The 57,671-nt window shown below is 65.4% G+C and carries 50 protein-coding genes and 2 pseudogenes (2 of these 52 cut by a window edge); 31 read left to right on the forward strand and 21 right to left on the reverse strand.

Annotation, left to right across the window (positions count from 1 at the left end; all coding sequences use genetic code 11):
- The 8 genes from V3B30_RS01845 to V3B30_RS01880 form a co-directional block, all read left to right on the forward strand.
- A protein-coding gene (locus V3B30_RS01845) for a TolC family protein (RefSeq protein WP_080342745.1) crosses the window boundary here: on the forward strand, positions 1-200 show its 3' portion. It extends 1,087 nt beyond the left edge of the window; 200 of the gene's 1,287 nt are visible here — the last part of the coding sequence; the start codon falls outside the window, past its left edge; the stop codon is at positions 198-200.
- Positions 197-1,381, forward strand: coding sequence for an efflux RND transporter periplasmic adaptor subunit (locus V3B30_RS01850; protein ID WP_080342744.1), 1,185 nt, complete (start codon positions 197-199; stop codon positions 1,379-1,381). The genes V3B30_RS01845 and V3B30_RS01850 overlap by 4 nt, the downstream gene beginning before the upstream one ends.
- A 34-nt stretch (positions 1,382-1,415) precedes the next feature.
- Positions 1,416-4,541, forward strand: a complete 3,126-nt coding sequence (locus tag V3B30_RS01855) for a CusA/CzcA family heavy metal efflux RND transporter (RefSeq protein WP_046430581.1) — start codon at positions 1,416-1,418, stop codon at positions 4,539-4,541.
- Complete coding sequence (locus tag V3B30_RS01860) at positions 4,541-4,861, forward strand: P-II family nitrogen regulator (protein WP_046430579.1); 321 nt, start codon at positions 4,541-4,543, stop codon at positions 4,859-4,861. Before V3B30_RS01855 ends, V3B30_RS01860 begins: the two co-directional genes overlap by 1 nt.
- Before the next feature lie 146 nt (positions 4,862-5,007).
- Positions 5,008-6,273: a sodium:proton exchanger gene (locus tag V3B30_RS01865; RefSeq protein WP_046430578.1), complete on the forward strand. Its 1,266-nt coding sequence runs from the start codon at positions 5,008-5,010 to the stop codon at positions 6,271-6,273.
- Positions 6,263-6,790 (forward strand): signal peptidase II, encoded by a 528-nt coding sequence (gene lspA / locus V3B30_RS01870; protein ID WP_046430576.1) that lies wholly within the window; start codon positions 6,263-6,265, stop codon positions 6,788-6,790. The genes V3B30_RS01865 and lspA overlap by 11 nt, the downstream gene beginning before the upstream one ends.
- Positions 6,791-6,792: 2 nt before the next feature.
- Complete coding sequence (gene lpdA, locus V3B30_RS01875; protein WP_107379588.1) at positions 6,793-8,199, forward strand: dihydrolipoyl dehydrogenase; 1,407 nt, start codon at positions 6,793-6,795, stop codon at positions 8,197-8,199.
- Positions 8,200-8,311: 112 nt separating this feature from the next.
- A complete protein-coding gene (locus V3B30_RS01880; protein WP_197596970.1) occupies positions 8,312-8,851 on the forward strand; it encodes an MAPEG family protein in 540 nt (179 codons plus the stop codon).
- 103 nt (positions 8,852-8,954) lie between these two features.
- Here V3B30_RS01880 and V3B30_RS01885 read toward each other — a convergent pair whose 3' ends face one another.
- The 10 genes from V3B30_RS01885 to V3B30_RS01930 form a co-directional block, all read right to left on the reverse strand.
- Positions 8,955-9,167, reverse strand: coding sequence for a hypothetical protein (locus V3B30_RS01885; RefSeq protein ID WP_049420837.1), 213 nt, complete (start codon positions 9,165-9,167; stop codon positions 8,955-8,957).
- A 329-nt stretch (positions 9,168-9,496) separates the two neighbouring features.
- A complete protein-coding gene (locus V3B30_RS01890) occupies positions 9,497-10,771 on the reverse strand; it encodes a vitamin K epoxide reductase family protein (protein ID WP_197596969.1) in 1,275 nt (424 codons plus the stop codon).
- Positions 10,684-12,189: an NAD-dependent epimerase/dehydratase family protein gene (locus tag V3B30_RS01895; RefSeq protein ID WP_230548501.1), complete on the reverse strand. Its 1,506-nt coding sequence runs from the start codon at positions 12,187-12,189 to the stop codon at positions 10,684-10,686. Before V3B30_RS01895 ends, V3B30_RS01890 begins: the two co-directional genes overlap by 88 nt.
- A gap of 39 nt (positions 12,190-12,228) precedes the next feature.
- Positions 12,229-12,615, reverse strand: coding sequence for a P-II family nitrogen regulator (locus V3B30_RS01900; RefSeq protein WP_049420838.1), 387 nt, complete (start codon positions 12,613-12,615; stop codon positions 12,229-12,231).
- 66 nt (positions 12,616-12,681) lie between these two features.
- Positions 12,682-13,128, reverse strand: a complete 447-nt coding sequence (locus V3B30_RS01905; RefSeq protein WP_234368019.1) for a copper-binding protein — start codon at positions 13,126-13,128, stop codon at positions 12,682-12,684.
- An 84-nt stretch (positions 13,129-13,212) separates the two neighbouring features.
- A complete protein-coding gene (locus tag V3B30_RS01910; RefSeq protein WP_046430565.1) occupies positions 13,213-13,569 on the reverse strand; it encodes a hypothetical protein in 357 nt (118 codons plus the stop codon).
- A 43-nt stretch (positions 13,570-13,612) separates the two neighbouring features.
- Positions 13,613-16,777: a CusA/CzcA family heavy metal efflux RND transporter gene (locus tag V3B30_RS01915; RefSeq protein WP_107379587.1), complete on the reverse strand. Its 3,165-nt coding sequence runs from the start codon at positions 16,775-16,777 to the stop codon at positions 13,613-13,615.
- The gene (locus V3B30_RS01920) at positions 16,774-18,258 is read right to left on the reverse strand and encodes an efflux RND transporter periplasmic adaptor subunit (protein ID WP_107431704.1); all 1,485 of its coding nucleotides are present in this window, start codon (positions 18,256-18,258) and stop codon (positions 16,774-16,776) included. The genes V3B30_RS01915 and V3B30_RS01920 overlap by 4 nt, the downstream gene beginning before the upstream one ends.
- Entirely contained in the window at positions 18,255-19,565 is a 1,311-nt protein-coding gene (locus tag V3B30_RS01925) for a TolC family protein (protein WP_107379586.1), read from the reverse strand. The genes V3B30_RS01920 and V3B30_RS01925 overlap by 4 nt, the downstream gene beginning before the upstream one ends.
- Before the next feature lie 71 nt (positions 19,566-19,636).
- Complete coding sequence (locus tag V3B30_RS01930; protein ID WP_107431705.1) at positions 19,637-20,029, reverse strand: hypothetical protein; 393 nt, start codon at positions 20,027-20,029, stop codon at positions 19,637-19,639.
- Between the two features lie 324 nt (positions 20,030-20,353).
- Here V3B30_RS01930 and V3B30_RS01935 point away from each other — a divergent pair, with 324 nt between their 5' ends.
- The gene (locus V3B30_RS01935) at positions 20,354-21,400 is read left to right on the forward strand and encodes a DNA-binding protein (RefSeq protein ID WP_107431706.1); all 1,047 of its coding nucleotides are present in this window, start codon (positions 20,354-20,356) and stop codon (positions 21,398-21,400) included.
- A 203-nt stretch (positions 21,401-21,603) separates the two neighbouring features.
- Positions 21,604-22,434, forward strand: a complete 831-nt coding sequence (locus tag V3B30_RS01940) for a DUF4198 domain-containing protein (RefSeq protein ID WP_026070028.1) — start codon at positions 21,604-21,606, stop codon at positions 22,432-22,434.
- Positions 22,435-22,538: 104 nt separating this feature from the next.
- Here the strand turns inward: V3B30_RS01940 and V3B30_RS01945 are convergent, their stop codons facing one another.
- From V3B30_RS01945 to V3B30_RS01965, 5 genes are all read right to left on the reverse strand, one after another.
- Positions 22,539-25,679, reverse strand: a complete 3,141-nt coding sequence (locus tag V3B30_RS01945) for a CusA/CzcA family heavy metal efflux RND transporter (protein WP_005413407.1) — start codon at positions 25,677-25,679, stop codon at positions 22,539-22,541.
- Positions 25,676-27,190 (reverse strand): efflux RND transporter periplasmic adaptor subunit, encoded by a 1,515-nt coding sequence (locus tag V3B30_RS01950; RefSeq protein WP_262082611.1) that lies wholly within the window; start codon positions 27,188-27,190, stop codon positions 25,676-25,678. The genes V3B30_RS01945 and V3B30_RS01950 overlap by 4 nt, the downstream gene beginning before the upstream one ends.
- Positions 27,187-28,440, reverse strand: coding sequence for a TolC family protein (locus tag V3B30_RS01955; RefSeq protein ID WP_329809630.1), 1,254 nt, complete (start codon positions 28,438-28,440; stop codon positions 27,187-27,189). Before V3B30_RS01955 ends, V3B30_RS01950 begins: the two co-directional genes overlap by 4 nt.
- Positions 28,441-28,564: 124 nt before the next feature.
- On the reverse strand, positions 28,565-28,960 hold the full coding sequence (locus tag V3B30_RS01960) for a hypothetical protein (RefSeq protein WP_107379584.1): 396 nt from the start codon (positions 28,958-28,960) through the stop codon (positions 28,565-28,567).
- A 137-nt stretch (positions 28,961-29,097) separates the two neighbouring features.
- Positions 29,098-29,358: a cation transporter gene (locus tag V3B30_RS01965; protein ID WP_019184715.1), complete on the reverse strand. Its 261-nt coding sequence runs from the start codon at positions 29,356-29,358 to the stop codon at positions 29,098-29,100.
- A 294-nt stretch (positions 29,359-29,652) separates the two neighbouring features.
- Here V3B30_RS01965 and V3B30_RS01970 point away from each other — a divergent pair, with 294 nt between their 5' ends.
- The 4 genes and pseudogenes from V3B30_RS01970 to V3B30_RS01985 all read left to right on the forward strand — a co-directional run bounded on the left by V3B30_RS01970 (position 29,653) and on the right by V3B30_RS01985 (position 33,715).
- A complete protein-coding gene (locus V3B30_RS01970; protein ID WP_223224794.1) occupies positions 29,653-29,946 on the forward strand; it encodes a BPSL0761 family protein in 294 nt (97 codons plus the stop codon).
- Between the two features lie 2 nt (positions 29,947-29,948).
- Complete coding sequence (locus V3B30_RS01975) at positions 29,949-30,890, forward strand: SseB family protein (protein WP_049401588.1); 942 nt, start codon at positions 29,949-29,951, stop codon at positions 30,888-30,890.
- A gap of 287 nt (positions 30,891-31,177) precedes the next feature.
- Positions 31,178-33,294, forward strand: a pseudogene (locus tag V3B30_RS01980) (HAD-IC family P-type ATPase); the annotation flags it as partial.
- Between the two features lie 40 nt (positions 33,295-33,334).
- The gene (locus V3B30_RS01985; RefSeq protein WP_262082612.1) at positions 33,335-33,715 is read left to right on the forward strand and encodes a flavodoxin; all 381 of its coding nucleotides are present in this window, start codon (positions 33,335-33,337) and stop codon (positions 33,713-33,715) included.
- A gap of 573 nt (positions 33,716-34,288) precedes the next feature.
- On the opposite strand, the gene V3B30_RS01990 is transcribed toward V3B30_RS01985, so the two are convergent.
- Positions 34,289-34,993 carry a DUF6265 family protein gene (locus V3B30_RS01990; protein ID WP_329809633.1) on the reverse strand — a complete coding sequence of 235 codons (705 nt, stop codon included), beginning with the start codon at positions 34,991-34,993 and terminating at the stop codon, positions 34,289-34,291.
- Here V3B30_RS01990 and V3B30_RS01995 point away from each other — a divergent pair.
- Complete coding sequence (locus V3B30_RS01995) at positions 34,874-35,689, forward strand: helix-turn-helix transcriptional regulator (RefSeq protein WP_329809634.1); 816 nt, start codon at positions 34,874-34,876, stop codon at positions 35,687-35,689. The genes V3B30_RS01990 and V3B30_RS01995 overlap by 120 nt on opposite strands.
- Before the next feature lie 19 nt (positions 35,690-35,708).
- Here the strand turns inward: V3B30_RS01995 and V3B30_RS02000 are convergent, their stop codons facing one another.
- The gene (locus V3B30_RS02000; protein WP_262082627.1) at positions 35,709-36,188 is read right to left on the reverse strand and encodes a GNAT family N-acetyltransferase; all 480 of its coding nucleotides are present in this window, start codon (positions 36,186-36,188) and stop codon (positions 35,709-35,711) included.
- Positions 36,189-36,321: 133 nt separating this feature from the next.
- Between V3B30_RS02000 and V3B30_RS02005 the strand changes: the two genes are divergently transcribed.
- Positions 36,322-38,517: a hypothetical protein gene (locus tag V3B30_RS02005; RefSeq protein ID WP_262082628.1), complete on the forward strand. Its 2,196-nt coding sequence runs from the start codon at positions 36,322-36,324 to the stop codon at positions 38,515-38,517.
- 72 nt (positions 38,518-38,589) lie between these two features.
- Positions 38,590-39,075 carry a TspO/MBR family protein gene (locus V3B30_RS02010; protein ID WP_262082629.1) on the forward strand — a complete coding sequence of 162 codons (486 nt, stop codon included), beginning with the start codon at positions 38,590-38,592 and terminating at the stop codon, positions 39,073-39,075.
- A gap of 16 nt (positions 39,076-39,091) precedes the next feature.
- On the opposite strand, the gene V3B30_RS02015 is transcribed toward V3B30_RS02010, so the two are convergent.
- Complete coding sequence (locus V3B30_RS02015; RefSeq protein ID WP_100472276.1) at positions 39,092-39,385, reverse strand: hypothetical protein; 294 nt, start codon at positions 39,383-39,385, stop codon at positions 39,092-39,094.
- 250 nt (positions 39,386-39,635) lie between these two features.
- Between V3B30_RS02015 and V3B30_RS02020 the strand changes: the two genes are divergently transcribed.
- From V3B30_RS02020 to V3B30_RS02030, 3 genes and pseudogenes are all read left to right on the forward strand, one after another.
- A complete protein-coding gene (locus V3B30_RS02020; RefSeq protein ID WP_262082630.1) occupies positions 39,636-41,873 on the forward strand; it encodes an ATP-binding protein in 2,238 nt (745 codons plus the stop codon).
- Positions 41,870-42,230, forward strand: a pseudogene (locus tag V3B30_RS02025) (response regulator). Before V3B30_RS02020 ends, V3B30_RS02025 begins: the two are co-directional and overlap by 4 nt.
- Positions 42,223-44,622 carry a response regulator gene (locus V3B30_RS02030; protein WP_262082631.1) on the forward strand — a complete coding sequence of 800 codons (2,400 nt, stop codon included), beginning with the start codon at positions 42,223-42,225 and terminating at the stop codon, positions 44,620-44,622. Before V3B30_RS02025 ends, V3B30_RS02030 begins: the two are co-directional and overlap by 8 nt.
- A gap of 2 nt (positions 44,623-44,624) precedes the next feature.
- Here V3B30_RS02030 and V3B30_RS02035 read toward each other — a convergent pair whose 3' ends face one another.
- The 3 genes from V3B30_RS02035 to V3B30_RS02045 are packed head-to-tail and all read right to left on the reverse strand — an operon-like array spanning position 44,625 to position 46,622.
- Positions 44,625-45,326 (reverse strand): oxidoreductase, encoded by a 702-nt coding sequence (locus V3B30_RS02035; RefSeq protein WP_262082632.1) that lies wholly within the window; start codon positions 45,324-45,326, stop codon positions 44,625-44,627.
- Position 45,327: 1 nt separating this feature from the next.
- Positions 45,328-46,002, reverse strand: a complete 675-nt coding sequence (locus tag V3B30_RS02040; RefSeq protein WP_262082633.1) for a ChrR family anti-sigma-E factor — start codon at positions 46,000-46,002, stop codon at positions 45,328-45,330.
- Positions 45,999-46,622: a sigma-70 family RNA polymerase sigma factor gene (locus V3B30_RS02045; protein WP_100472269.1), complete on the reverse strand. Its 624-nt coding sequence runs from the start codon at positions 46,620-46,622 to the stop codon at positions 45,999-46,001. The genes V3B30_RS02040 and V3B30_RS02045 overlap by 4 nt, the downstream gene beginning before the upstream one ends.
- Before the next feature lie 132 nt (positions 46,623-46,754).
- Between V3B30_RS02045 and V3B30_RS02050 the strand changes: the two genes are divergently transcribed.
- From V3B30_RS02050 to V3B30_RS02100, 11 genes are all read left to right on the forward strand, one after another.
- Positions 46,755-47,522 carry a hypothetical protein gene (locus V3B30_RS02050; protein WP_262082634.1) on the forward strand — a complete coding sequence of 256 codons (768 nt, stop codon included), beginning with the start codon at positions 46,755-46,757 and terminating at the stop codon, positions 47,520-47,522.
- A gap of 81 nt (positions 47,523-47,603) precedes the next feature.
- Positions 47,604-48,554 (forward strand): acyl-CoA desaturase, encoded by a 951-nt coding sequence (locus V3B30_RS02055; protein WP_100472265.1) that lies wholly within the window; start codon positions 47,604-47,606, stop codon positions 48,552-48,554.
- Between the two features lies 1 nt (position 48,555).
- Positions 48,556-49,833 (forward strand): FAD-dependent oxidoreductase, encoded by a 1,278-nt coding sequence (locus V3B30_RS02060; protein ID WP_262082635.1) that lies wholly within the window; start codon positions 48,556-48,558, stop codon positions 49,831-49,833.
- Positions 49,830-50,597 carry a DUF1365 domain-containing protein gene (locus tag V3B30_RS02065; RefSeq protein ID WP_262082636.1) on the forward strand — a complete coding sequence of 256 codons (768 nt, stop codon included), beginning with the start codon at positions 49,830-49,832 and terminating at the stop codon, positions 50,595-50,597. The genes V3B30_RS02060 and V3B30_RS02065 overlap by 4 nt, the downstream gene beginning before the upstream one ends.
- Complete coding sequence (locus tag V3B30_RS02070) at positions 50,594-51,853, forward strand: cyclopropane-fatty-acyl-phospholipid synthase family protein (protein WP_262082637.1); 1,260 nt, start codon at positions 50,594-50,596, stop codon at positions 51,851-51,853. Before V3B30_RS02065 ends, V3B30_RS02070 begins: the two co-directional genes overlap by 4 nt.
- A gap of 1 nt (position 51,854) precedes the next feature.
- On the forward strand, positions 51,855-52,400 hold the full coding sequence (locus V3B30_RS02075; RefSeq protein WP_262082639.1) for a DUF2878 domain-containing protein: 546 nt from the start codon (positions 51,855-51,857) through the stop codon (positions 52,398-52,400).
- Positions 52,397-53,182, forward strand: a complete 786-nt coding sequence (locus V3B30_RS02080) for a DUF1295 domain-containing protein (protein WP_262082640.1) — start codon at positions 52,397-52,399, stop codon at positions 53,180-53,182. Before V3B30_RS02075 ends, V3B30_RS02080 begins: the two co-directional genes overlap by 4 nt.
- Positions 53,179-54,252, forward strand: coding sequence for a cyclopropane-fatty-acyl-phospholipid synthase family protein (locus V3B30_RS02085; protein ID WP_262082641.1), 1,074 nt, complete (start codon positions 53,179-53,181; stop codon positions 54,250-54,252). The genes V3B30_RS02080 and V3B30_RS02085 overlap by 4 nt, the downstream gene beginning before the upstream one ends.
- Before the next feature lie 8 nt (positions 54,253-54,260).
- The gene (locus V3B30_RS02090) at positions 54,261-54,794 is read left to right on the forward strand and encodes a lipocalin family protein (protein ID WP_262082642.1); all 534 of its coding nucleotides are present in this window, start codon (positions 54,261-54,263) and stop codon (positions 54,792-54,794) included.
- Positions 54,795-55,035: 241 nt separating this feature from the next.
- Positions 55,036-55,662 (forward strand): response regulator transcription factor, encoded by a 627-nt coding sequence (locus V3B30_RS02095; RefSeq protein WP_100475193.1) that lies wholly within the window; start codon positions 55,036-55,038, stop codon positions 55,660-55,662.
- Positions 55,659-57,671, forward strand: the 5' portion of a protein-coding gene (locus V3B30_RS02100) for an ATP-binding protein (RefSeq protein ID WP_262082643.1). 315 nt of this gene lie beyond the right edge of the window; 2,013 of the gene's 2,328 nt are visible here — the first part of the coding sequence; its start codon is at positions 55,659-55,661; its stop codon lies beyond the right edge, outside the window. The genes V3B30_RS02095 and V3B30_RS02100 overlap by 4 nt, the downstream gene beginning before the upstream one ends.

Here is a 57,671-nt window from a genome sequence, read left to right on the forward strand (position 1 = left end):
AGCGCCGCACCACATTGCTGGAGCGGTTGTGGCGCGAAGGCGAACTGTCGACTGCCGACTACTTGCAGCAACTCAAACAAACCCTGGACACCCAACTCGCTGGCGCTGAACTCGAAGCCCGGCTGTGGCGGTCCTACGCCGATTACCTCGCCGCCACCGGCCAGCTAGAACGCTGGGCCGGGCTGGAGGGCGCCCCATGAGAGAGAATTCAATGGTTCCGTTTCGACTGACGTCACTGCTCACCGTGACCCTATTGCTGGCCTTGGCGGGCTGCTCCAAATCGCCTGACGGCAAAGCCGCCCAAGCACCTGCCACCGAATCGGCCGAGCATGGCGATGCCGAAGGCGCGACCGCGGCGGGTGAAGCCGGCGAAGCAGGTGAAGTCGGAACCCCAGTGAAGATGGACGCCGCAGCCCTCAAGGCCGCGGGCATCCAGCTTCAGGCCGTGCAGGCGACCGCGCTCAGCGAAGAACTGCGGGCCCCTGGCGAAGTGGTCGACGATGCCTACGGCACCACGCTGATCACGCCTAGGGTCGAGGCTCTGGTCGTGCGCCGGCACGCCAGGCTCGGGGACGAGGTCCGCACGGGCGCGCCGCTGGTGACACTGGCCAGCGTCGAGGTGTCGGACGCCCAAGCCGAACTGCGGATCGCGGAGCAGGAGTGGCGCCGGGTTTCTGCACTCGGTCGCGAAGCCGTTTCCGGCCGCCGCATCAACGAAGCCAAGATCGCAGTCGACCGGGCAAGGGCCAAGGCGCAGGCCTATGGCCTGCCGGGCACCGCCAGCGGGGGCGTCAACGGCCAGTTCACGCTGGCCGCACCCCATGCCGGCCGCATCACCGAAGACGAGTTTGTCGTCGGCGAGCGCATCGAGCCGGGCAAGCCCCTGTTCCGTCTAGTGGACGAGTCGAGGGTATGGGTCGACGCCAAACTGCCCTCCGGCACGATGTCCCGCGTGGCACCGGGTTCGCAGGCGACTGTCGTGTTCGCGGGCGAGCGCTTGACCGGCACCGTGCAGCGTTCCGCACACCGGACCTCCGATACCACCCGCACTGCAGTGGTACGCATCGAAGTGCCGAACCAAGGCGATCGTCTGCACGGCGGGGATTTCGTCGACGTGTTCTTCGAGTCGGCTTCCGGTCGTGTCAGCACCACCACACTGTCGGTGCCCAATGACGCCCTCGTGCAATTCCAGGGCGATACCGTGGTCTTCCGCCGCAATGCTGAGGGCGCACTCGAACCGGTGCCGGTGCGTACCGGCGAAGTGATCGGCGACCGTACCGTGATCCGCGAAGGCCTCAAAGCGGGCGACGTGGTGGCTGTGCAAGGTGCATACGCGATCAAGTCGCAGATGCTCAAGTCGCAGCTCGGAGAAGAAGAATGAACCGGGTCCCTCATGCGCTGCGGAGTGACCTGTCATGCTGAATCGCCTGGTCGAACTCTCCCTGCGTTACAAGTTCCTGGTGCTGATCGTGTTCGCGGTGGTGGCCTTCCTCGGCATCAACGCGGTACGCAACGTACCGATCGACGCCTTCCCCGACGTCACGCCGGTGCAGGTCAATGTCTATACCGAATCGCCCGGACTGGCGGCGGAAGACGTCGAACAATTGCTGACCACTCCGGTGGAATCCGCGCTCGCCGGCCTGCCCAAGGTGCAGGAAATCCGCTCGGTCAGCCTGTTCGGCTTGTCCTACGTGTCCGTGTACTTCAAGGACGACATGGACATCTACTTCGCCCGCCAGTTGGTCAACGAGCGGTTGCAGGAGATCGGTGACCGCCTGCCCGAAGGCTATGGCAAGCCTAGCATGGGGCCGAACACCTCGGGACTCGGGCAGGTGTACTGGTACACCGTCGAGCGTGCGCCCGGTGTCGGCAAGGACCAGATCAGCGACATGGACCTGCGCACCTGGCAGGAGTGGACGGTGCGGCTGATCCTGCGCACGGCAGCCGGTGTAGACGACGTCAGTTCCTGGGGCGGCGGCGAGCGCCAGTACCAGGTGCAGATCGATCCACAGCGGCTGTATGCCCGGGGCCTGGGCTTCGCCGACGTGATTAACGCGCTACCGGCCAACAACGGCCAGGTCGGCGGCAACGTTGTAGACGTGGGGCGCGAGCAGTTCCTGGTACGCGGTCTGGGGCTGCTCAAATCGACGGCCGACATAGGCGCGATCGTGCTCAAGTCCGAGGACGGCGTGCCCGTGTACCTGCGTGACGTGGCGACCGTGCTGGAAGCGCCGGGGCCGCGCTTTGGCGCGGTCACCCGCGACGGCCAGGAAGTGGTGATGGGTCAGGCGTTGGCCCGCATCGGCGAGAACGCCAAGGACGTGGTCGAAGCGGTGAAAGCCAAGATCGACACCGCTCGCGCCGCGCTGCCCAAGGGCATGGTGCTCAAGCCGATCTACGAACGCACCGATCTGGTCAACAAGGCGGTTGAAACCGCGGTGCGGGCGTTGATCGAAGGCTCGCTGCTGGTGGCGGTGATCCTGTTCCTGTTCCTGGGCGAGGTCCGCTCGGCGTTGGTGGTGATCGTAACGCTGCCGCTGGCGATGCTAATCGCCTTCATCGGCATGGGTCAGGTGGGGCTGTCGGCCAACCTGATGTCGCTGGCCGGCCTGGCCATCGGCATCGGCATGATGGTCGACGGCGCGGTGGTGATGGTCGAGAACGCCTTCCGGATCATGGCCGAACGCCTGGAACACGGCGAGAAGGTCGACAGGACCTCGGCCGTGCTGGCGGCGGCCAAGGAAGTGGCCAACCCGATCACCTTCGCGATCATCATCATCATCGTCGTGTTCCTGCCGCTGTTCGCGCTGGAAGGTCTCGAAGGCAAGATGTTCAAGCCGATGGCCTTCAACATCGCCTTCGCGATGGCCGGTTCGCTGATCCTGAGCCTCACGCTGATTCCGGTGCTGGCTTCGCTGATCCTCAAGCCCAAGGAAGAACGCGATACCTGGCTGGTGGCACGGATCAAGCGTGTCTACCGGCCGCTGCTGGACAAGGCGCTGGCGAAGAAGAAGATGGTCGTGCTCAGTGCCGTCGTCGCGCTGGTCGCGAGCCTGGCGCTGTTCCCGTTCCTGGGCAAGGAATTCATGCCGCAGTTGCAGGAAGGCTCGATCATGTGGCGTGTGACCGGCATTCCGTCGACATCGCTCAACGAGTCGATCCGCACCAGCAACACCATCGCCGCGGCCTTCAAGAAGTTCCCCGAGGTCGAGACCACGCTGGCCATGATTGGCCGCGCCGAGAAGGGCGACACCGCCGACGTCAACTACATGGAGATCTATACCGCGCTCAAGCCACAGGACGAGTGGACCAGCGGCCGCGACATCAAGCAATTGGAAGTCGCCATGCAGGAGACATTGGAAAAGGTCGTTCCCAACGTCGTTCCCGGCTACACCCAGCCGATCCAGATGCGCGTGGAGGAACTGATTTCGGGCGTGCGCGCCACGCTGGCGCTGAAACTCTACGGCGAGGACTTGGCTCAACTCGACAAGCTCAGCGGACAGCTCAAACGCGTGCTGGACAAGGTGCCGGGGGTCGCGGACCTGTCACTGGAAGCCAACCTGGGCAAGCCGCAGGTACGCATCCAGATCAACCGCGACGAGCTGGCGCTGTACGGAATGAACGCCGAGGAGGTGTTGACCATCGTCCGCAACGGCCTGGGCGGCGAGCCGGTCAGCGTGCTGCTGGATGGCGTCAAGCGTTTCGACATCTCGGTGCGCCTGGACGATGCCGCGCGCACGTCCGTCGAAGCGATCCGGCAGATTCCGCTGCGCACTGCCTCGGGCGCAATCGTGCCGTTATCGCGTGTCGCGGAGGTCAGCGTGGCCGAGGGCTATTCCTTCGTCCGTCGTGAACAGCTGCAGCGCTATGCGGTGATCCAGATGGACGTACGCGGCCGCGATGTCGACGGCTTCGTTCGGGATGCGGAAGCCGCGATCAAACAGCAGGTCAAGCTTCCGGCCGGTTACTGGATCGAATGGGGTGGCGCATTCGAGAACCAGCAACGCGCCTTGGCGAAACTGGCGTTGATCGTGCCGATCACGATCTTCTTCATCTTCGTGCTGCTGTACACCGCGTTCAACTCGGTCAAGTACGCAACCTTGATCATCGCCAATGTGCCCTTCGCGACGATCGGCGGGCTGATTGCGCTGGCTGTGACCGGTCAGTACCTGTCGGTGCCTTCGGCCATCGGGTTCATCGCGGTATTCGGTGTGGCCATGCTCAACGGCATCGTGCTGGTTAGCTTTCTCAACGAACTGCGTGAGAAAGGTTTGTCTGTACGCGACGCTGTGGTGCAAGGCACTGCTCTGCGCTTGCGACCGGTGCTGATGACCGCAAGCGTCGCGATCCTTGGCCTAGTGCCCATGTTGCTGTCGCGTGGTGTCGGCGCCGAGACCCAACGACCACTGGCCACGGTGGTCGTCGGCGGCCTGATCAGTTCGACGCTGCTGACGCTGGTGCTGTTGCCCGTGTTGTACGAATGGCTCGAAAACCGCTCCGACCGCAAGGCGGCCGAGCGCAACTCCCAGGAGAACGCGTGATGAAACAGATCAAGGCTTTCGTACATCGCAACCGGGTCGCCGATCTGATCCATGAGTTGGAGGCCGCCGGGTTCCGGCGGCTTTCCCTGTTCGACGTCAAGGGCCTGCTGCGCGCACTCAGTGCGCGCGAGCAGCAGTATTCGGTCGAGTTTGGCGATCAGGTGATCAACGAAGTGCAGATGGAACTGTTCTGCGAGGACGGCGACGTGGAGCGCGCGGTCGAAATCTTTCGCCGCGTCGGACGCACCGGCCGCACAGACGCAGGTGCGGTTTACGTGAGTTCGGTCGAACAGGCGTTTGTGATTGATGGCGCCCCGTAACGGTACTCGCTTCAGGAGTATGTTATGAAGCTGATTGTTGCGTTCGTCCATCCTTCCCATGCCGACCGCGTTGTCGGGCCTTCAATCACCTAAGGGCGCGGCCACGCACACCTTCACTGCCTTCATCTATCAAGGAGCCGTCAGCGATGACCCGACAGCACAACGCCATTCGCGAACTTGTCATCCCCGTGGCTGTGGCGGTACTGGCAGTGCTGCCGGCCTTGGTCCTACGCCTGACCGATCGCAGCGCCGGAGTGCTGGCGGATGCAGCGCTGTTCGGCCTGGCAATCCTGGCGGCGGGTTTCCTGTTGTCGTGGGGCGCGGAGGCGGCGGAGAAGTACATCGCCACCGGCTTCGTGCTCGCTGTCGTCGCCTTGATCACCGTGCTGCCCGAGTACGCCGTGGATTTCTACTACGCCTACCGCGCTGGTCAGGATCCCGCGTCGGGCTACGTCGCCTATGCCGCGGCCAACATGACTGGCGCCAACCGCTTGTTGATCGGCTTGGCCTGGCCACTGCTGGTCGGGTTGCACTGGTGGCGTTCGCGCAAGCGCGGCATCGCGCTGCAGCCGGAGAACACGGTCGAGATCGCTTTCCTGGCGTTGGCAAGCGCGTATGCGTTCGTGATCGTGCTCAAGGACCGCATCAGCATCTTCGATTTCCTCGTGCTCGGCGCGTTGTTCGGTACCTATTTGTGGCGGGTGTCGCGGGCAGAGAACGAAGAGGAGGAAGAAGACGAGGAACCCGGCCCTGGAGCGGTGATCGCCACCTTCTCACCGGTGCGTCGCTGGACGGTGATGGGCGCCATGAGCGTGCTTGCCGCCACCGTGATCCTGCTATCCGCCGAGCCGTTCGCCGAGTCGCTGGTGGCCTCCGGTCGCCGCCTGGGCATTGACGAGTTCCTGCTGATCCAATGGCTGGCGCCGCTCGCCAGTGAAGCGCCGGCGGTGACGATCGCGGTCCTGTTCGTGCTCGACGGCCGCGCCCGCGCTGGGCTGACTACGATGATCAGCGACAAGATCAACCAATGGACCTTGCTGGTCGGCATGCTGCCCATTGCGATGAGCATCGGCGCTGGAGAACTGACGAGCTTGCCGCTAGATGCCCGCCAGCATGAGGAATTCTTCCTCACCGCGACCCAGTCGCTGTTCGCCCTTGCGCTGTTGCTGCAGCTGCGCCTGAGTGTGTGGGGCGCCATCGCGCTGGCGGTCCTGTTCCTGACCCAGCTGGGGCTTGCGTTCTTCTACCAGGCCACACCGGCACGAGAGATCGCCGTGCTGACCACAATGGCGTGGATCTACCTCGGGCTCGCGGTGCTTCTGCTGACGCGCAACTTCCGGCAGTTGCCGGCGCTGGTGGGCGCCGCATGGAACAAGCGTCCAGCCGTCGACGAGGGCCCCCATGAACACTAATCGCAAGAACGCGGCTCCAATCCCTAACGGTCTCATTTGGTTGACGGTCTCCTTGCTGGTGATTGCACTGGACCAGGCCAGCAAGCACTGGGTGGTCACCGCGCTGCCCGAGTACACCGCAGTTCCGGTGATCGAGGGCGTGTGGAACTGGTACCGCAGCTACAACACCGGCGCGGCTTTCAGCTTCCTCAGCGATGCCGGCGGCTGGCAGCAGGTTGTGTTTAGCATCCTGGCGTTGGGTATCAGCGGGCTCCTGGCCTACTGGCTATACCAGACGCCACGCTCCGCCTACAAGGTTGCGTTGCCCTACGCGTTGGTCATCGGCGGCGCGCTGAGCAATGTCATCGACCGATCGCTGCGCGGCCACGTGGTGGACTTCATCCAATGGCACTGGCGCGATTACTACTGGCCGGCGTTCAACCTCAGCGATTCGGCCATCATGGTCGGAGCCATCGCGATCGCGCTGCACGGCGTGTTGGGGTCGGGTCGTACTTCAGGCAACACCACTCGGAGCTGAACATGAGCGAGCACTACGATGTCGTCATTATCGGCGGCGGCCCGGGCGGCTATCCCGCCGCCATTCGTGCCGCCCAGCTGGGGCTGCGCGTCGCGTGCATCGAGAGCCGCCAACGGCTGGGCGGTACCTGCCTCAACGTCGGCTGCATTCCGTCGAAGGCGCTGCTCGAATCCTCCGAACGCTTCATCGCCGCCCGCACGGAGTTCGCCGAACACGGCGTCGAGTTCGAGGGCCTGCGGCTGAATCTGCTACAGCTGATGACGCATAAGGACAACGTCGTGTCGGGGCTGGGCAATGGCATCGACTTTCTCATGCGCAAGCACAAGATCGCGCGGCTGGTCGGCACCGGATCGATACCCGCGCCTGGACAGGTCACCCTGATCGACAGTAACGGCGCTACACAGACGCTGACTGCCACTTCCATCGTCATCGCCACCGGCTCCGACAGCGCGACCTTGTCCGGCGTACCGATCGACGAAGCACGCATCGTCTCTTCCACCGGCGCATTGGCCTTGCCGGAAGTGCCCAAGCATCTCGTGGTGATCGGCGCAGGTTATGTCGGCCTGGAGCTGGGATCGGTCTGGAGGCGCTTGGGGGCAAACGTCACCGTAATCGAGTATCTCGATCGCGTCACTTCGGGAATGGACATCGAGCTTTCTCAAGCCCTGCACAAGGTGCTGGAGGAACAGGGCTTCGTATTCCGGCTTTCGCAGAAGGTGACGGGCGCGCGAAGCGAGGACGATGAAATCGTATTAACGGTAGAACCGGCCCAGGGCGGCCCGAGCGAGGAGATTCGCGCCGACTATGTGCTGGTATCGATCGGACGCCGGCCCTTTACCGACGGGTTGGGACTGGACGCCATCGGTATCACACGGGATCGGAAGGGTTATATCCAAGTGGACGAGCACTGGCGCACGAATGTGGACGGCATTTACGCCATTGGCGATGTGATCGGCGGTCCCATGCTGGCGCACAAAGCCACCGAGGAAGGTGTCGCCTTGGCCGAGCAATTGGCCGGACTGCCGGGACACGTCAACTACGGCGCCATTCCGGCGGTCGTCTACACGGCGCCCGAAGTCGCCTCCGTGGGCCAGACCGAAGAAGCCCTGAAGGCTGCCGGGGTGAGCTACAAGGTTGGCCGTTTCCCATTCAGTGCCAACAGTCGTGCCCGCGCCAAAGCCCAGACTTATGGTTTCGTGAAGATCCTCGCCGATGCGACGACCGATCGCGTGTTGGGCGTGCACATCATCGGCCCGGAGGCCGGGTCGCTCATCCACGAAGCGGTGGTCGCCATGGAGTTCCACGGATCGGCAGAGGACATCGCCCGCAGCTGCCATGCCCATCCCACCTTGCCCGAGGCGCTCAAAGAGGCGGCCATGGCCGTGGACAACTGGGCGCTACACGTCTAACCACTGCAACGTGGTAACAGGCTCGGCGCGACTGCGAGCATAGAACTTAACGACTGGGAGGCATCCCATGCATGCAGGATCGAAACCCAACATACCCGATGCGGACCCACTCGTGGATCTGGCCCACCAGCGTCGAGGCTTATTCAAGGTTGCAGGGTTGGGCGTGGTTGCCTGTGTTGTCGGACTGTTTGCGGGCTATTTGCTGCTGCCGAGATACTTCGACTTTCCCGAAGCGCTGACCGATCGGTTCGTGTTCTGGGCTCGCCTGCAGGTGTTTCTACTGATCTGGGTGGCGATGGGCGTCGGGGCGGTCTCCCGCGGCCGGCGGCGGTCGGCTCAGGATATTCGGGGCTCGGCCTATGGCCCACCCAGTCCGCGCGTGGCGATTCGGATCGCGTTCCTTCAGAACAGCCTGGAACAGGCCGTGCTCGCCAGCGGCGCCTACCTGGCGCTGATCACGCTGCTCGCGGGGCCAGCGCTTTCGCTCCTCGTCAGTGCTGCGGTGCTTTTTGGCATAGGACGAGTGACGTTTTTCCTCGGATACCAAAGGGGCGCGCCGGGCCGAGGCTTCGGATTTGTGCTGACGGTGCTTCCGACTTTGTTGGGCTATGCATGGGCCCTCTTTTTGATCACTCGGCAGTTGTTCGCGTAGTTGCAGTGGGCGAGCGGAGAGCACGCCATTTCGCGCGAGCGATCTTGCACATTGTCTCCTTGTTGCCCGCCGCCCACCTTCAGCGTTCCACGACTGCCGCTCTTCATGCCAACTTCCGTTGCTTCCATCCGTAGACGCCGAGGATGACGGCAATTGCGCTGTTGAGGATCGTGCCCGCGGCATTCCAAGCTGGAGTGGTAGTGATCCCGAAAGCTGCGAATGTGGTGCCAGAGAGCCACAAATAGGCATGGAAGAGCGTATGAAAGGTCTCAAACCCACAGAAGAATTTGGCAATCTCTTTCTTGCGGTCGATCATGGTCAATCTCCAAGTCGATTTACTCGCAATCAGCGACTTTACAAGGCCCCCAGAGCGGAATGCGATCATTAGCAGAGTGGCCATACCGTCGATGTGACGATACCGCCGAGCGGCCTGCCGGGTATCGCCGACTTCAAGAAAGCGAACTCGAGGATTTTTTTATGGTCTTTGGCTCCGGCAGCCAATATCAGACAGATGGATGGATACGTACCGGTTCCGGCCTGGCGCTGCCCTCCCGATCACCTCGGGCCAGGATAGTTCAACATTATTCCGTATTAGATTTAAGCGTCACTGGGCACGACCCGCTTCAAGGCGTATGTCGTTTCGCTCTACACCACAAAACGGTCCCAGTTGCCGTAATGCTCTTTGCTGCGCGTACCCCGCGGCAGGCTCAATGCGATGATGGCGAGTCCCACCAGCACGCCGTTCCATGTGGCGGGCATCGACGCTCCGCCGAGCATCCATGGCGCTACGAGCAGCCATGCGCCAAACCCGATGTTCACGAAACGTACCGGGCGTGCCACTTCGGCCATCGCGATCACGGCGGTGGTCACGATCAGCGCGCCGACCAGGTGGTCGCTGTCGGCCATGGGCGGCTCTGCGTCGAATGTCAGCCGCGTGACCATCAGCCATGCCCCTAATGTTGTGCTCACGAGCAGCGTCCAAGGCAGCGTGATGCCGCGAATCGCGGAGCGCGCCGCTTGCACGAGAGGCGCATCGAAATCGGGGTGCGCATCGCGGCCGTCGTAAGGCTGGGCGCCGCCCTGGAAGAACGTGCGCCAGAACGGTTCGCCGCGGCGCACGCTCTGCGCCAGAAACTGGCCCATCGCGATGAGTTCGTCGAGGCTGTACGGGATCATGATCAGCATCGCGATGCCGGCAAGCAGGCACAGCGTGCACCATGTGCCGATGACGATCGGCTGGATGATGATGAAGTAGATGCTGACGATGCCCAGAGGCACCACGAGGATGCCGAACATGGTCACCATCCAGGGCATGGTGCGCCAGCGTTGCCGGCCACCCATGGCGCCCATCAGGATCTCGAACAGATACGCGACCGCGCCAAGGCCAGCGTCGGCGATCGGCCAGGCCTTGGATACGTCCGAGGTAATGATCGTCTCGGTACCGTTCAGGCCATGCATGCCGGCGAAGAACGGTTCCCAGGCGCCTTCGATATGACCGAGCTGGTAGGCCGCCAGATGTCGCGAAATCAGGAATCCCACTGCACCCAACGCGATGATCGGCAGGCGCTGCAGGTACGTGGACGGCGAATAGGTCCAGCCGGGGGGCATGTCGGAGGAATCCATCATTCCCGCCATGCTCATGCCCGGCATCATCGGCACCAGGATGGAGAATGTGATCACCAGCGCACCCACCATCGTGTCGTTGGCATAGACCGCTTCACTCGGCGCCCACATCACCAGCGGGGCGAACAGCAGCCACGCACCGACCGCAGCATTGGCCCACTGCGCCCAAGCCAGCCGCGGCGTGAGCGACATCATCGAGAACAACATGATCAGCGCGCCGCTGAACAGGTCGCTGCGGGCCAGCCACTGGCTGCGCAGTGCCGATCCGACAGGCCGCGTTCCTGCGTCACGCGCCATATGGCATCGCTGAAGACAGTGTCACCGCCGAGGATGACCGGGCTGGTCATCAGCCACGCACCCAGCAGCAGGTTGAGGTAATGGACCCAGAGCAGGTTGAAGTGCAGCTTGCGCATGCCGGCCATATGCCCGCTCATGCCTTCGTCGCCGGTCTTCGTCGACATCGCCTCTCCGCACCGGCCTTCGGCGACCTTGCCCGTCGCGGTCATCGCGTTTCCGCATTTGCCTTCGGCAGTTTTGCCTGCCATTTCCTGTCCACATCGGCCCTCCATGGGTTTATCGGAGACCGTATCGTGACCGTCGGCGTATTCGCCTGGCTCATGCGTGGATGCAGCGGCCTGCGCCTCCACACCACGTGCAGCTACTTTGGAGGAATTGAGCTTGTTGGCGCGGTACCAGCCGACCGGATCGCGCTTGAGTTCGGCCACGATGGTCGGTAACGCCTCGAGCAAGCGGTGCCGCGGCGCCCATTCGAGCAGATCCAATGCGCGCGAAGTGTCGACTTCGTAGTGGTCATCGGAAATCTCGACCATCCAGGGCCGGATGAACGGCTCTTCGCGCAGCACCTGCGTTTCGATCCAGACCCCGGTCTGCGCCAGCGTCCTGGGTACCTCATGCGTCGTCCACGCTTCACCGTGGATCAGGCATCCGAGTTCGTGCTGCAGTCGATCGAAGCTCGGAGCATCCTGCTCGGCAAGCAGCAGTGGCAGCTCCGGCGGCAACTGCGCGCGCCGCTCGACGATGCGCACGAGCGCGTCGACCAGGTCGTCCAGATGCAGAAACGGCTGGCCGGTAGCAACGTCGCCGGGGTAGAAATGGCTCGACAGCTGGCGCTCGTAGATCCGGGCAATCTGCTGAGCGAGAAATGCCGAATGGCCGTGATCGTCGTATGCACCGGCTGGCCGAACGAGCACGATCGGAATATCGCCGTGCTGCTCCCGCAACAGCTGTTCGGTGCGGATCTTCGACGCCCGGTACGGGAACCTGGGATCCAACGGTGCATCTTCATTGATCGGCGCGCCCGGCGTGGTAGGCGTATGCACCAGCATCGTGCTGACGAATACGAACTGCTCCAGTTCGAAGTCCCCAAATGCGCGCAGCAGTCGCTCAGTGCCCCGGACGGTCACCGCCTCGTACAGCGGACTGGGTTCGCCGGAGAGATCGAAATAAGCGGCAAGGTGGATCACCGAGGCAATGCGGTCACCGTACGCCGTTCGCAGGCGTTCCATGCCGGCGGCCACGCTGGAATCGGAAGTCACGTCGACGCAGATGCATTCGGCGGCCGCCGGAGGATGTGTGGAAACACCGCGGTCGAAGCCCACGACCCGATACCGCTGCGCGAGCTTCTTGACCACCGCCGTACCGATGAAGCCACTGCTGCCAGTGACAACCACGACCTCTCGCTGCTCGTTGCTCATAATCGGTGCTCCATATCCTGGCAGCCAATGTGGTTGCCATTACGGACCCATGCCGTACGAGGCTGCGTGAAGCCCTCCCGTACGGCCGCGGCTAGCCAACACATCGGGCAACGTGTCGTCGCCTTTCGGGACGCGGGAAAACCACTCGACCGGCTTGTCCGCCACGATGCCCGCACCCGGCAGGTCGGAGCGCGCGACTTCCATGATGGTCCGAATCAGCGCGTCCGCCTTCGGCACCTCCACGTAGAACTCCATCTTGAGGTAATCGGACAGATGATCGCGCGATAGAAAATCGACGCCGTCGTGCTCGCCCATGCCGCGGACCTTGATCACGGTCATCCCGCGTATTCCCAGATCCCGGAGCGCACCTTCCGGCGCAGTCAGTACATCGGGCCTGACGATGGCAACCACATGTTTGAAGTTCATGCGAGTCTCCTCCGAAGCGAGGACCGAGAGGCAGCCACGCGCCGCCTCTCGGAATGATGCAATGGCCTATTTCATCGGCGTGATGCGGGTGATGGTGTTATCCGCGCCTTTGGACTCGAATTCGAATTCCACTTTCTGACCGGGCTTCGCCGACGCCAGTTGCTCCGGCGATGCCTTGAACGCCATGGTCATCGCCGGCCACGTCAATGCCTCGACCGGACCGTGGGCGATGGTGATCTTGCCGGCGGCGGCATCCACTGACTCGACGGTCCCCATCGCCAGGGCCATGGTCGCCGCCTGGGCATCACCGGCCATTTGCTTGTGCTCGGCTTCGGTCATCTGCATGTCGGCGGCGCTTGTGGTTGCGGTGGCCGATGTGTCGGCGGATGACGGCGCTTCATTCGGCATCGGCTGCTGCGTTGCCTCGGGCATGGGTTGATCTTCCGCGTTGCCGGGCTGTTGCGAACAGGCGGCCAGCAGGACGGTGAAAAACAGAACGGCTTGAAGTTTCATGTGGATCTCCTTTGGTTGGTTGAGCGGGATTTGAACAACACGCAGTGGCGGCACATTCGGCTGCCACGAAACGAAGAAGCGATTTCACTTGGGCGTGGCATCTCCCAGCGCAGGGAATACCTGGTCGTATCGGCGTGCCTTGCCTTGCACCAAACGAGCCTCGACGCAGCGTCCGGAGACCGACGTACCGATTTCCGCCTTACCGACACGGCGCTCGCGGAAGGTGGGCGCAAACTTCGGATTACCGAACTGCTCGCGCCGCACCAGTTGCACGGCCTGTCCGGCGCTGGGCGGGGTGTCTTTCGGGCCGGAGCACACCTGAAGATCACTGCCCGACACGGTCGAGACCGTGCCGAGCCGGTACGCCGGATTCAATGAGGTGCAGGCGCTCAGCAACCCGCCGACGATGGTGAGAAGAGCGATGACTAGAGAACGGTTCATGACGAATCTCCAACGCAAGGAGTGAGTGGACCCAACGCGCCACTCACGTCGCGGCGCCCGCCGGCGGCGCGGCGGACGAAGTTCGGGACAAGGTGCGACCACGCAGCAGGCGGTACGCGGCCGGAATGACCAGCATCGACAACAGGGGCGCGGTCACCATCCCCCCGATCATCGGTGCGGCGATGCGCTGCATGACTTCCGAGCCGGCACCCCCACCGATGAACAAGGGCAGCAGGCCGGCGAGGATCACCGCAACCGTCATCGCCTTCGGCCGCACGCGCAGCACCGCGCCTTCGCGGATCGCCGACTCCAGCGTCGCGAGAGTTTCCGGTTCGCCGGCAGCGAGGCGCTGCTCCCAAGCGTGGCGCAGGTACAGCAGCATGATCACGCCGAATTCGGCCGCCACGCCGGCCAGTGCGATGAAGCCGATCAAGGTCGCGATCGAGATGGCATGGCCCAGCATCCAGATCAGCCACAGCCCGCCGACAAGCGCCAGCGGCACGCTCAGCAGAATGATCGCTGCCTCGCTGAAACGTCGGAACACCAGGTAGATGAGCAGGAAGATGATTGCCAGTGCAGCCGGCACCACCCACTGCAAGCGGGCCAGTGCCCGCGCCAGGTATTCGTACTGGCCCGACCAGGCGATGCCGTAACCCGGCGGCAGCTGGATGTCCTTTGCCGTGCGCTGCTGCAGGTCCTTCACCACCGAACCGAGATCCCGGCTGGCAACGTCGACGAAAATGTAACCAACCAGGCGCCCGGCCTCGCTCTTGAGCATCGGCGGACCAGGCGTCAGCGTCAGGTCGGCCACTTGCCCCAACGTGAGTTGCACGCCCCCCGGAGCGACCAGCGGCAACTGCGCCAGCGCCGCCAGCGAATCGCGTTGCCCGCGCGGGTAGCGCACCACAATGGGATAGCGTTCGCGCCCCTCGATGGTTTCGCCGATGGGATCGCCACCGACCACCGTGGCGATGAGCTGCTGCAGGTGGGCCTGGCTCAAGCCATAGCGGGCCGCGACGTCCGGACGGATGCGGACATCGACGTAGCGACCGCCGGTCACGCGCTCGGCCAACGCGGAACTCACGCCGGGCACCGTTTTCGCCAAGCGTTCGAGTTTGTTGCTGATCTGCTCGATGACCCGGGTATCCGGCCCCGACACCTTGATGCCGATCGGGCTCTTGATGCCGGTGGCGAGCATGTCGATGCGGTTGCGGATCGGCGGCACCCACAGGTTCGTCAGGCCGGGGATCTTCACCGCGGCATCCAGCTCCTGACGCAGCTTCTCCGGCGTCATGCCGGGCCGCCATTGGTCGCGCGGCTTGAACGTCACCGTGGTTTCGAACATCTCGATCGGCGCCGGGTCGGTGGCCGTATCGGCGCGGCCGGCCTTGCCGAACACGTGCGCGACCTCGGGCACGGTCTTGATCATGCGATCGCTCAATTGCAGCAGCTGCCCGGATTTGCCCGCCGACAGGCCGGGTAGCGCCGTGGGCATATACAGCAGCGTGCCCTCATCGAGCGGCGGCATGAACTCGCTACCGATCCGTGCATAGGGAATGGCGGTGAGCAGCAGCAACACCCCACTCAAACCCAAGGTCAGCCGCGGATGCCGCAAGACCCAATCCAGCACCGGCCGGTAGCCGGCGATCAGCACGCGATTGATCGGGTTCGTCTGCTCGGGGCGGATGCGGCCGCGGATCAGGTAACCCATCAGCACCGGGATCAGCGTCACCGACAAACCGGCGGCGGCCGCCATCGCGTAGGTCTTGGTATAGGCCAGCGGCGAGAACAGCCGGCCCTCCTGGGCCTGCAGTGCGAACACCGGCACGAACGACAGGGTGATCACCAGCAGGCTGGCGAACAGCGCCGGACCGACTTCGCTGGCCGAGACGGCCATCAGTTCCCAGCGTTCCTCGCCCTCCGGGTCGCGCCCGTGGATTTCGCGCCAGTGTTCCAGGTGCTTGTGTGCGTTCTCGATCATCACCACCGCGGCGTCTACCATCGCGCCGATGGCGATGGCGATGCCGCCCAGCGACAGCAGGTTGGCGGTGATGCCCTGATAGCGCATCACGATGAAGGCCGCGAGCACACCCAGCGGCAGCGTGACCACTGCCACCAGTGCCGAGCGCAGGTGCCAGAGAAACAGCGCGCACACCAGCGCCACCACCAGGAACTCCTCGCCCAGCTTGTGAGTGAGGTTGCGCACCGCCTGATGGATCAGCTCGGAACGGTCGTAGACCGGCACGATCTCCACCCCTTTCGGCAAGCTGATCTGCAACTGCTTCAGCCGCGCCTTGACGTTCTCGATCGCGCTCAACGCGTCCTTACCGGTGCGCAACACAATCACGCCACCGGCCACTTCCCCTTCGCCGTCGAGTTCGGCGATGCCGCGCCGGAAGGTGGGACCGCGGGTGACCGTCGCGACCTCGCCGAGCAGGACCGGCACACCGGTGGCGGTGCTACTGATCGGTACGCGCTCGAACTCTTCGCGGCTGCGCAGATAGCCCTCGCTGCGCACCATCAACTCGGCTTCGCCCTGTTCGATCACCGAACCGCCGGTGGCACCGTTGGCGGCGTCGACCGCATCGATCACCTGTGCCACGGTGATGCCGCGGGCCGCCAACGCCTGCGGATCGGGCACGATCTGCCAGGCGCGCACCATGCCGCCGACGCTGGCGACTTCGGCCACGTCGGGCACGGTCTTCAACTCGTAGCGCAGGAACCAGTCCTGCAAGGCGCGCAATTGTCCGAGATCGTGCTGGCCGGTGCGGTCGACCAGCGCGTACTCGTAGATCCAGCCCAGGCCGGTAGCGTCGGGCCCGAGGGCAGGACTGACGTCCGCGGGCAAGCGGTCGCGCACCTGACTCAGGTACTCCAGCACGCGCGAGCGCGCCCAGTACAGGTCGGTGTCGTCGTCGAACAGGACGTAGACGAAGGAATCGCCGAAGAACGAGAAGCCGCGCACGGCGGTGACGCCGGGCACCGACAGCATCGTCGTGGTCAGCGGATAGGTGACCTGGTCCTCGACGATGCGCGGCGTCTGGCCGGGCCATTCGGTACGGATGATGACCTGGGTGTCGGACAAATCCGGCAGCGCATCCAGCGGCGTGTGCAACATCGACCACAGGCCGGCGGCCGCGAGCAGCATGGCCGCCATCAGCACCAGGGCACGGTTGGCGATGGAAGCGCGGATCAGCCGGGCGATCATGGCTGCTCTCCCGCGCGTTCTTCGATCGGCTCAAGCCGTTCCACCGTCAGTCCCTTGGCGTCGGAGCGGACGAAAACGCGTACGCGGTCGCCAGCCTTGAGGCCCTTGGCCACGTCCGGATTCGCCAGCGGAAACGCCATCGTCATGCCCTGCATGTTCAATGTCGGGAACGGGTCGTGCTCGAGGGTGATCTTTCCGTCCGCGATGGCCTCGACGGTGGCCTCGGCTTCATGCAGAACCGCTTGGCCCGCGGCCCTGGACGTCTTGGCCGTTTCGAGACGTCCGAGCAACCCCGACAGGCTGGCCTCGGAGTCGATCAGGAACTGGCCGGATACGATCACGCGCTCGCCGCCCGTGAGTCCGGCGAGGATCTCGGTGCGGCCGCCGGCACTGCGCCCGGTGCGCACGCGTACCGGACGGAACCCGCCGTCCGCCTCCTGCACGATCACGCGGCTGTCCGTGCCGGTGGCGATCAGCGCCTCGGTCGGCACCAACGCCACCGGTGCGCCCCCTTCGGGCTGCACCGTCACCTCGGCAAACATGCCCGGCGCCAATACGCCGTCGGGATTGCGCAGCACGATGCGGGCCTGCTGCGTGCGGCTGGCCATATCGACTTGCGGCAATAGCGTCTCGACTTCGCCGCTGAAGGTCTGCCCCGGCACCGCGCTGACGACCGCCTCAACCGGTGTGCCCGGTCGCAACCGCGCCACGTCGGCCTGAGGAATCGCCGCCTCCAACCACAACGTGGCCGTGCCGTTGACGCGGAACAGGGGTGTGCCCGGCATTACCGCCTGGCCGTCGCGGGCCAGCACTTCGGTGACGACACCATCGTGCGGCGCGCTCAAGGTCACGCTGCCATCGCGGCCCAGGCCGCTGGGAACGCCGAGCACGCGCAGCCGTTGCTGCGCGGCCGATCGCAGTTCCCGCGCCGCTGTCGATTGCGCCTGCCGCAGCGCCTGCGCTTCGGCCAAGGCACTGCTCCAGCCCGGTGCCAACAGCGCCGCCAGCGGCTGACCCCGCGCGACCTTCGTGTACGGCGCCTTGACCCGCACCCGGCTCACCAGGCCTTCGGTCACCGCGCTGACCACGGCCTCCCGACGCAGATCCCAGGCCAGCGTGCCCGGCACGCGCACGGTGGCCGTCAGCCGGCCGACCTCGACCGCCTCGGTGCGGATGCCCACGCTCTGCCGCAGGCCCGGGTCGATGCTGATGCCACCACCGGCGACTTCGTCGGCGTACTTGGGCACCAGTTGCATGTCCATGAAGGGCGACTTGCCCGGCTTGTCGAAGTGCTGGTCCGGCACCATCGGGTCGTACCAGTACAGGACCTCGCGCTCGCCAGCTTCGGCCGCCGGCGCATCGGCCATCGCCATGTCGTGGCCGCTGCCACGTCGGGCCCACCAGTAGCCGCCGGCTAAACCGACCACCAATAGCGCGGCCGCAGCGGCGATCATCGCCACTCGGTTCATCGTGTAGGTCATGGTGAGGGTTCCTCTTCGGGCAGCAGGTAGGCCAGCGCTGCCCAGGCGCGGCCGAGGTCGCCCAGATGGCGGGCGTGTTCGAGGTGCAGTTCGATTTCGTCGCGGCGCGCTTCCAGCCACGGTTGCAGGCCGGCGCCGGCGGCATAGGCGGCCAGCGCCGTCTGCGCGCGGTCATGGGCCAGCGGGAGGGATTCGGTTTCCTTGCGGGCGACTTGCCGCTTGAGTCCTTCCCATTCAGCCAGGGCCTTGCGCACGCGTTCGGCCTGCGCACGACGGGCGTCCTCGCGCTCGGCGGCCACCGCGTCCAACTCGGCCCGCCGCGCGGCCACGCCGCGATCCTGCCGATCACGCGTGAACAGCGGCAGGTCGATCGCGAACTCGACCATCAGCATGTCGCTGCGTGGCACGCCTTCGGGCGTGCGCTCGCGCTGCCCGTAGGTCACGCCGAGGCTCCAGTCCGGCCGCTTCTCGGCGATGGCGGCGGACACTTCGGCCTCGGCCATCGCTTCGCGCGAGTGCCACGGCAGCAGCGGCCCCTGCCGATCGATCGAGGCCAGCAGCGCGGCCGGGGCGACCGGCAGTCCCGTCAGTTCCGGTGGTGCGCCCTCGATGCGCAGCGCTGCCGGGTCTTCGCCCAGCCAGCGCGCCAAGCCGGCACGCGCGGCTTCCAGCGACGCCTCGGCGGCGTCGATGCGGTTCTCCAGTTCAAGCGCGGCATTTCGCGTCGCCATCGCATCGACAGCCGAACCGGTGCCGCCGGCGAGCCGTGCCTTGACGGCGCGGACGGCGACGTCGGCCGGCTCCCGCAGCGCTTGCAACGCCGCGACTTCCCGTTGTGCCGCCCACAGGGCGATCCAGGCTTGCGCCACGGCCTGACGCACGGCGAGTCGTTCGGCTACCGACAGCGCCTGCGCCTGTTCGACGGTGCGGTCGGCCACCGCCTGACGCGCCTGGCGCTTGGCACGGGCTGGGAATTCCTGCATCACGCCGACCTGCTTCATGGTCATGTCGTCGGTGCGGAAGTCGAACGCGTCCGCGCCGGTGACTGGCCAATTGGCAAGGCCCAGTTTCAGCTGGGGATCGGGCAAGGCGGCTGCGCGGGCCGCTTCTTCGCGACCCGCCGTCACTTGCGACTGGCGCGCCTGAAGCATCGGGGCGCGCTCGGCCGCGATGCGCAGTGCATCGTCAAAGGACAGATCGGTCGCCGCGGACCAACCGGGAACAAGAACCAAGCCGAGGGCGAGCCACCACGCGGTAGGCCGACGACGGTTGCCGCACCAGCGGCGCAATGGAAAGAAAAGAGACATGAGACCTCCGAACACGCAACGACGAGCGCGCCGCCGGCATCGGCAGCGCGAGAACGGGTCGCGGTCGGGGTCTAGATCTGCAGGCTACAGAAGCGCTGCGCCGGCGGTGGGTCGGACCGGCAGGTGGGCACGTCTTCGTAGTACTGGGCTTCCACCGGCGGCAGCAAGGCCGAGGTCAAAGCGAAGTGCAACGGTGGCAGGGCCAGCGGAGGCACTTGTGGCGCCTTTGCGTCCGGGCTGGTGACGTGGTCGCGCTGGCAGTGCTGATCGCACAGCGCCGGCGCCTGCGGATCGGGCATCTCCATGCCTTCGCAGCCAGCCATGACCATCTGAGGCGCCGGGGGCGTTTCGCTGACGGGGCACGCATAAGCGGCCAGCGCGACCTGCTGGAACAACAGCGCCAGCAATGCCAGCCAGGCAAAGCGCAGGCGGAGCGAACGGGTCCGGAATGCACGCAGCTTCATCGGTGACCCTCGCAATGCAACGCGGCAACAACCCGAGCAAACGAGCGCTGGTTACGCGTGACAGGGGCCAAGGAAGAGAGCATTGCCAAGTGAGCATAACGCTGCGGACTGCTGCTTGGAAGCGCGGCGCATTCCGGAAGTTCCCGGGGATTGGGTGGTTTCGTACTGCGTGACGTCTGTCTGACGCGTCGGGCGGAGCCTGAGGCGGGATAAACCACTATTATCCCGCTTTAATTTGTGGCTCTCTTTTCGGCCATTCTCCGGTTTGAACGGTACGTAATTACGTGGTATGTAATACGTTACGAAATAGTCTGGGAGGCGGCCATGGCCCGCGGCGGGTTGTACAAGAGCGAGGTACAGAAGGCCCGCGACACCCTGCGGGCGCAAGGCAAGCACCCGTCGGTCGACGCGGTGCGGGTGGCACTGGGTAACACCGGCTCCAAGACCACCATCCACCGCTACCTCAAGGAACTGGACGAAGAAGAGGGCCAGGGACTCGGCGCCAAGGTGGCGATCAGCGATGCCCTGCAGGATCTGGTCGGTCGGCTCGCGGCGCGGCTGCACGAAGAAGCCGAGGCGGTGATCACCGAAGCTCAGCAGCGCTTGGCGGCGCAGTTGCAGGAGCGCAGCGACGCGTTGGAACGGGCCCGGCAGGAAGCGACCGCGCTGCGCGACCAGTTGCAGCGGACCGAAACGGCCTTGCACGACGCGCGGAGCGCCCATGCTTCGGACCGGCAGGCGTTGGCCGAGCGGATTACCGAAGTCGCCCAGCTCGGCGAGCGCATCACCGGACTGACCGCCCGCCTTGCCGAGCACGAGGCCCACGTGCAGTCGCTGGAAGAGAAGCACACCCACGCCCGCGAGGGGCTGGAGCACTACCGGACCTCAGTCAAAGAACAACGCGAGCAGGAACAGCGCCGCCACGAGCACCAGGTGCAAGAGCTGCAGGTGGCGCTGCGCCAGGCCAACGAGGCGCTGACCGCCAAGAACCACGAACTCCTGCAGCTCAACCGCGACAACGGCCAGTGGCTGGAGCGCCACGGGCGCTTGGAGCGAGAACTGGCCGATGCCCGCCGCGGCATCGAGGTCCAGCAGAAGGAATTGGATGCCTTGCGGCTGACGGCCGCAGAGCATCAGGCGCTGAAGGGACGGTGGGCCGAAGACGTACAGGCCTTAGAGGCTGCGCGGGTCGAACTGACCAGCGCTCGCGCCGAAGCGACCAAAGAACGGGAACGTCGCGAGCAAGCCGAAGCTGACGCCTTGCGCGCCGGTGTGCGTCTGGAAACACTGGAGCAGCTACTGGCGCAGCTGAAACCCGAACAGGCTGTTGCCGACACGGCATTCGCCGGGAAAGGGCGTGATCGTGGGTAAAGACCACGCGAAGCGTTTTTAATCCGGCAACCACATGATTCCACAAAGGAAATCGGATTCTATGGGGCATTTTTACACGTATCTCGGCTGAACCCCAACCCCAACGCCAACACCGACACCATGACGTACGACTTGCTGGGTCGTCGCTGGAATGTCCGCTTTGGTTACCACTGGTAAGCCACGATCACGAGGAGCTACACATCATGAGAAACACGCAACTATCCGCCACACTACTGCTGTTCGCTGTGGCCGGCAGTGCCGGTGCGCACGACCTGTTTGTCGCTTTCTCCAAGCCTGGCACCGCAGCGGGCGAGGCGAACACCGCCTTGGTGAACAACGGCACCTTCGATGAAAGTGCTGGCGCAGTCACCCGAGCGCGTCTACAGGACGTTTCGCTGAGCCAGGACGGTGCCAAGGCCGCCCCGGACCTGGCCAGTTGGAAAGAGATCGGCAAGCAAAGCCAGCTCACCGTCCATCCGGCGGGCGAGGGCACCTATCTGCTGGGTGTCTCGACGATGGCTTCCACCAGCACACGTACGGCCAGCGAGTTCGGCAAGTACCTGGAGCTGGAAGACTTGCCCGATACGCTGGCCACCTATGACGCAAGCAAGTTCCCCAAAGGGGTCACCTATAGCTATACCAAGCATGCCCGTGCCATTGGACAGGTGGGCACGAAACTGACCGACGACTTCGCTGCCTCGCTGGGCTATCCGTTGGAGATCCGCTTGACCCGCAATCCTGGAAGCGTGAAGGTCGGCGATCAGCTGTCGTTCCAAGTGCTGCAGCAGGGCACGCCAGTGCCCAACCTACGCGTGTACGTCGGTCATCGTGCTGATGCACCGGTCAAGGGCGGGCACGGTAGCGCTACGCTCCTGCGCACCGATGCCCAAGGCCAAGCCAGTTTCCAGGTGACCACCGCCAAGACCTGGTACATCCACACCAATCACATGGTGCCCTCTACACAAAAGGCTTTGGATTTTGTGTCGGATCGGGCGTCGCTGAGCTTTGAGATTTCCCCGCACGCCGGGCACTGACAAGTAGGCACGTAGGCGGTACTCTCCCCTTTGACGCCAGTCATGACTTCTTCCATGACTCGCGTCTTTTTGTGGGGACGGACCTCAGGTGCTCAGTCTGTCTCTCATTGGTCGCCCCGCGCCGCGCGCAATCCACGTCGCCGCACCAGATAGAACGCTGCGGGAATCACCACCATAGAGAGCACCGGTGCGGTGAGCATGCCACCCAGCATCGGCGCGGCGATACGTTGCATGACCTCCGAGCCGGCACCGGCACCAACGAACAGCGGAAACAACCCGGCCAGGATGACGGCTACCGTCATCGCCTTCGGGCGCACCCGTTGCACGGCGCCTTCGTAGATAGCCTCTTGCAGGGTAGACACATCTTCCGGCGCACCGCTGGCCAAGCGCTGCTCCCAGGCATGACGCAGGTACAGCAGCATGATGACGCCGAACTCAGCCGCAACGCCGCCCAGGGCGATGAATCCGATCATGCTGGCCACCGAAATCGCATGGCCCAGCCCCCAGATCAACCAGAAACCGCCCACCAACGCCAAGGGCAAGCTGAGCAGGATGATGGATACATCGCTAAGCCGGCGAAACACCATCCAGATGACCAGGAAGATGATCGCCAACGCCGCGGGCACCACCCATTGCAGGCGTGCCAAAGCCCGTTGCAGATACTCGTACTGCCCCGACCACGCCAGACCATAGCCGGCAGGCAAACTCACCTGGGTCTGCACCGCGGCTTGCAGGTCCTGGACCACCGATCCCAAGTCGCGATCGGCCACATCCACGTAGATGTAGCCCACCAACCGGCCGTTATCGCTCTTGAGCATCGGCGGGCCTGGGCTGATTGACAGCTCCGCCACCTGGCTCAAGGTCAGTTGCACACCGCCTGGCGCGATCAGCGGCAGATCCTGCAAGGCCTGCAACGAGTCACGCTGGCCACGGGGGTAGCGCAAGACGATGGGATAGCGTTCGCGCCCCTCGATCGTTTCCCCGATTGGATCACCGCCAACGACCGTGGCAATCAGTTGCTGGAGTTGGCCTTGAGTGAATCCGTAACGTGCAGCGATTTCCGGGCGCACCTGTACATCGACATAGCGCCCACCCGTGACGCGTTCGGCCAGTGCCGAACTCACGCCGGGCACAGTCTTGGCCACCTGCTCGATCTGCTGGCTCAGGCGCTCGATCTGCTCCACATCGGGTCCGGAGACCTTGATCCCAATCGGGCTCTTGATGCCGGTGGCCAACATATCGATGCGATTGCGAATGGGCGGGACCCATAGGTTGGTCAGACCGGGAATCTTGACCGCTGCGTCCAACTCCTGGCGTAGCTTCTGGGGGGTCATGCCCGGGCGCCATTGATCCCGCGGCTTGAAGGTCACGGTGGTCTCAAACATTTCGATCGGTGCCGGATCGGTCGCACTTTCGGCACGGCCCGCCTTGCCGAACACGTGCTCAACCTCCGGTACGGTCTTGATCATCCGGCCCGAGAGCTGGAGCAACTGACGGGCCTTGTCGGCGGACAGGCCGGGCAGGGCCGTGGGCATGTACAACAGGCTGCCTTCTTCCAAGGGCGGCATGAACTCACTGCCCAACCGGCTAAAGGGGATCAAGGTGAGCACTAGCAGCAGGCCGCTGAGCAGCAAGGTGACACCGGGATGTTTGAGGACCCACAGCAGGATGGGCCGATAGCCAGCGATCAGGATGCGATTGATGGGGTTCTGCTGTTCCGGGCGGATGCGGCCGCGGATCAGGTAGCCCATCAAGACGGGGATCAAGGTCACCGACAACCCTGCTGCGGCGGCCATCGCGTAGGTCTTGGTGTAGGCCAGAGGCGAGAACAATCGCCCTTCCTGCGCCTGCAGGGCAAAAACCGGCACGAAAGACAGGGTGATGACCAGCAAGCTGGCGAACAGGGCCGGTCCGACCTCGGCCGCCGAGCGGGCCATCAGCTGCCAGCGCTCCTCACCCTGAGGTTCCCGGCCGTGCGCCTCCCGCCAGTGCTCCAGATGCTTGTGTGCATTTTCGATCATCACCACCGCTGCATCGACCATCGCACCAATGGCGATGGCGATGCCGCCTAATGACAGCAAGTTGGCGGAGATCCCCTGGGCGTGCATCACGATGAAGGCCGCCAGGATACCCAAAGGCAAGGTGATGACGGCCACCAACGCCGAGCGTAGGTGCCACAGGAACAGCAGGCATACCAGCGCTACGACCAGAAACTCTTCGCCAAGCTTGTGGGTGAGGTTGCGTACCGCATCCTGGATCAGCTCGGAGCGGTCGTACACCGGCACCACTTCCACGCCCTCGGGCAAGCTGGATTGCAACGCCTGCAGTCGCGCTTTGACGTTCCGAATGGCCCCCAAGGCATCCTTGCCGGTCCGCAGGACGATCACGCCGCCGGCCACCTCACCTTGACCATCCAACTCTGCGATACCACGACGGAAGACCGGCCCGCGACTGATCGTGGCCACCTCGCCGAGCAGGACGGGGATGCCGTCGTTGCCGGTTACCGGCACCTGTTCGAACGCCTCCTGTGTGCGCAGGTAGCCTTCGCTGCGCACCATCAGTTCGGCTTCGCCTTGTTCGATCACCGAGCCCCCGGTAGCGCCGTTGGCCGCATCCACCGCCTCGATGAGCTCGGCCACCGTCAGTCCACGGGCCGCCAACGCCTGCGGATCGGGCTGGATCTGCCAGGCGCGCACCGCACCGCCCACACTGGCTACTTCAGCCACGTCCGGCACGGTTTTTAGCTCATAACGAAGAAACCAGTCCTGCAACGCACGCAGCTGCCCCACATCACGTTGACCTGTCCGATCCACCAAGGCGTACTGGTAGATCCAGCCCAGTCCTGTCGCATCAGGACCCAGCGCCGGATTCACATTCGGCGGAAGTCGATCGCGTACCTGGCTCAAGTACTCGAGCACTCGAGAGCGCGCCCAGTAAAGATCAGTGGCATCGTCAAACAGGATGTAGACGAATGAATCACCGAAGAAGGAGAAGCCGCGTACCGCCTTCACGCCCGGCACGGACAACATCGTGGTGGCCAACGGGTAGGTGACCTGGTCTTCGATGATGCGCGGGGTTTGCCCCGCCCATTGCGTGCGGATGATGACCTGGGTATCGGACAGGTCCGGCAGCGCATCCAGCGGCGTGTTCTTTACCGACCAGATACCGACCACCGCCAGCAGCGCGGCGGCAACCAGCACCAGCACGCGATTGGCGATGCAAGCATGGATCAGGCGCGCGATCATGGTGTGCCCTCCATCGCTTCGGACATGACCTCGCTTGCCTGGCAATCAGCGGCTGCGGCGGGGCCGAACTTGGGTACCAACTGCATATCCATGAACGGTGACTTGCCCGGCTTGTCGAAATGCTTCTCCGGCACCATCGGGTCATACCAGTACTGCACCGGGCAGCGCGGCGGCGTAGAGGTGGAGGTGTCTGGCGCGACAGGCGCCGGCTGTCTGGACGGTGACGGCACGACAGTGCGTGGTTCGTGCCCGGCGTCATGGCGCTCGTGCACACCTGATGCGCTGGCAGGGCGTGTCGGTTGTGCAGCACCCAGGCGCTCCAACGCACCGGAGAGACTGGCTTCGGAGTCGAGCAAGAACTGACCCGAGACGACCACGCGTTCACCACCGGCCAAGCCTGCCACGATCTGCGTGCGCCCTTGCACGCTACGTCCCACACTCACCCGCACTGGCCGGAAGCTCCCGTCCGGATCCTGCACGATGACCCGGCTGTCCCGCCCGGTGGCGATCAGCGCCTCCGTGGGAACGACTGGCAGGGCCTGCTCGGCGTCGGGCTGCACCAGAACCTCGGCGAACATGCCCGGCACCAGCCGACGCTGCGGGTTGCGCAGCACAATTCGCGCCCGCTGCGTGCGACTAGCCATGTCGATCTGGGGAAGCAACGCCTGGATCTGTCCGGCAAAGCGCTCTGCCGGCCAGGCACTGACCGTGGCCTGCACTGAGGTCCCCGGCCGCAAGGTGCCCAGCGCTGCCTGGGGTACCGAGGCCTCCAGCCACAACGTGTCCAGCCCATTGATCTTGAACAGTGGCGTACCGGGCATCACCGTCTGTCCCTCGCGTGCCAGGATCTCGGTCACGACACCACTGTGGTCTGCGCTAAGCACGACGCCACTTCTGGCCGAGGCGCCAGAAGGAACACCCAACGAACGCAACCGTTGTTGCGCCGCACCCTGCAGCTCACGCGCGCCCGCGGACTGAGCTTGGCTCAGGGCATGTGCTTCGGCGATGGCCGCGTTCCATGCCGGGGCCTGCACGGTGGCCAGCGTTTGACCACGACGAACCTCGGTAAACGGCGCCTTTACCTGCACGTGGGTGATCAAGCCTTCCATGCGCGCACTGATCACGCTTTCCTGGGTCAGATCCCACGTCAGTGTGCCCGGCACGCGTACGGCAGTCCCTAGTAACTCTACCGTCACTTCCTGAGTGCGTATGCCCACGTTCTGCTGCAGGCGCGGATCGATCTGCGTTCCGCCCCCTATGGCCTCATCTGCGTATTTGGGCAGCAACTCCATATCCATGAACGGAGATTTGCCCGGCTTGTCGAATCGCTGCTCTGGCGCCATGGGGTCGTACCAGTACAGCACCTTGCGTGCTTGATCTGCGACGCTCGTGCCGGGGGGCGGGGTGGTATCAGAGGTTCGAGTCATCCAGGCGTAGCCGCCGGCAAAGCCGAGCGCCAGCAACCCGAGGGCCACGGCGAGCTGTGTGAGACGCGTCTTGGTCGGGCTCATGGCGTGTTCTCCTCATGGGGTAGCAGATAGGCCAGTGCCGCCCAGGCACGGCCCTGTTCGCCCAGCAGACGGGCGTTCTCCAGGTGCAATTCGATCTCATCGCGCCGCGCTTCCAGCCACGGCTGCAGGTCGGCACCGGCGCCGTAGGCGGCCAACGCCGTGCGTGCACGATCGCGCGCCAAAGGCAGGCTCTGCGTGTTCTGGCGCTCCAACTGGCCGGTTAACCCGCGCCATCGCGCTATCGCGCGTTGCACCGACTCGGCTTGGATGCGCCGGGCCTCATCGCGCTCTGCGGACACCGCCTCCAGCTCGGCCCGCCGTGCCGCGATGCCTCGTGCTTGGCGGTTCTTCTGGAACAGCGGCAGGCCCACACCCACTTCCACCATGAGCATGTCGCTGCGCGCCATGCCGTCGGGTGCGCGCTCGCGACGTCCGTAGGTGAGCTCCACACTCCAATCCGGGCGGGTTTCGGCCACGGCCGCATCCACCTGGGCCTGGGCTAAGCTCTCGCGTGCCTCCCAGCCCAGTAGTGGCGTGTGTTGGTCCAGTTTGGCCAGCAGTTGGGTGGGCTCCAATGGCAACTGCGAAAAATCCGGTGCCGCACCACTGGCCAAGATCGCCTCTGGTGCAATACCCAACCACCGCGCCAGGCCGGCCTGCGCGGCGGCGTGCTCCGCATGTACCTGCTCCAGGCGATTGTCCAACTGCAGTAGGGCGGCCTGGGCGGCAAGCACATCACTGGCCCCGGCCGTGCCGCCTGCCAAGCGAGCACGCGCCGCACGCTCGGCTATACGGGCCGGCTCGCGCAGACCTTCCAACGCATCTACGGCTTGCTGCGTACTCCACAGCTCGATCCAGGCCAGCGCGGCCGCTTGGGCCACCATCTGCTGTTCGGCCATCGACAGTGAGCGCGCTTGCGCCAGCGTCGCTTGCGCCAACGCGTGCTCGGCACGTCGTTTCGCACGCGCAGGAAACTCCTGCATCAAACCGACTTGCTGGGTGGTCATCTCATCGGCCCGCAGGCTGAAGGCATCGGGTCCGCTGACGGGCCAGTTCGCCAGCCCCACGATCAAACGTGGGTCGGGAAGCGCGCCAGCACGCGCGGCTTCTTCGGTACTGGCATCGATCTGCGATCGGCGCACCTGCAGGGTTGGGGCGTTAGCAAGCGCCCGTTGTAGGGCTTCTGTGTAGCTGATCGGGATAGCGGGCGATGCCGCCAGCACAGGACCACTGAGCGCCAGGGCAAACACGAACCCACACGCCATCTTGCGCCTTGCACGCAAGAAGAAAGACATCTCCATAAGACCTCCGGGAAACGACAACGAGCGCGCTGCAACGCATGCAGCACGAGCACGGGTCAATCCAGGAGGGGGCTTAAATCAGCAGGCTACAGAAGCGCTGCAGGGGAGGCGGATCGGACACGCACACCGGAACATCCCGATAGAACTGCGCGTGTACCGGTGGCAACAGAGCCTGCACCAGCGCGAAGGCGGCCAGCGCGGGCTGGTAAGGCACTTGAGGGGCCTTCGCATCGGCCGTGGCGATGTGATCGCGCTGGCAATGCTGGTCGCACAACGCCGGAGCATCGGGATCCGGCGTGGACATCTCTTCGCAACCGACCATCAGGATCGCTTGTCCAACTTCCACCGATTCCAGCGGACAGGCGTAGGCCACCAACGCCAGTTGCTGCAGCAGCAGCGCCCACAGTCCCAGCCATGCCAGTCGGGCACGAGAACGGGGTCGCCGCCATCGCCTCAGCAGCTTCACCATGACAGCTCCCGCACGCCCGAAGCAGCCCCTGCGGACGCTGGGCAGATCAGGGCAGGGGACGTGCGAGCTCTCATGATGGCCAGTCTGGCCCTCTTGGGGCCGACTGGCATTGATCAGGATCAAGCTCTCGCGCGGACTCAGCGGTGGCATCCGCCGCAGCAGGAGGATGCGGCCGGGGCGGCCGGCGTACCAGCCTCAGAAAGAAGCACGGCGGCGATCACATAGCCTTGCCGCTGGATGGCCTCAACCGCCTGTTCTACGGCAAGCAGGCCCTCGACCTTGACCACGCCACTGCCCAGATCGACGACCACCTGGGCGTGGGGGTCAAGGGCCTGAATGGCTTGGGTGACCGTTCGGACACAGTGACCACAGGTCATACCTTCAACAACGAGATTCATGGACAACCCTCCAAAAGCATCGGCGGTTTGCCGACGGTGTCACGATGAGCCTTCCCACGGTGGGAAGGTCAAACGACAGGCAAGTTGAGTGGTGATCCGTCCCGCGTTGTTGACCTTCCCATCATGGGAAGGCTCAGGCTACCTGCTCGTTCCTATTGGCCCTCACTCCATGGACATAACGCTCACTTATGCGAATTAAGTTATTGATTATATTACATTAATACAGGAATCGCAAGGTCTGTAGTTGCACCGTGCCCTGGCCGGCCACAAACGCGATAAGCTAAGCATTCCTTAGTGCTAGTCATTCTTGATGTCATGACGATGCCATCTGAGCGCACCCGCAATGTGCTGCAGGCGGGCGCGTTCCTCAGGCAGCTAGCGGCCAGCCAAGCCGTGCCTAAAGAGGTGCGGCAAGAGGCATATCGACTGCTGCGGCACTATCCAACCGTCAGCGACATCGAGGCGATTGCTGAGCACGAAGAGCGGCTGCGAGCGCTGACCCAGTCGGCCTTCGTACGACCCTACCTGAGCAGCGAGATCGAGGCGGATTGGTTCTCCGGGTACCCGCTTGGCCCTCATCGCATCTGACCATGAAGCAACCGAGCAGGCCGCGTGGAAGAGGGACTACGTCTGCGGAGACAGCGCTGGAGGCTTCCTTTGAACGGGCCCGCGACAGTGCAGCCGAGGAACGCGCATTCTTCAAGCGACTGATGGATGCGATCGTGTACGTGCATGCGCCCATCTCGGACGACGCGCAGACACTGCGGCTGGTCCAGTTCCGCCATCCTGACGGTTTCGATGCGATCCCTTTCTTTACCTCGCTCGACAAGGCGCAGGCGGCCAGCTCGTCTGCTGTCAGAATTCTGGGAGTTTCAGGCCGTGAGCTGCTAACCGGTACTCGCGGCGCGACGTTGATGCTCAATCCCAACTACGGCGGCGTTGTCCTGTACCCGGAAGAGGTTGCGACATTGTTGGATACGGGCTTTCTGGCCAGGGTGGAACGTCTCGCGCCGGCGGAGTTCGCGGTGAGACCTGCCCAGGCCGCGCCGGCTTGGCTCGCTCCGGCCATCAGCGGCAGCCTTGAGCACGCCGACTTCGTCTCGTCGGCCTATCTCCTGGAAACTCACTCGTCAGGGGGCGTCGAACAGCCTCCCGGTCTGTTGATCTGGCTGGTGGTGGACCTGGCTTTCGCCGAGCGGGCGGCTCGTCTGGTGACCACCGCCATACAGCCCTTATGCTCAGATTTGGACGTCATCATCGACTTGGCGGTCCACGACGTATCTCTGCCTTTGCCGGCGGGCTTGGATGATCCCCAGATCCTGCCCATATTTTTTCACGAGAATCAAGCCAACTTGAGCACAGCTCATCGGCCTATGAGCCCTGAAGATAAGCTACTAGCACTCCTTCCGGGATTGACCGAGGAAGAGAAGGAACGGCGGACCCGCGAGGGTATGGCCGACGTCGACGCTGGACGTACGATCCCGCACGAGGAACTACTGCAATGGATCAGGCGACGGTCAGAGCCTTCTTGAAGGTTTCCGTTGGGTCAGGAGCGTGGAAACTCTTGAATCCAATATTCAAGAAGGGCACGCGTGCCTGAGCAGTACTCCAGGAATGCCTGTGTCACGCGGCTTCTGGTTCAATCAAGCCTAGGTCTGTAATCCACGAACTGCCTGACGTCGAGGGGTGTTTCCTCGTTGAATCATGGTGTTAGAGACGATTCGGCTGTTTTTCTCACGAATCCCTGCCGACCTTCCTGTTGACCTTCCCATCATGGGAAGGCTCAGGCTAGCTGCTCGTTCCTATTGGCCCTTACTCCATGGACATAGCGCTCACCCCGCCGCAGCCGGCGCCTGCGGACATCCATCGCTTCAGTGTCGCCGGCATAATCTGTGCCTCATGTGTAGGCCGGGTAGAGCGCAGCTTGCGGGCCGTTGCCGGCGTGAGCGATGCCTCGATCAATCTGGCCACAGAAGTGGCCGAGGTAACCGCGCCGGCGGCCGCGTTGCCCGCCTTGATCGCGGCGGTGAAGCAGGCCGGTTATGAGGTTGCGAGCCAGGAGCGGGATCTGATCATCGAAGGGATGACCTGCGCTTCATGTGTGGCACGGGTAGAGCGTGCGCTGCGTGCTGTGCCGGGCGTGATGGAGGTGTCGGTCAATCCGGCCACCGAGCGTGCGCGCATACGGGCCACGTCACTGGTGGAGGTCACATCTCTGGTTGCCGCCGTCAGCGCAGCGGGTTATCGCGCGATCGAACCGCAGACACTGGAAGGCAAGATCGATACAGCGCCGGCGCGCCAGGCGCTCAGTGGTGACACCCTCAAACTACTGATCGCTGCGGCCCTGTCCCTGCCGTTGGTCGTCCCGATGCTGGGATGGGTCGCAGGTCAGCACTGGATGCTGCCGGGCTGGATGCAGTTCTTGCTCGCAACGCCGGTGCAGTTCTGGATCGGTGCGCGCTTTTATCGCGCCGGATGGCACGCCCTTCGCGCCGGCACGGGCAACATGGATCTGCTGGTCGCTTTGGGGACCAGCGCCGGTTATGGGTTGAGTGTCTATCACTTGTTCAATGATGCCGGACACCACGGCGATGCCGCGCTGTACTTCGAGACCTCGGCGGTCATCATTACCTTGATCCTGCTGGGCAAGTGGTTAGAGGCCCGCGCCAAGCAACAGACCACGCAAGCGATCCGGGCCTTGCAAGCACTGCGGCCAGCCACCGCACGCGTGTATCAGGACGGACAAGAGCGCGAGGTTGCCGTCTCGGACATTGTCAGTGTGCGGCCAGGCGAGCGCATCCCCGTGGATGGCGTGATCGCGGAGGGCCGCACACACGTCGATGAGCCCCTGATCACCGGGGAGTCCATGCCCGTGGCGCGCGGGGAGGCCGATCGCGTCACCGGTGGGCTATCAATGGCGAAGGCCGCATCTTGGTACGCACACTGGCCATCGGCGCCGAAACCGCGTTGTCCCGGATCATTCGCCTCGTGGAGGATGCACAGGCCAAGAAGGCACCTATTCAGCGAACCGTGGACCGGGTGAGCGCGACCTTCGTGCCGGTAGTGATCGGCCTGGCTTTGCTCACGCTGCTCGGCTGGGGTCTGGGAACGGGTGATTGGAACCAGGCGATCCTGAGCGCGGTAGCGGTGCTGGTCATCGCATGCCCGTGCGCGCTGGGGTTGGCGACCCCGACCGCGATCATGGCCGGCACCGGCGTGGCCGCCCGAGCGGGCATTCTGGTCAAGGATGCCGAAGCGCTGGAAGTGGCACGTACCGTAAAGGTGGTGACCTTCGACAAAACAGGCACTTTGACCCAAGGACGTCCGGTACTTACCGAAGAAACTGCCACCCGTGGCCACGCGGCCGATCTGTTGCCGTTGGCGGCGGCCCTGCAGCAAGGCAGCGAGCATCCCTTGGCCAAGGCTGTACTGAGCGCAATGGGCCAGCGCGCCATTCCGCTCGCACGCGACGTGCAGGCGGTGCCTGGCCGTGGCATCACCGGCAAGGTGGATGGCAGGAACCTGTTGCTGGGCAGTACCCGTATGATGCTTGAGCATGGCGTGGCGCTCACGGCATTGCAGACCCGGGCCGACCTACTCAGCCAGACCGGCCACACGGTGTCCTGGCTGGCAGAGCAGGGCACCGATCATCCGCAATTGCTCGGCATACTGGCCTTTGAGGATCCACCGCGTCTGGGTGCAGCTGCGGCCGTGCAACGGCTGCACGCGCTGGGTCTACGCACCGTCATGATTTCTGGAGACAACCCCGGCGCGGCCGCCTCGGTGGCCAAGGTGCTGGGCATCCAAGAGGTGCGCGCCAATGTACGCCTGAGCAGAAAGCTGCGTTGGTCGCTGAATTGGCTCAGTCGGCACCGGTGGCCATGGTTGGCGATGGTGTCAACGATGCGCCAGCGCTGGTTACCTTCAAACGGTTGAGCAGGCTAGGCGTGAGCGCGAGCAAGGCTACCTTCCGCCCTTGGCTACAAATGAGCGATCCATTGATCGCTACCACACGGTGATGCTCGGCTATCCCATCTTGGGGGAGTCGTTGCCGCCAGTTATTGCGTCATTCCTGTCAGCGCACAGTCTTGCCGGGAAGAAGCTCTATCAGTTCGTAACCCACGGCGGCTATGGGCTCGGGCGCAGTCAAAGACAGGTGATCGAACTGGCACCCGACGCGAACCTCGAGTTAACGAGTGGCTGGCATCCACAGGTCTTGACGGATAGCCAGCCTCCACCAATCCACAACAAGCTCTTGCACGAACCAGCGCGCCATGCCAGGGGCGGACCAAGGAAATTGCCGACTGGGGTAGGGTGCAGATCAGATCGGATTTTGGACCGTCGAGGCGTAATCTAGAGACATCCGGCACAACGCTGTCACAGCCCTAGGTCGAGGATCCGGTCCCGCGGCCAGATGCGCCCAGGCTTGCCAGACCTAGTTCAGAAGGCCTACCGATCTCGATAGCGCTGAAGCTAGATAGGTGATGATCCTGCAGCAAGAATGCACACTCTATGGCGCGGCATTTGCGCATCAGTAATTTCTACCTTGCGGCCGCCAGCAACAACAAATGTCTGCAACCGGCCGTCTTGCACTGAAATTGTCTGCCTCAAAAGCTGAAATCTCTGCAATGGCACACTAAGAGTGTTTGCGATGAACAATACAACCGGCCCAAGGGCCGGTCAAGTCGATGCGTTGGTGCGGGTCGAACTCAATCATGCCGCGATCTCATCCTTGGCCGGGGACTGAGGGCGGAGGCAAGAGCCGAGCCAGAGGCCAGCCATTGCCACGCTGAGCCGACAAAGGCCCAGATTTGGCGGATATTCGATTTCGCATAATGTATATTATGTTCACAGCGGGATCGCCGCCCAAGCGACCGGAGCCTTCCCAGCCCTCAGATCCCAAAGCCTCACCTTGGGCCATCTTGCCCACTCAATCCCCACAACGACGATAGTCAAACGGAATCCGCAGGATCTTCCCATCATCTGCCGGACCGGAGATGCTCGCCTTCAGCGCAGTGCCATCACGCCGGTACTCGATGCGCTTCGGGAAGTCATGCTGCGGGTTCTCGAACACCACCCAGTTTTCGCCGTGGTCAGCAATGACGAATGTGGTTGGCGCCACGCCATTGGGCTGCACATGCAGGCCAGCCGCTTTGCCTGCAGGCACTAGGCGCATGTACTCGAATGACTCCATATCGCCGTGGCTCAGCGTGCGCGACATCCCAAGCAATGCGCCGCCGGCCTCGGGCAGCCAGACCTCATCAAGCCTGCGCTCCTCGGTGCCGCCACACCAATGCCCGGCCAGCCAATCGAACTCGGCCGGTGCAGCCATGGCCGCGCCGCTTCCCAACGCCAGGCCTGCGCCCAGCACCGCCACCTTCGACTTCAACATGTACAGACCTCCTGGATGGATTGGCTGCAGGCTAGCGGCAGGGCCGCCAAGGGCGCTTGTAAAAATGCGCAGGATGGCGTCCGATGCCGCATGGACTACCGCGAGCACCCTGCCCCCGGCGACCTGCGCCGTCATGTCCAGTGCCTCTGGTGGCTGCGGGACGAAGCCCCCGGCCATGACGTGCAGGTCATCTATCCCGATGGCCGCTGCGAGTTGCTGGCGGAACTGGGCGTGCCGCTGCATCTTCATGGGGCAGATGGCCGGATCCGCTCCGATCTGCCGTTCTGCTTCGCTGCACAGCAATGCGGCCCGATTCGTCTGCAGGCTGTCGGCCCGGTTTCCTGCATCGGCGTGCGCCTGCAGCCGGCCGCGAGCGCCTTGATTGCCGGCGTCCGCCTGCCCGGGCTTCGCGACCAGGCGCCGGACCTGTACACGCTGGATGCCATCTTTGCCGAGACCTTCAGCGCCGCCGCGCGGGCAAGCGCCGCCAGCGGAACGCCCGAGCCCCTCTGGCAGGTGCTGCGGGATCGTTGTGCCGGCTTCGCGCTGGACGAGCGCATCGAACTGGCCGTTGCGGGACTGGATGCAGCGGAAGGCGCTCTGCGCATCGCCGAACTGGCACGGCGGCTTGGCATGTCCCTGCGTGGCTTGCAGTCGCGTTTTCTGGCGGCCGTGGGCATGACCCCGAAAGAATATGCCCGGGTTTGCAGGCTGCAGGCTCTGTTGCACACGCTGGATGGAGAAGCCACCAGCATCGCCTCCGCTGCGGCGCGCCACGGTTACAGCGACCAGGCCCATGCCACGCATGACCTGGTGCGCTGGACCGGCGTCACGCCCGGCCGACTGGCCGACGCGCTGCGCGGCGATCGTGGCAGTAACGATGCACTGCGGCTGGCAGCGGCCTTCGTGCGTGGAAGCAGTGTCGCCCGCTCACCGTGAGCCCCTGCCCTGCGTCGACCTACAGGAACCGGTGCATCACATATACGTCAACCAACCCCAGCGCCCGATGCCGGAACGCCGCCGGTAGCGTCCCGACCACGGCGAAGCCAAGCTTCCGGTACAGCTCAACCGCTGGCGCATTGGTGCTGACCACGTAGTTGAACTGCATGGCCAGGAACCCCTCCGATCTGGCGCGATCCAAGCTGTGTTCCACCAGCGCCCGCCCGACGCCACGCCCTTGCGTCAGCGGGTCGACCACGTAGGTGGCACTGGCGACGTGCGCGCCCAGGTCCGGGAAGTTGGCACCCATCTTGTACATTCCGGCCACGCGCCCCTCCAGAACGGCCACAAAGGCCGGCTGCACCCCGAACCAGTGGCTCCGAAAGGTTCCGGCCTCGAAGGTGCCGGCGAACGGAAGCGAATCCTCCGTCGCAATGGCCGCCTTGAAGATCGCCCACATGGCGTCGAAGTCACCGGCGGTGGCAGCTCGGATCTCCATGCGATTCCCCGCGGTTCGGCATAGTGGGCAAGGCGGACACTAGCAGAATCCAGCACGTGCCCCGCACCCGCTTCACGCGCCACCGCCATCAGTTCCGCAATAGTTGAGCAAATTCCGGCCTCTAGAGCAGTACATGTCCCCCACTCCCGCGCGCACTCCACACCGGTTCCGCCGATGGCGCGTCGCTGGTTACCTCCTGCTGGGCGTGTACGTTCTCTACCTGCTGGCCGGCAACATCTTCCTCAATACCCCGCTGTTCGACCAGGTCACCAACCGCAAGCCGCACAAGTTCGTGATGACGACCGGCCCGGCCATCACGCTGCTGCCGGGCCATGTGATTGCCTGGAACGTGCACATGCGCGGCCACGTCAACCACACCGTCTACGTGCTGCATGCCGAGCGTGCCAGCGCCCGATTGGCCGTGCTGCCCCTGTTCCGCCGCGAAGTGCGGGTTCCCCGATTGCAGGCCAATGGCGTGTCTGCCGAGATCAGCCGCGTCGAGGAGGCCATTCCGTCGCCCCCGCGCAGCGACCAGGGCTGGAACCTGCGTTTCGACGCCATCCACAGCGACAGTATTCGCAGTACCCGGCTCGGCAAGCTGCTGATCATCGGCAAGGGCCAGGGCACGGTGGGGTTCCTCAAGCAACTGCGTGGCGGGCCGTCCGAGCTGTTCGATTCCGAGGTCTCGTTCAGCGCAGCAGACACCAGTTATGACGGCGTGCAGCTGCTGGGCGACATGGATCTGACCGCGCGCTTCAGCTATCCGCGCCACTATCGCGACCAGGCGCCCGGCCTGGCCAAGTTGAAGCTGCTGCATGCGCAACTTGAGGTGGATGCGCGCAGCCAGGGCCTGCGCATGGATACGGATGCAACATCGCCGAAGGTCTCCAGCGCGCCCGTGGCCGGACACCTGCAGCTGGCGCTCCACTTGATCGATGGCCAGCTGCAACCCGGTGACCACGCACTCTGGCAGGTACCGCTCTTCCTCGGCGATGGCGCGCCCGATCGCGGCGTGCTGGCCCTGCAGCTCAGTGTGGCCAACGACCTGCGCTTGCAGGCCCGCCTGCCGCCACGCCCGGATTCGGCCGCCGGCATCGATGCCGATCTGCACATCACCGGGCGCGAGATCCCGTTCCAGCACCCTGCCCAGCTGCTGGAGCGCAGCTCCGGTACCGTTCGAGGCGAATGGGCCTTCACCTCGCTCAACTGGATCCCTGCCCTGTTCGTGCGCAAGCCATGGCTGCAGCTCGATGGCGGTGGCACGCTGAAGGCGGATCTGCGCCTGCGCAATGGCGGACTGATCGAAGGCAGCACCGTGGACATTCCCTCGGCCGCAGCAGTGGCCGAAGTGGCCGGCGTGCGCCTGGCCGGTACCGCCAGCGCGCATGGCGAGCTGAAGGCAGGCAGCCCCAACCAGGCACAGCTGGCCATCCGGCTGCCCCGCTTCACCGCGCGGCCCAGCGATGCCCAGGACGTGCGGCTGTTCGACGGGCGCGACCTGGCCGTGGACCTCGCTGGCGATGGACGCCTGCAGGAACTGCGCAAGGGCGTTCGTGCGCGGCTGCGCTTCAGCCAAGCGACCATTCCGGACCTGGCCGCTTACAACCGCTACCTTGGCTCCCAACAGGTGCGCCTGCTGCGTGGCACCGGCAGCCTCAGCGGCGACGCCACGCTCGACACCGATGGCCGCGTCGGCCACGGCACCGCGCGGCTGCTGGGCCGCAATGCCAGCGCGAACGTTGCGGGCCTGGACTTGGGCGGCGATGTCGACGTGAATGCGACGCTTCGCCGCGGCGACTTCAACCAGCGCCATTTCGATCTGTCCGGCACCACCGTGGAGCTGCGCAATGTGCAGGTGGCGGGCACCGATTCCAACAGCGCGTGGAAAGGCCGTGCCGTGTTCAAGCGGGGCCGCATCGACGCGCAGTCCCCGTTCCAGGTGGACGCTACCACCGATCTGACCCTGAGCGATGCACGCCCCTTGCTGGCCGTGTTCGCCAAGCGCACCGACTATCCGCGCTGGACGCTGTCACTGCTCGACTCTGGCCAGGTCGATGCACAGGCCACGCTGCGCTGGCGTCCGGGCCATCTGCTGATCGACGGACTGGAGGCCGAGAATGATCGCCTGACGGTACGTGCGCGGCTGGATCTTCTGGAGCAGCGCAAGCGTGGCGATCTCTACCTGCGTTGGGGGCTGCTGGGCGCCGGCATCGAACTCAATGGCGACCAGCGCCAGTGGCATCTGGCCAAGGCGCGCGAATGGTTCGATCAGCAGCCATCGCTGCTGCCTGCCAGCCAGGGTGGCAGCGTCGGAGGCACTTCAGACTGATCGCACCCGGGCTGCATCCATGTGCCGCTTCTGTTCGTATGCACGGGTATAGGCATGACGGAGCGGTACGGAATGAAGCGGCGTTCACAGGCTTTGGGTCTTCTGGGATGGAGCATGGTCACTTTTGCGGCGGCGGGAGTCGGCGCGTGGGCATCCACATCCGCCGCCAACTTCTACGCTGCCCTCGCCCTGCCCGCCTGGGCACCGCCTGCCAGCGTGTTTGGCCCGGTATGGACCCTGCTCTACGCAATGATGGCCCTTGCGGCGTGGCTGGTCTGGCGCGAACGCGGCTGGCGTAACGCGCAACCGGCCCTGGTGCTCTATCTGCTGCAGTTGGCCGTCAATGCGCTATGGAGCTGGCTGTTCTTCGGCTGGAAGCTGGGCGCGCTGGCCTTCGTCGACATCCTGGTACTGATCACGCTGGTGTGCGCAACGATCGTTGCCTTCGCCCGCATCCACCGCGGTGCGGCAGTGATGTTGCTGCCTTACCTGGCCTGGATATCGTTCGCCTCTGCGCTCAACTTCGCGGTCTGGCGCGGCAATCCCGGGGTACTGTGACCCGGTATCGGCACTTTCAGGCCTGGGCGACGTGATGTGGCTGCCAGGTACGCAGCAACGCGGGTTTGAACGCCTGCTGGCCACAGCCTGTGGGGCACCGCACCACCCGCGCGGCGGTGTGGCTGACCAGGCCCTGCCCTTCCTCTGCCTTGAATACCGTTTCGCAGCACAGGCAGCGCGCAACCAGCGAGTACAGGTGGAGCAGGCGCCCACTGGCCGGATCCTGCAGGGCATCCACATCCAGCAGCTCAAACTGGCAGCTGTCGGCAAGCATGCGGTACGGCGTTGAAGGCAAGGTCTGCAGGTTCACGGGAGGTGGTCACTCAGGAATGTGCGTTCACCCTAGGCAAGTCGGTGTCGAGCGCGCGTGCAGCGCGCATGTACCTTTCGCGAAGCACGCAGGTGCTCCCGGATGCTCTGGATGAAGAATTCAGCTTCGAATGAAGCGCTCTTCACGCACGCGTACTGGTATGCGAATGCAGGATTTTGCGTCACCATCCACGGATACCGGGTGCAGCTGGGCCATTCCAGCCATCCACGAATCATGAGTCCAGCCCTTGATGCCTTCTGCCGAGCCCACGCACGACACCGCCCAGTCCCGTTGTGCGCGCGAACCGATCCACACGCCCGGTGCCATCCAGCCATACGGCGTGCTTCTGGTAGTGGAGCCACAGTCACTGCGGGTGCGCGAGCGCGCGATCAGCCAGCCGGGTCTGCTGCGGCAGTTCGGCGAACCCTTGTCGCAGCATGTCAGCGAGGTGCTGGGCGGCGTACTGGCGCCCTTCCAGGCGCTGTTCCAGCAGGCCACGGTCGGCAGCAGCGCCCATGTCGGCGCCGTGCACCTGGATGGCCACGGCCGCCATCAATTGCTGCTGCACCGCTCTGCCACGGATCTGCTGGTCGAGTTGGAGGCACCGGTTCCCGGCCAGCCGGGTTCGCTTGAAGAACTGTATCCGTCGATCCGCGAACTGATGACTGGCATCGAATCGGCCAGCACCGTGGAAGATCTGTGCCAGCTGGCGGCCGCGCACATGCGCCGGCTGACCGGCTTCGATCGCACCCTGGTCTACCAGTTCGATGCCGGCTGGAACGGTATCGTGGTCGCCGAGGATGGCAACGGCCTGTTGCCGTCCTACCTGGACCTGCGCTTTCCCGAATCGGACATCCCGGCCCAGGCCCGCGAGCTGTACCGGAGCAACCGGGTACGCCTGATCGCGGACAACAACTACACCCCTGCCCCACTGATGCGCAGCGAGGAGTATCGCGATGCACCGGCCACCGACCTGAGCCTGGCCGTGCTGCGCAGCGTTTCGCCGGTGCACCTGCAGTACATGCGCAACATGGGCACCGGCGCGTCGATGTCGGTCTCGCTGGTGCATGAGGGCCAGCTGTGGGGCCTGGTGTCCTGCCACACGGTGCAGCCGCGCCGCCTGCCCTACCACGTGCGCACCGCCTGTGAGTTCATGGGCCAGATCCTGTCGCTGCAGATCGCGCTGAAGGAGCGTGCACGCGCCATCGAAGAGCGCGTGGCGCGCCGCTCGGTGCTGGTCAAGCTGCTTGCACGCATGGCCGGCGACGAGGATTTCATGGCTGCGCTGCGCCACGATGAAGCCAGCCTGCTGTCGCTGACCGGCGCGGCAGGGGCCGCCATCGTGCACAAGGGCGACTGCATGCGTGTGGGCCAGTGCCCGCCCGCAACCGACGTGTTGGCCCTGGCCGATTGGCTGGCCGCACAGCAGGCCGGGCAGGAAACGTACTGCAGTGACCATCTGGCAGCCGACTGGGCGCCCGGTGCGCGCCTGTCCGACGTGGCCAGCGGCGTACTGGCGGTGTCCATCTCGCAGCTGCACGACAGCTACCTGATGTGGTTCCGACCGGAGGTGGTGCGTACCGTGCGCTGGGGCGGCGATCCACGCAAGACCGAAGCACCCGAGGTGGCACTTTCGCCGCGCAGCTCCTTCGAGGCCTGGAAGGAAATCGTCCAGCAGCGCAGCCTTCCGTGGAACGACGCCGACCGCGATGCCGCCCTAGAGATGCGCACCGCCATCGTCGACATCGTGCTGCGCAAGGCCGAGGAAATGGCCGAGCTCAACGAACAGCTGGTCCGCAGCAACAAGGAACTCGAAGCGTTTTCCTATTCGGTCAGCCACGACCTGCGCGCGCCCTTCCGCCACATTGTCGGTTACTCGGAGCTGCTGGGCAGCTCGGCCGGCGAACGCCTCAACGACACCGAGCGCCGCTTCCTGGATACGATCGTGGAGTCTGCCAAATCTGCCGGAACGCTGGTGGATGACCTGCTCAGCTTCTCGCAGATGGGCCGTTCCACGCTCGGCCGGGTGCGACTGGACATGGCCGCACTGGCCGAAGATGTCCGCAGGAGCCTGGCCTTGGACTACAGCGGCCGCGACGTACAGTGGAGTCTGGCACCGCTGCCGGAGGTCGAGGCCGACCCGACGATGCTGCGCCTGGTCTGGCAGAACCTGCTGGCCAACGCGATCAAGTTCACCCGCGAGCGCGAGCAGGCAGTGATAGAGATCGGTCACGAGCGCAACGTCGACGAAGACCATTTCTTCGTACGCGACAACGGCTGCGGCTTCGACATGCGCTATGTCGACAAGCTGTTCGGCGTATTCCAGCGCCTGCATCACGTCGAGGAATTCGAAGGCACCGGCATCGGCCTGGCCAACGTGCGCCGCATCATCGGCCGCCATGGCGGCCGCACCTGGGCCGAGGGCGAGCCAGGCAAGGGCGCCACGATCCATTTCACCCTACCCCGTTCCACAGGAGATCACCCATGAGGGACCTGCGGCCGATCCTCTTGGTAGAGGACAGCCCCAAGGATGCAGAGCTGACGCTGGCGGCGCTGTCGCGTTGCCAGTTGCTGAACGATGTCATCCATGTACGTGACGGCGCCGAAGCGCTAGCAGGTCCGTGGCGATTCGAACCTGAGCAGCACGCCGGTGGTGATGCTGACCTCCTCCCGCGAAGAGCAGGATCTGGTGCGCAGTTACGAACTGGGCGTCAACGCATTCGTGGTCAAGCCGGTGGACTTCAAGGAGTTCTTCGACGCCATCCAGGGCCTGGGCATGTTCTGGGGCATCACCAACCAGCCACCGCCGCATCGCCCCAACGGCTCGGGGCAGCACAATGCGTGATGGATCGCGCCGCAGCGAGCGCCTGCGCATCCTCATGCTTGAGGACAGTGCGCTTGATGCGGAGTTGATCAGCGCACAACTGCAGCGGGCTGGCCTCGACTTCGAGGCCGAGCGCCTGTGGACCCGCAATGCCTTCATCGAGGCGATCGGGAATCGCGCCTTCGATGTCATCCTGGCCGATCACGTGCTGCCCGGATTCGACGGCGACGCTGCCCTTGCGTTGGCGCGCGAGCGGATCCCGCAGACGCCCTTCATCTTCGTCTCCGGTACGCTCACCGAGGAGCTGGCGGTACAGGCGCTGACCCGCGGCGCACGCGATTACGTGGTCAAGCAGCGCCTGCAGCGCCTGCCGGATGCGATCCGCCGCGCCCGCCAGGAGGAGCACGAGCGCACCCAGCTGGCCCACGCGCAGGCCGCACTGAATGACAGCCAGGCCCAGCTGCAGCAGGTGACCGATGCTGTACCGGCATTGATCGCCCAGCTCGACAAGGAGCATCGCTACCGCTTCGCCAACAAGGCCTTCCTGGACTGGCACGGCGTCAGCCTGGCCGAACTGCTGGGCCGTTCGGCGCGCGATGTCAGCGGCATTTCCGCCTTCGAACATGCCCTGCCCAGCATCGAACGGGTGCTGCAGGGTGAGCGCACCCGCTTCCAGGTGGAACTGGCCCACCGCAGCGGCGAGTCACGCTTCGTGCAGATGGACTGCGTGCCGGAGCGAGGCGCCGACGGCGCCGTGGTCGGCTACATCTGCCTGGGCAGCGACGTCTCCGGGCTGAAGCAGGCCGAGCTCGCCCTGCGCGAAGACAACCAGCTGCTCGAACGGCAGGTCCAGGCGCGCACCGCCGAACTGCGGGCGAGCAAACGACGGTTGCAGGCCATCTTCGAATCCAGCTTCCAGCATCAGGTGCTGCTGGACCTGGAGGGCTGCGTGGTCGATGCCAATGTTGCATCGTTGGCTGCCGTACTGGCTGACAAGCCCGGCGTGGTAGGGCAGCGCTATGGGCAATCGTTGTGGTTCAGCACCAGCGGCGACGTTGGCACCCTGGTGGACCTGGCCGTTGCCGATGCCGCGAAGGGGCAAAGCTCGCTGCATGCACTGGAACTGGAGCTGCCCACCGGCCGCCGCAGCTACGATTTTTCGTTCCGTCCGCTATTGGATGCCGAAGGCGCAGTGACGGCGGTGGTGTCGGAGGCAGTGGAAACCACGGCCCGGCTGCAGGCCGAGCATGCACTGCGCCAGTCACAGAAGATCGAAGCGGTGGGCCAGCTCACCGGCGGCATCGCCCACGATTTCAACAACATCCTGACCGTGATTTCCGGCAACGTCGAACACGCCATGCTGCTCAGCGAGCGCGCCGGCGAGCCGGGCGCCATGGTCAGCCGTGCGCTGGACAACGCCCTCAAGGGTGTGGGCCGTGCCGCCAGCCTGACCCAGCGCCTGCTGGCATTTGCCCGGCGTCAACCGTTGCACAGCCAGGCCGCCAACCTCAACGACCGGCTGCTGGACATGCATGACATGCTGCAGCGTGCTCTGGGCGAGCTGGTGCAGCTGGAAATCCGCGCCGCCGAGGACGTCTGGTGCGTCGAGATCGACGTCAGCCAGCTGGAAGCCTCGGTGCTCAACCTGGCCGTCAACGCCCGCGATGCCATGCCCCACGGCGGCCGGCTGGTGATCGAAGTCGACAACAGCCATCTCGACCACGACTACGCCGCCTTGTTCCCCGACGCTGCGCCTGGCGAATACGTGATGCTGCGGGTCCGCGACAACGGCCACGGCATGGACGCGGCCACCCTCGCGCGCGTGTTCGAGCCGTTCTTCACCACCAAGCAGGTTGGCCGCGGCACCGGCCTGGGCCTGTCGATGGTGCATGGCTTCGTCAAGCAGTCCGGCGGCCATGTGCTGATTGACTCGGTGGAAGGCGGCGGCACCAGCATCACCATGATGTTCCCGCGTTCGACGCTGGCCCTGCCCTGCGAGGCAAGCGCACCGCAGACCGGCCTGGCGGGTTACTCGCCACGCGAGGAAACCATCCTGGTGGCCGAGGACAATGATGATGTGCGTGCGCACACCGTCGATGCCCTGCGCCTGCTGGGCTATCGCGTGCTGGAAGCACACGACGGCCCCTCCGCGCTGCGCCTGCTGGAACGCCCCGACACCAAGGTGGACCTGCTGTTTTCGGACGTGGTGATGCCCGGCATGTCGGGCTGGGAGCTGGTGCGCGAAGTGCGGGAACGCTGGCCGGAAGTCGCCGTGCTGTTCACTTCGGGCTATCCACGCGACCACGACGCAGTCGGCAGCCAAGGCCGGGCAGCCGCCCTGCTGCCCAAGCCGTTCACCCGCAGCGACCTGGCCCAGGCGGTACGTGCCGCGCTGGAGGGTGCCACGCACTGAGGTCAGGCAACCGGGTCGCGCTGGTCCGCTGCGATCCGGTTGATGTCCGCGCACTCCACCGTGGCCGGCGGGTGCTCCCTGCCGGCCAGCGCAATCATCGCCTGGCCCAGCGCCAGGTTGCTGGTCACCAGCGACGGCGCAATCGCGCCCGCCAGTTTCATCAAGGGCGCGCCACCCCAGTACAGCGGCTTCAACAGGCCGTGACGGGTGCCGGTGCCTTCCACAGGGCGCACGCCACCCGGACGCAGCATGACCGTGCGGACCGGCAGTTCCTGCAGTGCCCGCTCGGTCTCGCCCTTCACCCGCAATGGCATCACCCGGCTTCGCGCATCCGCGCCGGCGCCAGATACATAGAGGAAACACCCCTGCGGATTCGCCGTGGCCCAGGCGCGGGCGACGGCCAGGGTGGTGTCCAGCGTCACCCGCCGGTACTCGGCCTCGGCGGTGCCCACCGGCGGAGCGCCGGCGCAGTAGAAGCATGCATCGAACCCGGCCAGGTCCTCCACCCGATCCTGGATATGCAGAAAGTCCGGCACGATCAGCTCGCTGCCGCTACCGGCGAGGCTGCCCGGGTGCCGGACCAGTGCGGTCAGACTGGCGACCCGGGGCGAGCGCTGGCAGGCCAGGGCCACACCCTGCCCCACCAGCCCCGCGGCACCGGTCAACAGAACCCGTAGCGCACCGGTTGCCATCGCCGTACTCATCCTAGAGCTTCACGAAACGCTGGATCTTCCGTGCCAGCCAGCCGCTGAACACCAGCGGTGCATCCAACGCCGATACACAGATGCAGGGAACGCCAGGTGCGGTGACTGGTTGGTGTTCCACATCCTCATCCAGGTCCGCCACGTCGCCCGGTGCGAACAGCCCCAGCGCGTCGTTGTAGGAACCGCGCAGGATCTGGGTCAGCTCGCTGCGGCCGTGGCTGTGCATGGGCAGGCACTTGCCCGGGGCGATCTTCAGCATGATCAGCGAGGGCATCTGCTCGGCACGGATGCAGTGCACCCCCGGCGCCATCCAGCGCCAGCGCAACCCACTGAGCGAGGCGCCGAAATAGGGGTGCAGCGAGGCAGGCAGATGATCCGGATCGGCCTCGGGCCGCTCCTTCGGCACGGGACGCGCGGCGCCGGCCACGGCAAGCGGCGTTTCCGCCGCCAGCTGCATCAGCATGGCCTCGCGCAGCCGCTCGCGGCGCCGATCGGGCGTGGCTGGCTGCGTCTGCTCCAGCAATGCGGAGCCGATCGCCTCGGCCTCGCGCAGGCGCTGGCGGCACTGCGGGCACTGCTCCAGGTGGGCGCCGGCCACGATGCTCAACGGCGCCGGCAGCGCGCCGGCGGCATAGCTCATCAAGGTGGATTCATGCAGGTGGTGATGCGGATTCACAGCGCACCTCCCACTTTCGACTGCAGCTGCAGGAACGCCCGCCTCAGGTGTGACTTGACCGTCCCGAGCGGCATGCCCAGCGCCTCGGCAATCTCGCTGTGGCTCTTGGCTTCGAAATAGGACATCCGCACCAGCCGCGCCTGCACCGCAGGCAGCTCGTTGATGCGCTGGCGAAGGCGCGCCTGGTCGGCGAACTGCTCGGCGCTGCTGCGCTCAACCACGTCCAGTGTTGCCGCATCTTCCACCGCTGCCTGTACCTGCATCCAGCTGCGTTCGCGCCGCACGCGGTCGATATGCAGGTTGCGCGCGATGCGGTACAGCCAGGTACTCAGTGCCCCCTGCGCAGGATCGAAGTCAGCCGCACGCAGCCATAGCCGCAACAGGCTCTCCTGCGCCAGCTCCTCGGCCACCGCGTCAGGCACGCCCAGGCCACGCAGGTACACGCACAACCGCGGCATGAAATGGTCGTAGATCCGCATGAAGCAGTCGCGATCGCGCAGCCGCGCCACGCCGTCCATGTCACCGGCCCAGTTCGTCGGCTCGCTGCTCGGCTGCTGGGAACTGGACACGGTGCGTGCGGTATCGAAGTTGAGGAGAGTGCTGGCGGCGTCAGGGTACATCTGCGTTCGCGGCGGGCGGGTGAAGGTCTGTCCTCTGTACGCGCGGGGGCAGCAATTGGATGCAGGTTACCCAACGCATCCAACCAGCCGCTCCCGGCGTATGACCAGAGCCCGCCCTTACGGATGAACACCATGCGCACCGCCTGGCTGCTGCTGTGCCTGCCCCATGCCGCGCTGGCGGCCCCCTGGCTGCGAAGCGAGGGCGTGGCCACCTCCGCACAGGGCGACATCCTCTACCGTGAAGTGCACTGGCAGCGCGAGGCAACGGAGGGCGCCGAGCGCTGGGTGCTGTACCAGTGTCCGGATGGCAAGACCTTCGCCCGCAAGCATCTGCCGGCAAGCGCCCGGCCGCAGGCACGGGGCTACTTGCTCGAGGACCGCCGCAGTGGCCAGAAGGCCGAGGTGGAGGCCGCCGGCGATTCGGTGTCGATCTCCTGGCAGGAAGATGCCGCCAGCCAGCTGCGTCAGCGCCGGCTTGAACTGCCGCCGGACGCGGTGATAGATGCAGGATTCGACGCGGCGGTGCGCCTGCACTGGCCGGCACTGCTGCGGGGCGAGCGCATCACGCTGCCATTCCTGGTGCCGGCGCGCCAGCGCTACTTCCCGGTGCAGGTGCGGCGCACCGGCCCTGTTCGCTGGCAGGACGTCGATGCCCAGGCCATCGAGGTGAGTGTGGACACCTGGTACGGCGGCATCGCGCCGCGCCTGGCCCTGGTCTACGCCACTGCCGACCGCCGCCTGCTGGAGTTCCGCGGCACCAGCAACCTGCGCGATGCGCGCGGCAGCTACCCACAGGTGATCGTTCGCTTCAACTCTCCGCCCGTCGGGCGATCAGCAAGCGACTGGCAGCAGGCGTGGGCGCAACCCCTGGCGGAGCGCTGCGTCGTGACGCCCAGGTGAAGTCGAAATTCAATGCGCCGTGGCGCATCCAATACGCATCCTGCTGCGTACAGGAGGTCACGACACCCGCCGAGATCCGCCATGGCCTCTGTAGCGCCCCTCCCCCGTCGACGCTGGCGCCTGCTGCGCACGCTGCAGCGCTGGTTCGATACCGGCAACGCCGCAGACGCCAGCGGCGAACGGCCGGGCCGCATCGACTGGGTCCGCGCCGTGCCGTTCGCACTGATGCACCTGGCCTGCATCGCGGTGCTCTGGGTGGGCATCTCGTGGACAGCGGTGATCGTCGCCGCAGCGCTTTATGCGGTGCGCATGTTCGCCATCACCGCGTTCTACCACCGCTACTTCTCGCACCGCACCTTCCAGGCATCGCGGCCCGTGCAGTTCGTGTTCGCGGTGATCGGCGCCTCCAGCGTGCAGCGCGGGCCGCTCTGGTGGGCCGCCCACCATCGCCACCATCACCGTCACGCCGACCAGCCGCTGGACCCGCACTCCCCCCGTGAAGGCGGCTTCTGGCGCAGCCACATGGGCTGGTTCCTGACCCACGAGGCCTTTGCCACCGATCTGTCGCGGGTACCGGACCTGGCACGCTTCCCGGAACTGCGCTGGCTGGACCGCTTCGATACGGCTGTGCCGGTACTGCTGGCCGCAGCGCTGTATGCACTGGGCGCCGGGCTGGAGCGCTGGGCGCCGGGCCTGCACACCTCCGGCCCGCAACTGCTGGTATGGGGCTTCTTCATCTCCACCATCGTGCTGTTCCACGCCACGGTCACCATCAATTCGCTGGCCCATCGCTTCGGCCGCCGCCGCTTCGAGACCCGCGATGACAGCCGCAACAACCTCTGGCTGGCGCTGCTCACCTTCGGCGAAGGCTGGCACAACAACCACCACTTCTTCCCGGGCACCGTCCGCCAGGGCTTCCGCTGGTGGGAAGTGGACCTGACCTGGTACGGGCTGCGCGCGATGGCGGCGCTGGGGCTGGTCAAAGGGCTCAAGCCCATTCCCGAGTGGGTGCTGGCCAAGGCGAGGTACTGACATGCGCATCGCGATCATCGGTTCGGGCATCGCGGGGCTGGCCAGCGCCTGGTGGCTGGACGGCGAACACGACGTCACGCTGTTCGAGGCCAACGACTATCTGGGAGGCCACACCCACACCCACGACGTGCAGGTGGATGGCATGCGCATGGCGGTGGACACCGGGTTCATCGTGTTCAATCCCCAGCACTATCCGCTGCTGACCGCGCTGTTCGACGAGCTGGGCGTAGCCTCGCAGCCGACCACGATGAGCTTCTCGATGCACAGCGAGCGCAGCGGCGTGGAGTACAACGCCACCTCGCTGGATGGCCTGTTCTGCCAGCGCCGCAACCTGGTATCGCCGCGGTTCTGGGGCATGCTGGCCGACCTGCGCCGGTTCTACCGCGATGCCCCCCTGTTGCTGGCAGAAGACGCGGGTCCAACGCTGGGGCAGTACCTGCGCAGCCAGCGCTACGGCGATGCCTTCATCGACGAGCACCTGTTGCCGATGGCCTCCGCGTTGTGGTCGTCACCGACGGCCACGGTGGTGGATTTCCCGGCCCGCTATCTGGCCCAGTTCATGGCCAACCACCAGATGCTGCAGATGACCGGGCGCGCACCGTGGCGGGTGGTGAGCGGTGGATCGGCGCGCTATGTCGATGCCCTGCGCGCCCGCTGGCGGGTGCATGAGCGGCTGGAGTGCCCGGTGCAGTCGGTCGAGCGCATGCCCTGGGGCGCTCGCGTGCACAGCGCGGCCGGCGTGGAAGGCTTCGATGAGGTCATCCTGGCCTGCCACAGCGACCAGGCCCTGGCGCTGCTGCGTGACGCCGACCCCATCGAGCGCGAGGTGCTCGGCGCCATCCGCTACCAGGCCAATGAGGCGGTGCTGCACACCGATGCGTCATTGCTGCCGCGCAACCGCAAGGCGTGGGCGGCATGGAACGCCCACGTGCCCCGCGACCCTGCCGCGCCCTGCACGGTCAGCTACTGCATGAACCTGCTGCAGGGCCTGCCCGGCCGCACACCCCTGGTGGTAACGCTCAACCGCAGCGCGGCGATCGACCCGTCCCAGGTGCTGCGCACCCTGCACTATGCGCACCCGGTGCACGACCATGCCGCAGTGCGCGCGCAACAGCGCTGGGCCGAGCTGCAGGGCCGCCGCCACACCTGGTTCGCCGGCGCCTACTGGGGCTGGGGCTTCCATGAGGACGGCATCCGCAGCGCCCGCCGCGTGGTCGATGCACTGCGCACCTGCGAACCGCACCGTGTCATGGCCGCTCCCGGCGAGGTGGCCGCATGAGCGCCAGTGCGCTCTACTTCGGGCAGGTGATGCACCGCAGGCATCTTCCACACCCGCATGCATTCCGCTATCCGATCGCACAGCTGCTGCTCGACCTGGATGAGCTCGACAGCGTGTTCACCGGGCGCTGGCTGTGGTCGGTCAATCGCCGCAACCTGGCCGAGTTCCGTCGCAGCGATTACTTCGGCGATCCCGCCCGGCCTTTGGCCGATGCGGTGCGCGACCACGCTGCAACCTCCCTCGGCTACCGGCCGACCGGCCCGGTCCGCCTGCTTACCCATCTCCGCTTCGCCGGGCACGTGTTCAACCCGGTCAGTTTCTACTACTGCTACCGGGCCGATGGCAGCACGCTGGACTGCATCGTCGCCGAGATCACCAATACGCCCTGGAAGGAACGGCACGCCTACGTGCTGCCAGTCGCGACGGCCACGCACGAAGGCACCTCGCTGCGCTGGCAGTTCGACAAATGCTTCCATGTCTCGCCCTTCATGCCGATGGATTGCCACTACGACTGGCGGTTCAGCCGCCCCGATGAGGGCCTGCGCGTGCACATGCAGGTCTGGCGCGACGGCGGGCGCCAGTTTGATGCCACCCAGGTCATGCAACGGCGCGCCCTGGATGGTCGCGGGCTGGCCCGCGTCCTCGCCTGCTATCCACTGATGACCACCCAGGTGGTGGCCGCCATCCACTGGCACGCGCTGCGGCTGTGGCTGAAACGCAATCCCGTGCACGACCACCCCACCCTTGCCGAGAAACCGCGATGAACTCGATGACTCCTTCGGTCGCGCTGCCGCGCCCCGGCGCATTGGATGCCTTCCTGCGCCGCCGCCTGCTGGCCCAGCTCGCCCCGATGCGCGATGGCCGCCTGTGCGTGCGCGACGCGCTGGGCGAAGTCTGGCTGGGCGATGCCCGCGGCGAACTGCATGTCACCGTCACCATCGAAGACCCGGCGTTCTATCGCAAGGTGGCGGCACAGGGCAGCGTCGGCGCGGGTGAAAGCTTCATCCACGGCGAGTGGCACTGCGATGACCTGGTCGCCCTGATACGGCTACTGGTGCGCAATCGCGATCTGCTCGACAGCATGGAACACGGGCCGGCGCGCGTGGGAGGCTGGCTACTGCGCGGCTGGAACCGCCTGCGACGCAACAGCCGTGAAGGCAGCCGCCGCAACATTGCCGCGCACTATGACCTCGGCAACGATTTCTTCGCCCTGTTCCTGTCGCCGGACCTGATGTATTCCTCGGCCTTGTTCGCCAGCGAAAGCGAACCGCTGGAGTCCGCTTCGCGGCGCAAGCTGGACCACATCTGCCAGCAGCTGCAGCTCAAGCCAGGCGACCGCGTGGTCGAAATCGGCACCGGCTGGGGTGGCTTCGCGGTACATGCCGCCCAGTACTACGGCTGCCATATCACCACCACCACCATCTCTGCCGAGCAGCATGCGCTGGCCACCCAGCGCGTGCGGGATGCAGGGCTGCAGGACCAGGTCACGCTACTGATGCAGGACTACCGCGACCTGCAGGGCCAGTTCGACAAGCTGGTATCGATCGAGATGATCGAGGCCATCGGCGCCGAGTACCTGGACACCTACATGGCTACGCTGCAACGCCTGCTCAAGCCGGATGGCGTTGCCCTGCTGCAGGCCATCACCATCGAGGACCATCGCTACGAACAGGCCCGGCGCAGCGTCGACTACATCAAGCGCTATGTGTTTCCGGGCAGCTTCATTCCGTCGATCAACGCGATCATGGCGGCCAAGACGCGATCCTGTGACCTGCAGCTGGTCGCCCAGCAGGATTTCGGCCACTCCTACGCACTGACCCTGCGCGCCTGGCGCCAACGCTTCCTTGCCCAGCTGCCCGCTGTGCAGGCACAGGGCTTTGATACGCGTTTCTGCCGGATGTGGGAGTTCTACCTGGCCTATTGCGAGGGCGGCTTCCTGGAGCGTTCGATCGGCGTTTCGCATCTGCTGCTGGCGCGCCCGGGGCATCGTCCCGTTGGCGCATCGGGTCAAGGCGGCTGAGATGCGCCGGTTCTGGGCCAATCTGCTTGGCAACCAGCTGGTCTGGCTGTGCGCCGTTGCCGGCGCCGGGCGCGGCTGGCAATGGCCAGCGCTGCTGGCAGCGTCGCTCTACATCGGCAGCCAGCTGCTGACCTCGCCGCAACCTCGGCTGGATCTTCGGCTGATGCTGTTGGCGCTGGCCTGCGCGTGGCTGGTCGACGCCAGTGCCGCCGCCAGCAGCACCGTGCGCTACGCTGCCGCCCCACTGGATTGGGCACCGCCCCCCTGGATCATGGCGTTATGGGCCGCGTTTGCGATGACGCTGACCACTTCGATGCGCTTCCTGCTGCGCCACCTTGCCCTGCCAGCCGCGTTCGGCCTGCTGCTGGCCCCGCTGGCCTATCTCTCCGCAGCGCGCGGTTTCGATGCGGTTCGATTCACTGCGCCGCTGTGGCAGGGCCTGCTGGTGCTGGGGGTGGGCTGGGCCATCGCGCTTTCGCTGCTGTGCACGGCCGCTCGTCGCGGTTCCCGCACCATCCCGCCACCCTTGGCCGGAGCACCGTCATGATCACTCTGTTGTGGGTCCTGCTGTATGCCGTGCTGGTGATGAGCTGGGGCTGGGCCTGGCAGCGCCGCCACCGCAACATCGGCGTGGTCGATGTGCTCTGGGCCAAGGGCGTGGGCGCTTCGGCCCTGTTGCTGGCGCTGCTCGGCGAGGGTGCGGCGGCGCCACGGATCGCGCTGAGCGTGCTCGGTGGCCTATGGGGCAGCCGACTCGCCCTGCACCTGTGGCACCGGGTCCGTCACGAACAGGAGGACGGCCGCTACCGTTATCTGCGCGAGCACTGGCAGGGGCATCAAGGCAGGATCTTCGGCTTCTTCATGGCCCAGGCGCTGCTGGTCGTGCTGTTCGCCCTGCCCTTCGTCGCGGTGGCTGCCAATCCGCAGGCAAGCATGACGCTGTGGATCGTGGCCGCCGCACTCGTCTGGCTGCTGAGCGTCGGTGGCGAGAGCCTGGCCGACCATCAGCTGGCCAGGTTCCGCGCGAATCCAGCGAACAAGGGCCGCACCTGCCGCGACGGGCTCTGGCGCTACTCCCGCCACCCCAACTACTTCTTCGAGTGGCTGCATTGGTTCAGCTATGTCCTGCTCGCGGTCGGCTCGCCACTGTGGTGGCTGGCGTGGGCCGGCCCGCTGCTGATGTACGTGTTCCTGCGCTACCTGAGCGGCATCCCGTTCACCGAGAAGCAGGCACTGCGCAGCCGCGGCGACGATTACCGCGCCTACCAGCGCAGCACGCCGATGTTCTTCCCCTGGTTTCCCCGTTCTTCCAAGGAGTATTCCGCATGAGCGCGATCCCGTCACTGACCCCGGCCGACGACGCGGAAACCGGGCTGATCGCCTGGGCCGAACGCGGGCTGGTTCCCGATGCGGCACTGCGGGCCGGCATCCGTCGCCTGTGCGCGCAACGCCTGCACGAGGAAATGCTGGGCGGCATCGAGGCACAGTCCGCGCGCTTCGACCGTCGCATCGCAGAACTGGCCGGCAGCCCACTCGCGCTGCATACCGACGCGGCAAACCGCCAGCACTACGAAGTTCCCGCGGCCTTCTTCCAGGCCTGCCTGGGCAAGCGGCTGAAGTACAGCAGCTGCTACTACCCCACCGGGCGCGAAACGCTGGACCAGGCCGAGGACGCCATGCTGGAACTGTACGGCCAGCGCGCCGGACTGGCCGATGGCCAGCACATTCTCGAACTGGGCTGTGGTTGGGGTTCGCTGACCCTGTGGATGGCCGAGCGCTACCCCACCGCTGCGATCACGGCGGTGTCCAATTCGCACAGCCAGCGCCAGCACATCATGGCGCAATGCCAGGCCCGGGGCCTGCACAACGTCGAGGTGCTGACCCGCGACGTCAACCAGCTCGAGTTGCCCGGCGCACGCTTCGACCGCTGTGTCTCGGTGGAAATGTTCGAACATGTGCGCAACTACGAACGGCTGCTCGCGCGCATCAGCCAGTGGCTGAAGCCCGACGGCGCGCTGTTCGTGCACATCTTCGCCCATCGCACGCTGATGTACCCGTTCGAGACCGAGGGTGGCGACAACTGGATGGGGCGTCACTTCTTCACCGGCGGACTGATGCCTGCCGCCGACACCCTGCTGCATTTCCAGCGCGACCTGCGGCTCGATCAACGCTGGCTGCTGGACGGCACCCACTACCAGCGCACCGCCGACCACTGGCTGGCCAACCAGGATGCAGCCCGCGAGAAGGTGATGCCGGTTCTGGTCGCAACCTACGGCCAGGCCGCGGCGAAGCTCTGGTGGCAGCGCTGGCGCATGTTCTGGATGGCATGCGCCGAGTTGTTCGGCTACGACGACGGCCAGCAGTGGCTGGTCGCCCACTATCTCTTCCGCCCCCGTTGAGGTGTGACATGCGCATGCGCTCGCTGCTTCCCCTGCTGGCATTGAGCCTGTTTGGTTCCGGCTGCAGTTCCAGCGATACCCGTCCCCTGCCTCGCCCTCCATCAGTGGACGTGCCACGCTTCATGGGCGACTGGTATGTGATCGCCCACATACCGTCGTGGCCGGAGCGCGAGGCCTTCGACGCGGTGGAGAGCTACACATTGAAGCCGGACGGGCGCATCCAGACGACCTTCACCTATCGCAAGGGCAGTTTCGACGCCCCGCAGAAGTCGATGCACCCGGTGGGACGGGTCGAGAAACAGGGCAATGGCGCGATCTGGGGCATGCAGTTCATCTGGCCGATCCAGGCCGAGTATGTGATTGCCTGGCTGGACGACCACTATGGGCAGACCATTGTCGCGCGCAGCAAGCGCGACTATGTGTGGTACATGGCGCGCACGCCACAGGTGTCCGAGAGCGACTACCAGCAGGCCGTGCAACGCATCGCGGCCATGGGCTACGACACCGGCAAGCTGAGGCGCGTACCGCAGTCGGTGCGATAGATCGCGGCAGCCGCCCGCGCCCGCCCCGGCGTGACGCGTCACATTAATATCTCTTCAAAGGGTATCGGTAGCCGGCGACTTTCGACCTGACGATACGCCCGACCCATGGATCAGCCCCTATCGATGGAGGGCATCCATCGATCTTTAGGAATAGTCGTAAAATCGCAACGAATTCGATGTTCGACGCGACAGCAGCGCCAGAATGACGGCCACGCCCATGGGCGCTGACCACCTCCCGCGCATGAATGGATTTCCTGCACCGCGTCGGCTTCGCCTGGCGCTCCTGGATGACCACGAAGTCGTCCGTCGCGGCACCGCCCTCCACCTTTCAGGCGACCTCCGGTTCGACATCGTCGCCAGCCATGGCTGCAGCGCCGATCTGCTCAGCAGCCTGCAGGGCACGCACGTTGACGTGGCCATCATCGATCTCACGCTTGCCCGTGGCGACCTGGGCGGCATCGAGCTGGTTGCGCGGCTGTGCCGGGAGTTCCCGCGCACGCCGTTGCTGGCCTTCGCCACACCCTCGCCCACCACCAACCTCAACCGCCTGATCGATGCCGGGCTCAGCGGATTCGTCAGCAAGGCCGAGCCACTTCCTGCACTGTCCGATGCCATCGTGCGCGTTTCGCAGGGCCTGACCCGGGTTCCACCGGACGTCAGGCTGGCCGGCGATCGCGGTGAGCTCAGCCGCAACGAGCGCGAGGTGCTGGGCCTGCTGCTGGAAGGCCTGACCGTCTCCGAGATCGCCCTGCGCCGGCATCGCAGCATCAAGACCGTCAGCACACAGAAGGTCGCCGTGCTGCGCAAGCTGGGATTGCGCAGCGATGTGGAAATCTACGCACTGCGCGAGCGACTGGAGACCCCGTGAGGCACCACCCGCCGCTGCGCCGTCGCTTCCTGCCCACGGGGTTGCTGGTGCTCCTTCTCCTGCCCGCTGCGTCGGCCGAAGATATCCGGTCGCCACGCTGGCTACCGGGTAGCAGCGTGCGGGTCGCCACGGCGCCTTCCCTGCGGCCGCTGCCCGCAGCATTGGCCGATGCCTCATCACCGCCAACGCTGGCCCATGGCTACGCCAGCCTGGTGGCCCGGCATGCCCAACTCAGCTTCCTGGAACGGCCCTATCCGACCACCGCCGCGTCGATCCTCGCGGTGTGCCATCACGAGGCCGATCTGGTCATGGTCTTTGGCGGGGCGAGACACCAGTCGCTCCCCTGCCCCGACCTTGCCGCGTCCCGCCGCTTTCGCGGCGGCGCCACCCTGCTGGCCGGGCGCACGGGCGAATGGCTGCCACGGGAGATGCGCGAACTCGACGGACGGGTCGTCGCCGTGGTTGAAGGCGGGCCCTACGCCGGTTGGCTGCGCGCACATCATCCACAGATCCGGCTGCAGCAACTGCCCAACCGGTATGCGGCATTGAAGGCGGTCGAATCCGGCCTGGCGGACGCGGCGATTGGCCTGGAGCCCACACTGCGCCCCCTGGTTCGACGCCATTTCAATGGCAGCCTGCGCCTGCAGTCGTTCGACAGCAGCTTCTCCACGGACCTCTACCTGCTCGTCCGCCACGAAGACCGGCAGTTGCTGGAGCGCATCCAACAGGCATTGCGGGAGATCACGCTGGAGGAGCATGCGGGCCTGCTTCGACTCTGGGCTGGACAGACCTTGCCTGCGGCCGCGGGGAATGCACTGGACTGGATGCAGGCGTCGCCCCCGCGCGGGTGGCTGCTGCTGGCCCCGCTGCTGATCGCCCTGCCGCTGCTGTGGCGCGCAACCGGCCACCTGCGGGCACGCGGTGACCGAAGCGGCGCACATGCCATCGGGGTGATCAGTCACGAGATGCGCAACTCGGCGCAGGCCGTGCTGGCCTCGATCGAACTGCTTGGACAATCGACACTACCGAAGGGCGAGCGCGATCTGCTCGCCGCTGCCAGCACGGCCAGCCACGCCCTGCGCAGCCTGTTGAATCGTGCACTGGACTTTTCGCGGCTCGCCAGCGGCGCGTTCAAGCCGCATCCGCAACCCTGCGATGCAGCACAGCTGTGCCGGCAGGCACTGGAGGCGATCCGGCCAGAGGCCCGGCGGAAAGGCCTGCAGCTGCATTTCGATGCCCGGAACGCATACCCGTCCTTCATCCTGGTGGACGCCGATGCGCTACGCCAGATTGCCAGCAATCTACTGGCCAACGCGGTGAAGTTCAGCGATATCGGCGGCGTCGAGCTGCGCCTGCAGCTGATGCCGGCGGCGCGGCCGCGGGAACTGCTGCTGGAGGTGATCGACAGCGGCATCGGCATTGCACCGGCGCAGGTGGCCGCCCTGTTCCAACCTTTCCAGCAAGGCAGCAGCGGGCACCAACGTGGCGGCAGTGGCCTGGGGCTTTCGATCGCGCGCGAGCTGGCCCGCGCCATGGGGGGCGACCTCACCGTGCACAGCGTGCTGGGCCGCGGCAGCCGCTTCATCCTGCGCCTGCCGGTGTCTCCTGCAAGTGCCAGCGCGGATGCCGAAGACCTGTGCGCTGGCGCCACGCCACTGGCCGGCCTGCATCTGCTGCTGGTGGAGGACCACGAGCTCAATCGCCACGTCATCGCCGAACAGCTGCGGCGCTGGGGTGCCGAGGTGTGCGCCGTGGAAGATGCGGCCAGTGCCCTGGCCGAACAGCTGCGCCAGCCCCGTCCCGCCGCATTGATCGACATTGGACTGCGTGGCATCGATGGTCACGCGCTGGCGCGCGAACTGCGTGGGCGCGCGGGGCAGTCCATCCGCCTGATCGCGTTGTCTGCCCGCACCGGGCGGCGTCATCGCGCACGCTGCCGCCGCTCGGGCTTCGACGCGGTACTCGCCAAGCCGCTGCGCGCCGCCCAACTGCTGCCTGCGCTCGGCACT

This window comes from Stenotrophomonas sp. SMYL41 (assembly GCF_036319965.1).
Classification (GTDB): Bacteria; Pseudomonadota; Gammaproteobacteria; order Xanthomonadales; family Xanthomonadaceae; genus Stenotrophomonas; species Stenotrophomonas maltophilia_R.

Coding starts and splice junctions, on each gene's coding strand:
- V3B30_RS02055 (WP_100472265.1), top strand. CDS start 47,604: ATGGCCTCTGTAGCGCCCCTCCCCCGTCGACGCTGGCGCCTGCTGCGC.
- V3B30_RS01885 (WP_049420837.1), bottom strand. CDS start 9,167: ATGATCGACCGCAAGAAAGAGATTGCCAAATTCTTCTGTGGGTTTGAG.
- V3B30_RS01915 (WP_107379587.1), bottom strand. CDS start 16,777: ATGATCGCCCGGCTGATCCGCGCTTCCATCGCCAACCGTGCCCTGGTG.
- V3B30_RS01905 (WP_234368019.1), bottom strand. CDS start 13,128: ATGAAACTTCAAGCCGTTCTGTTTTTCACCGTCCTGCTGGCCGCCTGT.
- V3B30_RS02085 (WP_262082641.1), top strand. CDS start 53,179: ATGAGCGCGATCCCGTCACTGACCCCGGCCGACGACGCGGAAACCGGG.
- lpdA (WP_107379588.1), top strand. CDS start 6,793: ATGAGCGAGCACTACGATGTCGTCATTATCGGCGGCGGCCCGGGCGGC.
- V3B30_RS01865 (WP_046430578.1), top strand. CDS start 5,008: ATGACCCGACAGCACAACGCCATTCGCGAACTTGTCATCCCCGTGGCT.
- V3B30_RS01940 (WP_026070028.1), top strand. CDS start 21,604: ATGAGAAACACGCAACTATCCGCCACACTACTGCTGTTCGCTGTGGCC.
- V3B30_RS02060 (WP_262082635.1), top strand. CDS start 48,556: ATGCGCATCGCGATCATCGGTTCGGGCATCGCGGGGCTGGCCAGCGCC.
- V3B30_RS02075 (WP_262082639.1), top strand. CDS start 51,855: ATGCGCCGGTTCTGGGCCAATCTGCTTGGCAACCAGCTGGTCTGGCTG.
- V3B30_RS01895 (WP_230548501.1), bottom strand. CDS start 12,189: ATGAGCAACGAGCAGCGAGAGGTCGTGGTTGTCACTGGCAGCAGTGGC.
- V3B30_RS02095 (WP_100475193.1), top strand. CDS start 55,036: ATGAATGGATTTCCTGCACCGCGTCGGCTTCGCCTGGCGCTCCTGGAT.
- V3B30_RS01910 (WP_046430565.1), bottom strand. CDS start 13,569: ATGAACCGTTCTCTAGTCATCGCTCTTCTCACCATCGTCGGCGGGTTG.
- V3B30_RS01930 (WP_107431705.1), bottom strand. CDS start 20,029: ATGAAGCTGCGTGCATTCCGGACCCGTTCGCTCCGCCTGCGCTTTGCC.
- V3B30_RS02090 (WP_262082642.1), top strand. CDS start 54,261: ATGCGCATGCGCTCGCTGCTTCCCCTGCTGGCATTGAGCCTGTTTGGT.
- V3B30_RS01975 (WP_049401588.1), top strand. CDS start 29,949: ATGAAGCAACCGAGCAGGCCGCGTGGAAGAGGGACTACGTCTGCGGAG.
- V3B30_RS02010 (WP_262082629.1), top strand. CDS start 38,590: ATGAAGCGGCGTTCACAGGCTTTGGGTCTTCTGGGATGGAGCATGGTC.
- V3B30_RS02080 (WP_262082640.1), top strand. CDS start 52,397: ATGATCACTCTGTTGTGGGTCCTGCTGTATGCCGTGCTGGTGATGAGC.
- V3B30_RS01890 (WP_197596969.1), bottom strand. CDS start 10,771: ATGGCGCGTGACGCAGGAACGCGGCCTGTCGGATCGGCACTGCGCAGC.
- V3B30_RS02035 (WP_262082632.1), bottom strand. CDS start 45,326: ATGAGTACGGCGATGGCAACCGGTGCGCTACGGGTTCTGTTGACCGGT.
- V3B30_RS01945 (WP_005413407.1), bottom strand. CDS start 25,679: ATGATCGCGCGCCTGATCCATGCTTGCATCGCCAATCGCGTGCTGGTG.
- V3B30_RS01925 (WP_107379586.1), bottom strand. CDS start 19,565: ATGTCTCTTTTCTTTCCATTGCGCCGCTGGTGCGGCAACCGTCGTCGG.
- V3B30_RS01855 (WP_046430581.1), top strand. CDS start 1,416: ATGCTGAATCGCCTGGTCGAACTCTCCCTGCGTTACAAGTTCCTGGTG.
- V3B30_RS02045 (WP_100472269.1), bottom strand. CDS start 46,622: ATGTACCCTGACGCCGCCAGCACTCTCCTCAACTTCGATACCGCACGC.
- V3B30_RS01860 (WP_046430579.1), top strand. CDS start 4,541: ATGAAACAGATCAAGGCTTTCGTACATCGCAACCGGGTCGCCGATCTG.
- V3B30_RS01850 (WP_080342744.1), top strand. CDS start 197: ATGAGAGAGAATTCAATGGTTCCGTTTCGACTGACGTCACTGCTCACC.
- V3B30_RS02050 (WP_262082634.1), top strand. CDS start 46,755: ATGCGCACCGCCTGGCTGCTGCTGTGCCTGCCCCATGCCGCGCTGGCG.
- V3B30_RS02070 (WP_262082637.1), top strand. CDS start 50,594: ATGAACTCGATGACTCCTTCGGTCGCGCTGCCGCGCCCCGGCGCATTG.
- lspA (WP_046430576.1), top strand. CDS start 6,263: ATGAACACTAATCGCAAGAACGCGGCTCCAATCCCTAACGGTCTCATT.
- V3B30_RS01950 (WP_262082611.1), bottom strand. CDS start 27,190: ATGAGCCCGACCAAGACGCGTCTCACACAGCTCGCCGTGGCCCTCGGG.
- V3B30_RS01960 (WP_107379584.1), bottom strand. CDS start 28,960: ATGGTGAAGCTGCTGAGGCGATGGCGGCGACCCCGTTCTCGTGCCCGA.
- V3B30_RS02030 (WP_262082631.1), top strand. CDS start 42,223: ATGCGTGATGGATCGCGCCGCAGCGAGCGCCTGCGCATCCTCATGCTT.
- V3B30_RS01965 (WP_019184715.1), bottom strand. CDS start 29,358: ATGAATCTCGTTGTTGAAGGTATGACCTGTGGTCACTGTGTCCGAACG.
- V3B30_RS02065 (WP_262082636.1), top strand. CDS start 49,830: ATGAGCGCCAGTGCGCTCTACTTCGGGCAGGTGATGCACCGCAGGCAT.
- V3B30_RS01900 (WP_049420838.1), bottom strand. CDS start 12,615: ATGAACTTCAAACATGTGGTTGCCATCGTCAGGCCCGATGTACTGACT.
- V3B30_RS02020 (WP_262082630.1), top strand. CDS start 39,636: ATGCCTTCTGCCGAGCCCACGCACGACACCGCCCAGTCCCGTTGTGCG.
- V3B30_RS01935 (WP_107431706.1), top strand. CDS start 20,354: ATGGCCCGCGGCGGGTTGTACAAGAGCGAGGTACAGAAGGCCCGCGAC.
- V3B30_RS02000 (WP_262082627.1), bottom strand. CDS start 36,188: ATGGAGATCCGAGCTGCCACCGCCGGTGACTTCGACGCCATGTGGGCG.
- V3B30_RS01920 (WP_107431704.1), bottom strand. CDS start 18,258: ATGACCTACACGATGAACCGAGTGGCGATGATCGCCGCTGCGGCCGCG.
- V3B30_RS01990 (WP_329809633.1), bottom strand. CDS start 34,993: ATGCAGCGGCACGCCCAGTTCCGCCAGCAACTCGCAGCGGCCATCGGG.
- V3B30_RS02005 (WP_262082628.1), top strand. CDS start 36,322: ATGTCCCCCACTCCCGCGCGCACTCCACACCGGTTCCGCCGATGGCGC.